This is a genomic window from Stenotrophomonas maltophilia (assembly GCF_013464485.1).
GTDB lineage: Bacteria > Pseudomonadota > Gammaproteobacteria > Xanthomonadales > Xanthomonadaceae > Stenotrophomonas > Stenotrophomonas maltophilia_AW.
Genome location: NZ_RAUX01000016.1, coordinates 54,589 through 111,611 on the forward strand (window position 1 = coordinate 54,589; position 57,023 = coordinate 111,611).

Consider the following 57,023-nt stretch of genomic DNA (forward strand, 5'->3'; position numbering starts at 1 on the left):
GACATCAAGCGTCGTCATGGCGGCACCGGGCGGGGGAGGGAGGTCCACTTTGCTCCCCCAACCGGGGTTGAGGTCAAGCGCGGCGCCCGTGTCATGCCCCCGTCGTCTGCACCCGGTACAAAGGCCGCGTCCACCCGCGACGGGGGGCCCGGGCGAAGAAAGCGCTAAAGTTGCCCTGAATCCGGCCGATACAGGTGCGTCTTTCCGCCTGGAGTCTGTCATGTCGGCCGTTGTCCCCCACCTCCGGTCCCTGCGCACGCGCCTTGCTGCGTTGCTCTCGGCATCCCCCGGGCTGCTGCGCTGGCTGCAGCCGCATCGGCTCAGCGTGGCCAACAAGCTCAAGGCGACCCTGTGGGTCTGTGGCCTGGGCCTGGTGGCGATCGCCGCTGTCTACGCCTGGACTGGCCATGCCAACGCACTGGCTGCACGCAGCCAGGCCAGCTACCAGCGCGGCAGCGATCTGGCCGCCAGCCTGTCCACGCGGGTGGCCGAAGCGCGTCGCCTGCAGACCCAGTATGCACGCAGTTTCGATGATGCTGACCGCGCACAGCTGTTGGCCACGCAGAAGGCATTGCAGGCCGATCTGCAGGCGCTGCGCGCGACGCCGATGGATGCTGGCCGGCGCAAGGCCCTGCAGGCGCTGACCGAAGCCGCCGACGCGTTCTCGCAGGGTGTGGCCGCCCTGTTCGAACGTGTCGACGAGATGGGTCGTGGTGATGCCGGCCTCGCCGCGCAGCTGCAGCAGGCCGCCGATACCCTGCAGGTACAGGTGGATGCGCTGCAGCGGCCGTCGCTGGCGCTGTCCCTGCAGAAGATGCGGAGGCAGGAGGCACTGCTGCTGCTCGATGGTGATTCCACCCACGCCGACCGTGCCAGCGAGGAGAAGCTGCCGTTCGATCTCGCGCTGGCCGGCCTGCCTACCGATGTGCAGGATGCCCTGCGTGGCGGGATGGAGGGCTATCAGGGCGCCCTGCTGGGTTACACCGCCGCCCGCGTCGGCCTGGACGTGGAGGCGCAGTCGCTGCTGGATACCGCTGCTGGCGTCGCGCCGGCATTGGCCGCCTTCCAGCAGGCGCAGGTGGCGGCGTTGGCCAAGGCGCAGGCGCGCCAGCAGGCCGGTGCGCGCACCATGAGCGTGCTGTTCGCACTCACGCTGCTGTTGGTTGCTGGTGTACTGATCACCAGCCTGGTCCTGGTCCTGCGCGCGGTGCGCCAGCCGATCCAGGACACCCTGCGTTTCGCCAGCGACATCGCCGACGATCGCCTGGACACCACCCTGCGCATCTACAACGTCAACGATGAAATCGGCCAGCTGGCCCAGCGGCTGGTCGACATGCAGCAGCGCCTGCGCACGCGCATCGAGACCGAGCGTGCGGTGGCGCGCGGCAACACCCGTGTGCGACAGGCATTGGACAGCGCGCAGACCGGGCTGATGGTGATCGATGCGGAAGGGCAGGTCGCCTACGCCAACCCGGCACTGCTGCTGCAGCTCGAGCGCCAGATCGAAGAGCTGGTGGGCAGCGACGCGGCACGCCTGCATCCAGTGCTGGGCAACCTGGCCAGCGTGCGCCAACGTGAGGAGCGCGAGATCGGGCATGCAGGGGTGCGCTACCAGCTGATCGCCAACGCCATCATCGACGAAGGTCAGTTCCTTGGCGTGGCGGTGGAATGGCGCAGCCGTGCGCTGGAAACCCTGTTGGAAACCGAAGTGGCCGCGCTGGTCGACGCCGCTGCTTACGGTGACCTGCACGGGCGCATCGCGCTGGAGGGCAAGCAGGGCTTCGTTCTTACCCTGTCGACCAGCATCAATCGCCTGCTTGCCACCTTTGAAACCAACCTCGGCGACCTGCAGGCACTGCTGGCCGCGCTGGCCAGCGGTGACCTCAGCGTACGCATGGAGGGTGAACTGCAGGGGGTGTTCGCGCGCATGCGCGACGATGCCAATGCCACCGTCGCTCAGCTCGGCCGCATCGTCACCCGCATCCAGCACGCAACCGCCAGCCTCGATACCGGTGTTGGCGAGATCGTTGCCGGCCATCACGACCTCTCGCAGCGCACCGAACAACAGGTGGCCAACCTGGAGGAGACTGCCGCATCGATGCATGAGCTGACCGATACGGTGGGTCGCAACGCGGATGCGGCGGGGCGTGCCGATGCGCTGGTCAAGGGCGCTGCTGAGGTGGCGCATCGCGGTGGTGAGGCGGTCGGCCAGGTGGTGGCGACCATGCATGGCATCAGCGAGGCATCACGCCGGATCGGCGATATCACCCAGCTGATCGATGGCATCGCTTTCCAGACCAACATCCTTGCGCTCAACGCGGCCGTGGAGGCTGCACGCGCGGGCGAGCAGGGCCGCAGCTTTGCCGTGGTGGCGGCCGAAGTACGCCTGCTGGCCCAGCGCAGTGCAGAGGCTGCCAAGCAGATCAAGGGATTGATCGAGGATTCGGTGGCGCGTGTGGGCCAGGGCAACCAGCAGGCCGAACAGGCCGGCACCACGATGGGCGAGATTGTCGGCAGCGTGCAGCAGCTGGCGGATCTGCTGGCCGGTATCCGCAGCGCGTCGCAGGACCAGCATGCCGGCATCGCCCAGGTGAACCAGACCATCGTGCAGATGGAGGCCAGTACCCAGCGCAACGCCAGCCTGGTGGAAGAGGCTGGTGCTTCGACAGCGCAGATGCAGGCGCAGGTGCATGCGCTGGCCGAAGCGGTGGGCGCGTTCCGTCTGCAGTCGATGCCACAGGCGCGCGCTGCGGCGGCCTAGCCTGCGGTTCCTTGTCGGCTGGCCGGGAATCAGCCGAGCGTAGGCTCGGCTCTACATCGGCTGCAGGAACACTGTAGAGCCGAGCCCATGCTCGGCTCACGCCAGCGTTCGGAGGCAGGAATCAATACACGTCGCGGCGGTAGCGCCCGTTTTCCAGCAGCGCTTCCACAACATCATCGCCCAGCGCAGCGCGCAGCACCTGGTCCACGCCTTCGGCCATGCCCTGCAGCGAGCCGCAGACATGGATCACCGCACCACGCTGCATCCACTCGCGCAGCGCGTCTGCGGCTGCATGCAGGTGATCCTGCACGTAACCACCTTCGCCATCGCGCGAGAACGCCAGGTCCACCCGCGCAAGATGACCGCTGGCCTGCCAGGCCTCGATCTCGTCGGCGAACAGGAAATCGTGCGCACGCTGGCGTTCACCAAACAGCAGCCAGTGCCCGTGCTCTCCCGCATGGGCGGCTTCACGCAGCAGGCTGCGCAGGCCGGCGATGCCAGTGCCGTTGCCGATCAGCACCATCGGTACGCCGGCCACACGGTGGAATCCGGGATTGCGGTGCACGCGGGCGACGATGCTGGCACCGATCGGTGCATGCAACGACAGCCAACCCGAGCCCAACCCGGCGCGACCTGCCTCGTCCTGTACCAGGCGCACCACCAGTTCCACCGCGCCATCGTCGGGGCATGAAGCGATGGAGTATTCGCGTCCGGGCAGCATCGGCAATCCGGCCAGCCACAGGCATGGGTCCTGCACCGCCAGTGCGGCATCGGCATCGGGTAGTTCGCGTTCGCTGGCCAACGCCAGCAGCGTGCGTGCAGCGCCGTCGGCCAGCAGCGGCTGCAGTGGATCCAGCCCATGTGCATTCAACACGGTGCTGGCATGCCGTGCGTTGTGACGGGGGGCGATATGCAGGATGTCGCCCGCCTGCCACTGCACCTCGGCCGGTGCCGCAAGACGGATGCGCCAGATCGCACCGCCGACGCTGCCCGGGTTGAGACGATCGCGGCCGAGCAGGCGCCACTCGTGCATCTGCGTGGCGGCCGGCAGCACGCTGTCATCGGTGACGATGCCGGACAGCGCGCCCAGCTGCTGCTGCCACTGGCGCAGTGCGGGTACCGCAGCGGCATCGACATCGATGCGATCGAACAGCGCACGCGCACCGTTGCCCAGCAGCCAGTCATCGACCTGGCGGCCAAAGCCGCAGTAATGCGGGTACTGGCGGTCACCGAGGGCGAGCAGTCCGAACTGCAGGCCCGACAGATCGGGTGCTTGTGCCAGCAGCCGTCGCGCAGCACCCCGCGCGGCATCCGGTGGCTCGCCGTCGCCGAAGGTGCTCAGCACGAACAGTGCCTGCGTGGTGCACGCCAGCTGCGCCGTATCGACATGGGCCAGTGGCAGCACCTGCACCGCATGGCCAGCAGCCTGCAGCTGCGCGGCCGCGCGCCATGCGAGTTGTTCGCCCAGTCCGCTCTGGCTGGCATGCACCACCAGCCACGGCGTGCCACCGCCATCGGCAGGCGTTGCTGGCAGCGACTGGCGCAGGCCACGCGCGGCGCGCTGGCTGCGTCGGCGGTCCAGGTAGAGCATCCAGCCGGTGATGAAGAACAGGCTCATGCCCAAACTGCTGAGCATCACCACGACACGCCCGGGCACGCCGAAGTAGCTGCCGGAGTGCAGCGCGAATACGCTGGTGGCCAGCTGCGCGCCGGCGCCCTGGCGCGCGTAGGGGCGGGCATCGAGCGTGGCACCCGTGCCCGGGTCGAGCTGCAGCAGATCATGCGCGCGGTCATGCTGGCCGCCGCGCTGCGACGGATCACCGGCCATCACGCGCACATTCAGTACCTGCCCGGGCTTCTCCGGCAGGCGCAGGTCGATGTAGCCGGTGCGCACGCCAGGCAGTGCATACAGCGTGGCTTCGATGCGCTCCAGGTTCAGGGCGGCACCGGTGGCGACCTTGTGCTTGGCGGCCGGTGCGACGCCCAGCAGGGTGTTGGCGGCGCTGCGGTACCAGTCGAACGACCACCACAGGCCGGTCAGTGCGCTCATCAGGTAGATCAACAGCACCCAGGTGCCGACCACCGAGTGCAGGCTCCACAGGAAGCCGCGGCCACTGCGCTTCCATTCCACTGCCAGCCAGCTGCGCCAGTGCCACCAGCGGCGGGGCCAGCGAAGGTACAGGCCGGACAGGGTGAAGAACAGTAGAGCGATGGCGCAGCTGCCGGTGATCCATTTACCGCGCTCGCCGGCGGCGAGGTGGCGATGCAGGTCTTCGACGAAATCGAAGAAGGCCTGTCCCCGCAGGGCACTGAAGCGCTCGCCGCTGTACGGATCGAAGTACACCCAGTGCTGCTTGCCACCGGCAAAGCGCGCAACCGAGGGTCGCTGCCCGGTGGCGTCGATGCGCAGGCGTTGCAGTGGGCGGTCACTGCCGGTCTGCAGCAGAGGCATCAGCTCGCTGAGCGCCAGCGGGTGTTGGCCGTCGGCGTGGTGCTCGGCGATTTCTGCGAAGCCAGGATTGGCTGCACGCAGCAGTTCATCCTCGAAGGACAGCACGGCGCCGCTGAGGCCCATCACGGCCAGTACGGCACCGGCGGTGATGCCTAGCAGCCAGTGCAGATGGAACAGGACGTTCTTGAACATCGAAGGAGGAGGGCCCGAAAGGCTGCCGCCCGCATCCTGCGCAACAGCAAATGAGAATTAGTCGCGGAATTCTCCGGGGCGGACGGGCTACGGTCAAGGAGGGTTTTGTTGCAGGGCTTTGCAGCCCTGCACCCGCTACAAGCCGGAGCAACGTCAACGTCAAAAGCTGGCTATCCGTAGGTTGGCGGGGTGGGTCCGGTTGAGGGGGACGCTGCAAGTACGTACATGTAAGCTCGGTCGCCGCACGCATGCGGCTCACGCCCCCTCAACCGGACCCACCCCGTCTTCAACAGTTTTCCGCGATCTGTCGGAACGGCGTTCTGCTTTGGTGGGTGCCGACCTACGGTCGGCACCCACCAACAGCCGCCGCGGGGATCTGTCGGGGGGTGGGGCGGTGTGGGCGGTCAGGACCGTTGGCGCCATGGATGGCGCCATCGAGCCCCCATGGATGGGTTTACGGCGTGTCCTGACCACCCACAGTGCCCCGCCATCCCACGGAATGCCCGCTTTGGCTTTGGCTTTGGCTGTTGCCGTTGCACTGAGCAGGGTGCAGGGCTGCAAGCCCTGCAAAAAACACCCTCACTTCACCCAGCGTTCGATCTCGCCGCGGGCGAACGGCCCCAGCTTCGCCTTGACCATCCGCCCCTGCGCGTCGAACAGAACGCTGTACGGCAGCAGACCCCGTGAATTGCCCAGCTGCACGCTGGCATCGCGTGGTCCCGGGGTCTCGATCACGATGGGATAGTCCACCGGCACCTGCAGCAGGAAGCGGCGCACGTCTTCCGGGGTATCCAGCGCCAAGCCCAGCACCTGCACACCGTCGTCGCCCTGCGCATGGGCGAAGCGGGCAAGCTCGGGCATCTCTTCCACGCATGGGCCGCACCAGCTGGCCCAGACATTGACCAGCAGCGGGCGGCCGGCGAAGCGCTGGCGCAGGTCCAACGGTTGGCCTTCAAGATCGGGCAGCGACAGTGCCGGCAGGCTGTCGCCGACCTGCAGGGCGGGTGCCGCAGCCGCCACAGCGGGCGCCGCCGGAACGGCCTTGGGCGCGGCCGGCGCCGGCGCCAATCGATGCCCGGCCCACAGGCCAAGGCCGGCGGCCAGCACCGCTGTCCACAGCAGCGCTGGCCGTTGCCACTTCATCGCGCGGTGCGCAGCAGCGCTTCCTCGACCACGGCCTGGGTCAGCAGGGTTGGCAGCACGGTCGGTGGTGCACCGGGGCCGTACACCACGTACAGCGGCACGCCCACAGCCTTGTGCTCTTCCAGGAAGGTGGTGATCTGCGGGTCCACGTTGGTGTAGTCACCGCGCATGTAGACCGCGTTGGTGCGCTTGAGCAGGTCCTTGAACTCCGGCCGCGACAGCACTGCGCGCTCGTTGGCCTTGCAGCTCACGCACCAGTCGGCGGTCATGTTGACGAACACCACGCGGTTGTCGGCACGCAAGCGGTCCAGCAGCTGCGGTGAATATTCGACCACATTGTCGCTGGCCACCTGCGCGGCGCGCGCCGGTGCGGCCAATTGGGTCACGCCCCAGGCCGGCACCAGTGCCCCGATTGCCAGCAGTACGCCCAGCAGGGTCACCGCGCGCGAGCCGGTCCAGCGATTGCGCTCGAACAGCCACAGGCCGAAGGCGAGCAGCAGCAGGCCACCCAGCACCAGCGCCATGCCGTCCACGCCACGCTGCTTGCCCAGTACCCACAGCAGCCACAGCGCGGTGGCGTACATCGGGAAGGCCAGCACATGCTTGAGCGTTTCCATCCACGGGCCCGGCTTGGGCAGGCGGCGGGCCAGCGCCGGCACGAAACCGATCAAGAGGAACGGCAGGGCCAGGCCCAGGCCGAGGAACAGGAACACGGTCATCGCCTTCAGCGGCGGCGCAATGAACGCGTAGGCGATCGCGCCCCCCATGAACGGGCCGACGCAGGCGCTGCCGACCACGCAGGCCAGCGCACCAGTGAAGAAATCACCGGCCGGGCCGCTGCGGCTGGCCAGCGACTGGCCCAGGTTGCCGATGCCGCCGCCGAGGGTGAATACACCGGACAGGCTCAGGCCCACCGCGAACATGATGTAGGCCAGTGCCGCCACCACGCCCGGGTGCTGCAGCTGGAAGCCGATGCCGACGGCGTTGCCGATCGCGCGCAGGCCGACCATCAAAGCGCCGATCACCGCGAACGCGACCAGTACGCCCAGCGTGTACCAGAGCGCATGGCTGCGCGCACGCTGCGGGCTTTCGCCGCTCTGTGCCAGGCTCAGCACCTTCAGCGACAGGATCGGCAGCACGCAGGGCATCAGGTTCAGCACCAGGCCGCCCGCGAGTGCCAGCAGCAGGACCCACAGGAACGAACGGTCGGAATTCGGCGTAGTCGCCGGTGGGCGCGTGCGCAGCGCGTTGTCACCACGCGCATCAGCAGCGAATCCGCTGCCGGCGGCGGCACCCGCAGGGCTCCCGGCAAGTGCGGTGGCAGCATCGGTGTTGGGTACGGTAGGCAGCAGGCGTAGCGGAGCACCATTTGCGGCTTCGCGCGGTGCAGCTGCGGCACCGGCCAGCGGGCTGATCACCTCGTTGCGCGGCAGTGCCTGGTCGGCGCTGGCGCTGATCTTGCCGGCCGGGATCGACAGCTTCACCCGGCGGGTCATCGGCGGGTAGCAGATGCCATCGGTCTGGCAGCCCTGGAAGGTCACCACCAGGGTGCCGTCCACCGCGTCGGCAACGGAGCGGCGCAGCGGCAGCGGTACTTCCACCTGGTTGAAATACACCGAGACATCGCCGAAGTGCTCATCGCGATGCGACTGTGCGGCCGGCCAGCGCGGTTTGTCGGCCAGCACGCCGGTGCTGCCTTCCAGCTTCAGTGAGGTGCGGTCGCGATACAGGTAGTAGCCCGGCGCCGGGCTGAAACGCAGCAGCAGGGTGTTGCCGTCGCTGGCGATGGCGTCGAAGCCGAACGCCTGCTCCGAAGGAAGCGGCAGCGCCTGGCTGTTGCTGGCGGCGCCCGGCAGGCGCAGGCCGCCGCGGTTGCCGGCACCGGCCAGCGGGTTGTTGAACGGGCTGGCGGCACTGCTACGCGCGGCAGGCGGCGCGGACGCCGCACCGGCGCCCGGCAGGGTGACCTGCACCACGCGCTTCTGCGGCGGGTAGCACACACCGGCATCGGCGCAGCCCTGGTAACGCACTTCCAGGCTGATGGTGCCGGCGCCCTCGGTCGGCGTGCCGGGCAGGGTGGCCTGCAGGCGCTCGCGATAGGTTTCGACCTCACCGAAGAAATCGTCGTGGTGCTTGTCGCCCTTGGGCATCTGCAGCGCGCCGGCATTGAACGCTGGGTCGGCCTTGACGCTGGTGCGGTGGCGGTACAGGTAATAGCCCGGTGCGATCTTGAACTGCAGTTGCACCTGGCCGCGCTCGGGGGCGGTGGCGGTCAGCGCGAACGCCTGGTCCACCGGCAGCAGGTCCTTCTCATCCAGTGCAGAAGCCGGCAGCGAGAGCCACAACAGGGCGCACAAGGCAGCGCCACGCGCAAACAGAGTCTTCAATCAGTGTCCTCCCGGGTCTGTGCCCGGATCCAATCCAGATACGCCGGCAGGCCGGCCCGGGTTTCGACCGCGATGCACTCCGGAAGTTCATACGGATGCAGTTCGACGATCCGGGCAATCGCGTCATCGACGCGGCGTGCGGTGGTTTTCACCAGCAGCTGCAGCTCGGCGTCGGTGGTCACCTCGCCCTGCCAGCGGTAGGTCGACTGTGCGCCCTCGAGGCGTGTCACGCACGCGGCCAGGCGCTCGCCGACCAGCGCGTGCGCGATGCGCTCGGCACTGGCCCGGTCCGGGCAGGTGGTCAACAGCAGCAGGACGGGATCGACGGTCGACATGGCCGTCGAGTATAGGGCCGCCACCGGGTCAGGGCCCGGCGGCGGCGATGGACCGCTGCGTTGCGCGGTTAGTTGGCCAGCTGGCAGGTCGCCGGCTTGGCCGAGGTGAACAGGCCCGGGGTCGCCCACTCGGGGTGGTCGATGAACGGGTTGCGGTTGCCCTGGAAGCTGTAGATCACGTCATTGCGCGCACGCTCGGCATCATCCGGCGGGTCGGACAGGTGCCAGTCGATCAGCGTCGACAGCAGGCCCATGTAGGCCGGCGAGCTGCTGGTCTTGACGATTTTGCTGCGGTCGTCGGTCAGCTCCAGGTCCGGCTCGGACTGGCCGGTGGCCGCGTCCTTGCCGCCCTCGTAGCGGATCGCCATGTACAGCACCGCACGCGCCATGTCGCCCTTGCGCTTGCCCCACACCTCGAAGGTGCCGGTGTTGCCGTCCGGCGTGCGCACCCAGTTGGAGTTGCCCGGATAACCGCCGCTGCCCCCGCCCTGGCCGTTGTTGGCCTCGGTGGCACGCTCGCCGCAGCTGGCATCGCACTTGCCGAAGGGCTTGTTGCCACGGTCGGCGTTCCACTGCGCGTCGGTCAGGTACAGCATGTGGGTGTCGGTGTACGGCGCGTACGGCAGGCCCTTGTCACCGGTGGTGCTGGCAAAACCCAGCGAGTTCGGCCAGGTGTGCTCGCGGTTGTACTTCAGGCCGCCGCCGCTGCCGGCGCGGTCGGTCACCTTGGCGTAGCTCCGGTTGCGGTACGCATCCAGGATCCTGCCGCTGTTGTTCGGGTCTTCGTCGGCGATCTCCAGGATGGTCCAGGTGCTGGTGCCCGAGCCGCTGTATGGGTAGGCGGTGTGGCCCTTGATGGTGGCGTGCAGCGAGCAGCGCAGCTGGCTGGGGCTGCTGGTGTTGACCTTGGAGTAGTAACCGGCCGGCACGCCGGGGTTGCCGGGGTCCGGATTGCCGCCGGTGCTGGCCACGGTGAACGCGATACGGCTGTCGGCGGCCGGGTGTGCGCCCTGCAGGTCGGTGATGCGCGCGGCGCGGATGTCGAAGCGGCAGGCTTCACCGGCCACCAGCGCGGTGTTGGTGGACAGCTTCACGCTGCGCCCGCTGGCGGGGAAGGTCAGCGGCACGCTGCCGGAAGTGCCGCAGCTCAGCGCGAAGGCACCACTGGCCAGGTTCACGGTTTCGCTGAACACCACTTCCAGATCGGCCGCGGCCGGGAAGGTGCTGCTGCCCTGTGCCGGGGTGGTGGTGGACACCGACGGCGGGGTGTTCGGGCCCGGGGTGCCACCGCCGCTGAAGGTCTGGCCGTTGTTGCAGCGGCCGAACGTCTGCCCGGCAGACTCGGCCCAGGTGAAGTGGGCGTACTGGCTGCCGCTGCCGGTCAGCTGCAGCGAGGTGCCTGGCGCCGTGCTGTTGGTCTCGGCCACCGGAATGTTCTGGCTGGTCATGCCGGCGGCAGGGCCACCGGAGGCGGTGATGGCGCCCTCGTAGCTGAGGAACTGGACCACCTTGCCGTTGGCATCGACCAGCGCGATGCCGTCGTTCGGGCCGTTCTGGAGGCCGTTGGTCGGGTAGCTGACCACGGCCAGGGTGGCGCTGCCGCAGCTGGCGGCGGTGCCGGCCGGGACCGGGTTGTTGGCGTAGACCGTGGCGGCGGAAGGATTGCTGCCGTTGTAGAGGTAAAGCCGATAGCCGGACAGGTCCTCACCGGCGGTGGCTACGACTTCGATCGCTTCGCCGACGTCACCGGCGGCGGTGCTGTCGTCGTAGTGCAGTTCGTTGATGAAGACCTCGGCCTGGGCCGGCGCGGCGGCCAGCGCCAGCAGGCAGGCGGCGGCAAGCGGGGACAGCAATCGCATCGACAACTCCTTGTGATTGGGAATGCGCGGCCGAGCCTAAGGCCGATCCAGTGACACTTTGTCGTAAATGAACGTCAGATATCTGACAGTGCGACACGGGTCACCAAAAGTCGAGGGCGCAGGAAAGCGAAAGACGCGTTTCACCGGACTGAACGTCTTCATGCAAGGCCCCCCGTGCAGGCGTGGCCCCGACGAAATTTTTTCTGCGAGCGGCCTTGAAAGGTCCGGGGCCAGCTCCATCTCTGTCCTGCTCCCGATTCGTCGGGCTTTTTCGCGAGCAATGCTGGCAGTCACCTGGGGTGAGTGCTAACATCGCCAGACTTTTTCAGACCAATCAATAACTTAAGAGGTCTCTCATGAGCATCAAGCCGCTGCACGACCGCGTTGTGGTCAAGCCGATCGAAGCCGACGAAATCTCCGCCGGTGGCATCGTCATTCCGGATTCGGCCAAGGAAAAGTCCACCAAGGGTGAAGTCGTGGCCGTCGGTCCGGGCAAGCCGCTGGACAACGGCAGCGTGCGTGCGCCGTCGCTGAAGGTTGGCGACAAGGTCATCTACGGCCAGTACGCCGGCAGCTCGTACAAGAGCGAAGGCGTCGAGTACAAGGTCCTGCGCGAAGACGACGTGCTCGCCGTCATCGGCTGAGCCTCGGCGCGACCTGCTTCATCCCCTGATTCCAAACACCCAGCCGCCGGGCCTGGCCCGGCGCTACCAATGAGGTAACTGCAATGGCTGCCAAGGATATTCGTTTCGGTGAAGACGCCCGTTCGCGCATGGTGCGCGGCGTCAACGTTCTCGCCAATGCCGTCAAGGCCACCCTGGGCCCGAAGGGCCGCAATGTCGTGCTGGAAAAGAGCTTCGGCGCGCCGACCATCACCAAGGACGGCGTGTCCGTCGCCAAGGAAATCGAACTGGCTGACAAGTTCGAGAACATGGGCGCGCAGATGGTGAAGGAAGTTGCTTCCCGCACCAACGACGACGCTGGCGACGGCACCACCACCGCCACTGTGCTGGCCCAGGCCCTGATCCGCGAAGGCGCCAAGGCCGTGGCCGCCGGCATGAACCCGATGGACCTCAAGCGCGGTATCGACAAGGCCGTCGTGGCCGCCGTTGCCGAGCTGAAGAACATCTCCAAGCCGACCGCCGACGACAAGGCCATTGCCCAGGTCGGCACCATCTCGGCCAACTCGGACGAGTCGATCGGCCAGATCATCGCCGACGCGATGAAGGAAGTCGGCAAGGAAGGCGTGATCACCGTTGAAGAAGGCTCGGGCCTGGACAACGAGCTGGACGTGGTCAAGGGCATGCAGTTCGACCGCGGCTACCTGTCCCCGTACTTCATCAACAACCAGCAGTCGCAGACCGCTGATCTGGATGACCCGTTCATCCTGCTGCACGACAAGAAGATCTCCAACGTGCGTGACCTGCTGCCGGTGCTGGAAGGCGTCGCCAAGGCCGGCAAGCCGCTGCTGATCGTTGCCGAAGAAGTCGAAGGCGAAGCGCTGGCCACCCTGGTGGTCAACACCATCCGTGGCATCGTCAAGGTCGTGGCCGTCAAGGCTCCGGGTTTCGGCGACCGTCGCAAGGCGATGCTGGAAGACATGGCCGTGCTGACCGGCGGCACCGTGATCTCCGAAGAAGTGGGCCTGTCGCTGGAAAAGGCCACCATCAAGGACCTGGGTCGCGCCAAGAAGGTGCAGGTGTCCAAGGAAAACACCACCATCATCGATGGCGTGGGTGACAAGGCTGCCGTCGACGCACGTGTCGGCCAGATCAAGACCCAGATCCAGGACACCTCCTCCGATTACGATCGCGAGAAGCTGCAGGAACGCGTGGCCAAGCTGGCCGGCGGCGTTGCCGTGATCAAGGTCGGTGCTTCGACCGAAATCGAAATGAAGGAAAAGAAGGATCGCGTCGACGACGCCCTGCACGCCACCCGTGCAGCCGTTGAAGAAGGCGTGGTCCCGGGCGGTGGCGTTGCCCTGGTCCGTGCGGTCACCGCACTGGCCGGCTTGAAGGGTGCCAACGAAGACCAGAACCACGGCATCCAGATCGCCCTGCGTGCGATGGAAGCCCCGCTGCGCGAAATCGTCTCCAACGCCGGTGAAGAACCGTCGGTCATCATCAACAAGGTCAAGGAAGGCACCGGCAGCTTCGGCTACAACGCCGCCACCGGCGAGTTCGGCGACATGCTGCAGTTCGGCATCCTGGACCCGACCAAGGTGACCCGTTCGGCCCTGCAGAACGCTGCCTCGATCGCTGGCCTGATGATCACCACCGAAGCCATGGTTGCCGAAGCTCCGAAGAAGGACGAGCCGGCCATGGGTGGCGCCGGTGGCATGGGCGGCATGGGTGGCATGGGCGGCATGGACTTCTAAGTCCCCGCTTCACCCCGTAATGAAAAACCCCGCCGCACGGCGGGGTTTTTTTGTGGCCGGTTGCCGCCGCAGCGACACAGCGCCCTGCAATGGCATCGCTTTCCGAGCGGCTCATCCTGCGTCCCGCGAGGCGTGTGTGCCTGCTTCCTGCGGCGTCATCAGTGCTGCATGCAACCAGGTCATGAAAGCAGGTATCGCAGCGTTGGATTCGCAGTCCGCACGCGTCACCGCGTAGTAGGCGAAGGCCTGTGGCCAGGGCCGGTCTATCACCACCTGCAACCGGCCATTGGCCAACTCTTCGGCCGCATGGATGTCGCGCACCGGAGCGATACCTTGCCCGGCCACCGCTGCGCGGATCAGCAACAGGTCGTCATCGAAAGCGGGGCCGCGCTCCAGTCGTTCATCGATGGGCAGATCCAGTGCCTGGAACCACAGCCGCCAGTCACTGCGGTCGGCGTCCTGCAACAAGGGCAGCTGCAGGCAATCCTGTACCGAGCTGACCGTCGGTGTGCCGGCCAACAACGCTGGACTGGCCACCGGCAGCAGCACGGGTGCCATCAGGTGCTCAGCGTGCAGCCCCGGGTAGCGGCCCAGGCCGTGGCGGATGGCGATGTCTACTCCCTCGCGGCGCAGGTCGACCAGCGCCGCGCTCGAGTCCAGCTGCACGTCTACCTGCGGATGCAACGCACTGAACGCGCCCAATCGCGGCGCCAACCACTGTGCGGCGAAGCTTGGTGCCGCGCTGATGTGCAGCGTGCGCCGCGTTTCCCAGCGCTCCAGGGTCTGCACGCTGTGCGAGATCTTATCGAAGGCCTGCAGCAGTTCCGGGTATACGCGAGCGCCTGCGGCACTGAGCACCACGCCATGCCGGGTGCGGTCGAACAGACTCCACCCAGCCGTTCCTGCAGTTGCCGCAGTTGTTGGCTGATCGCACCGGGCGTGACCCCATCGCTTCGGCGGCAGCGGTCAGGCTGCCATGGCGGCCGGTTTCAACGAAGGCCCGCAGGCCCAGCAGCGGCAGTACCGCACCCATGTCCATTCTCCTGTAGCCGCGTCGGCACGCGCCGCGCCGCGACAGCATATCGAGCGTGCTGCAGGCTGTCGCGCGCCTGCCGCTCACGTTGAGCTGCGCTCAACTTCCCATGCAGGAGACATCGTTTCCCTCCCGCGCCAGCGCTTCCTAGACTGGTTGCACGGCTGCTGCAGCGCCCGTTTCCGCATCGCCCGGTCAGTTTCATTGAAGACCGGTGCGTGTCGTCGCTCATCGCCGTCCAGGAATCCCATGAACGAACCTTCGCTGCATCTGTATTCCGACAGTTCACCCAATGGCTTCAAGGCCACCATCGCACTGGAAGAGCTGGGTCTTCCCTATCGCCTGCATCACGTACGCATCGTAGATGGCGAACATCGCCATCCCGGTTTCCTGCAGCTCAATCCGCATGGGCGCATTCCTGTGCTGGAGGATCGTGCGCGCGGCATCGTTGTTTTCGAATCGGCGGCGATCCTGATGTACCTGGCCGAACAGGGCAATGCGTTGCTGCCTTCCGAACCAGCTGCACGCTGGGAGACGCTGACCTGGCTGATGTTCCATGCGGCCAGCGTCGGCCCGATCCTCGGCCAGCGCGTGCATTTCGAGCATTTCGCGCAAGCACCGGACACTACGGCGATCGAACGCTACCGCCGCCTGAGCGACGACCTGTTCGCCGTACTCGACCAGCGCCTGCAGGGGCGTAAGTGGTTGGCTGGCAATCACTACTCGATCGCCGATATCGCTCACTTCGGCTGGCTGCATATCGCCCGCATCATCGACATCGACTTTTCGCGGCATCGCCATCTGGATGCGTGGTACGCGCGGGTTGCTGCACGTCCTGCGGTCCAGCGTGGCGTGCAGCTGCCCGAACCGGCCACCGGTCCGTAAGGAGGCCATGCTGATGAATGATTCCATTGCGATGCCTGGCGCGTCGGCGTCCACCTTTGCCACGCATCCCGGCTACCAGCGCATGTTCCGTGCCGATGCACTGACCCTGGGCATCTACCTGCCGTTGCGTTTCTACCAGGGCGACATGAGCGTGCTGCAGGGTCAGGCGCGGTGGGTGGAGCAGATCGATCGCCACGGCTTTGCCGCGGTATGGGTGCGCGACGTGCCGCTGTTCGACCGGATGTTCGGTGATGCAGGCCAGTTGTTCGACCCGTTCACCTACCTTGCGTGGCTGGCGGCGCGCACGCAGCGCGTCGCCCTGGCCACCGGCAGCGTGGTACTGCCCCTGCGCCACCCGATTGATCTCGCCAAGGCGGCGGCATCGATCGATCAGCTGTCCGGTGGGCGACTGGTGATGGGTGTGGCGTCCGGTGATCGACCGCTGGAGTTCCCGACCTATGGACTGGAGCACGCGGCACGCGGAGAGCGTTTCGCCACCGCAATGAACGAGATGCGCCGTTGGCTGCAGCCGGGCACGGATGGGCGGATGACGCATGCCGGGGCAGAGCAGGGCGTGCAGCTGCTGCCGCCTACAGTCAGTGGCCGTGTTCCGCTGATCGTCACCGGCGGTGCGCGCCAGTCGCTGGAATGGATCGGTCAGCATGCCGATGGCTGGCTGACCTATCCCGAGGCCACCCACGACGCGGCCGGCCCGCAGCGGCTGGCCGCGAAGATCCGTGCCTGGCGCGCGCAGATCCCGGAAGCGGGCTTCCGTCCGCACATGACCAACGAATGGATCGACCTGGTGGAGGACCCGGAACATCCACGCACGCCGCTGCAAGGGGGCCATACCCTGCGCACCGGCCGCAAGGGCCTGATCGACCTGCTGCAGGCATGGCAACGTGCGGGTGTGAATCACGCGGCGTTGGGTATCCAGTTCGCCGAGCGTCCTGCCGGTGATGTGCTGCAGGAGCTGGCCGAAGAGGTGCTGCCGTTGTTCCCGTCGCATCCGGGGCCGGCGCCGAAGGCGATGGACTGGTAGTCACCGTCACCTGGATGAAATATGATTAGGTGCCTAATCATATGTTCTCCGCGAGATGATCGAAGCCAAGCACCATGCCCTGCTGGATGAGGCGCAGCGACGCGGTCACGCCAACATCGCGCTGCTGCGCCTGTGCTTCCAGCTGCTCTCGTTGTCCTCGTCTATCGATCGCGACTGCGCTACCCGGCTGGCACCACACGGGCTCAGTGAGGGTCGCTTCATCGTGCTGTTCCTGTTGCATGGGGCCGGCGGCACGTTGCCGCCCCACGTGCTGGCCGAGCGCGCAGGCGTGGCCCGCGCCACCATCAGCGGCCTGCTCGATGGCCTGCAGCGCGAAGGGCTGCTGCAGCGTCGCTGCGATGCCGAGGATGGCCGCCGCCTGCAGATCGTACTGACCGGACCGGGTAGGCGCTTGGCCGAGACGCTGTTCGACCAGCACACGCAGTGGATCGGTGGCCTGTTCAATGGTCTGGACTCCGATGAACAGCAGCAGCTGGCACGATTGCTGCACAAGGTCTGGCAGCACACCGATGCTGGACGAGAGCCTGCAGCATGAGCCCGGCGATCGCGGCGGAACGCCTGCATGCACTCAACACCGGCCGTGCCCCCGCCACCCATCTGGCCGAATGCCTGGCGGTGGATTTCGCTGCGCTGCTGCAGGCGGTGGCACCTGCGCTTGCACCGGAAGCGCTGCAACGCATGCAGGATGCCTCAGCCAAGGGCATCACGCTGCGCATGGCCCTGGCTGCGCAGCTGCTGCGTGAGGCGGGGCAGGGCGCGCCTGCGCCCTGGCAGCATCACAGCTCCGATACCGTGCGCGGATGGGCCTGCTACCTGATCGGCAGCGATGCCCGTGCAACGTTGGCAGAGAAGCTGCAGCAGATGCGCACGCTGGCCGATGACCCACACTTCGGTGTGCGCGAATGGGCGTGGCTGGCGCTACGCACAGACATCGTTGCGGCACCGATGCAGGCGCTTGAGTGCCTTCAACCGTGGACACAGGAAGCATCGCCGTACCTGCGTCGCTTCGCTTGCGAGGCGCTGCGCCCACGTGGCGTCTGGGCCACGCATATCACGCTGTTCAAGCAGCACCCGGAGCATGCATCCGCGTTGCTGGAAGCGCTGGCTGACGACCCGGAACGCTATGTGCAGGATTCTGTCGGCAACTGGCTCAATGACGCCGGCAAGACACAGCCGCAGTGGCTGCGCGAGCTGTGCATTCGTTGGCAGCACGAGCGCCACAGCGACGCCAACGCCTACATCCGAAAACGCGCACTGCGCTCGCTCCGGTAGTGCCGGCCGCKGGCCGGCAACCCCGCAACCTCGTAAACCTCAAGGAAGAACCACCATGTCGCACACCTTCATCGAGCTCTATACCGCCACGCCCGCCTGGACCACACTTCCGCCCGAGCAGCGGAATGCCTTCTTCGCCCGAATCGGCGCCGGCATGCAGCAGTTCGATCCAGCCCGCACCACGCCGCTGGCGATGGGCCGCATTGCCACGGACGTACCGCACGGCAGCGATGAGCAGTTCTATGCGGTCTGGCGCTGCGCAGGCCGCGAGGAGGCCGATGCGCTGGTGGCGGGCATTGCCGCTACCGGCTGGCATGAGTACTTCACCACCACGCATGCGGTAGGCGCGATGGACAGCATGGCCCAGCATCTGGCCGACCTGGCTGCCTTATAGCAGCGCCTCCGGAGGCGCATGGCACATGCGCCTGTCACCCGAACACGGTAAACAGTGCATTGCCCCTGTCCATCCGCACGGAAGTCGATCATGCAGAGCACGCTCCAGGTAACGCTGTACGGTCCGCTTGGCGACACCCCGGCGCTGCAGCTGCCGCAGGTGGAAGGGCCGTCGGTGGCGATCCCGGAACCGCTCCTGCGGCGGCTGGTGTCCGACCTCTACACCGCCCGTTCCCTGCTCAATCCCGAGCAGCTGGATGAGGCCCGGCAGGAACTGGGGTGCGTGCTGGAGCGCTGGGCCGACATCCACGAAGGCCTGCTGCTGGACGTGGAAGTGCATGGCAGATGAGCGACTTCGCGTGCCTGGCGCCGCATGGATGGCTCAGGCGCGCACCTCGCTGAACCGCGTCCCCAGTTGCGGATGAAACATTTTGCACAGCGCAGAAGCTGTGCTATCAATAGATCCCATGAACGCAGCCCCCACCAGCTTTTACTGGTATTACTTTCCGAAGCCACTGGCGGAGGAAGGACTGCGCTCACCCTGAAGAAAGCTTCAGACGCATTCCCGAAAGCCGCCAGCGAACCTGGCGGCTTTTTTCATGCCGCCACGCTGGGGACCCCCAACGTTCCGGAGATCTCCCGCAATGCCCCCGCACACCGACGACCTGCGTATCCGCACCATCGAACCGCTGACACCGCCTGCCCAGCTGCTGGCGATGCTGCCCTGTGACGATGAAGCCTCCGACACCGTCAGCGCCTCGCGCGCGGCCCTGCACCAGATCCTGCACGGCCGCGACGACCGCCTGGCAGTGGTGGTGGGCCCGTGCTCGATCCACGACCCGAAGGCCGCCATCGAGTACGCCCAGCGCCTGAAGCCGCTGCGCGACGCGTTGGCTGGCGAGCTGGAAATCGTCATGCGTGTGTACTTCGAGAAGCCGCGCACCACGGTGGGCTGGAAGGGCCTGATCAACGATCCGGACCTGGACGGAAGCTTCAGGATCGACAAGGGCCTGCGCATCGCCCGCGGCCTGCTGCGCGACATCAACAAGCTCGGCCTGCCGGCCGGTGTCGAGTTCCTTGACGTGATCTCGCCGCAGTACATCGCCGATCTGGTTGCATGGGGCGCGATCGGTGCACGCACCACCGAGAGCCAGGTGCACCGCGAGCTGGCCTCGGGGCTGTCGTGCCCGGTTGGCTTCAAGAACGGCACCGATGGCAACGTGAAGATCGCCGCCGACGCAGTGGGTGCGGCCTCCAATCCGCATCACTTCCTGTCGGTCACCAAGCAGGGCGGCACCGCCATCGTGTCGACCACTGGCAACCCGGATTGCCATGTGATCCTGCGCGGCGGCAAGCAGCCGAACTACGATGCGGGCAGCGTCGCCGAGGCCTGCCAGGCGCTGGCCAAAGTCAAGCTGCCGACCCGCCTGATGATCGACGCCAGCCATGCCAACAGCCTGAAGAACCCGGAGAATCAGCCGAAGGTGATCGAGGACATCGCCGTTCAGTTGGAAGACGGTGAACAGCGCATCGTCGGTGTGATGATCGAGAGCCATCTGGTCGGTGGCCGGCAGGAACTGGTGGAAGGCCAGCCGCTGGTCTACGGCCAGAGCATCACCGATGGCTGCATCGACTGGGACACCACCGTGACGGTGCTGGAGCGACTGGCCGAGGCCGTGCGCGCCCGTCGCGACGTGAAGGTGTCCGAAGCCGCTTGAGTGCGGCACGTGTGTGGATGGCGGCCAGCGCCTGCGGGGGTGCGGCCGCGATCAGGGCCGGTCGGAGTTGGAGACCGGCCCATCTGCACCGGCGATGCGCCTGGCGCTGCGCATGAGCGACAGCGCCAGGTACATCGCCGGGGTGGCAGTAGATCCACGCCATGCGTGGATGTGGGCCACAATGCGGCAACCTGTCCCTGCCGCTGCCGCAATGAACGAACTGATCATCCCTGACGCTGCACAACGCGACGAATCCTCGATCGAAATGATCCGCGTGTGGATCGCCGAACGCGGGCTGCATGCTTCATTGAAGATGGGGCTGTATGAGGATCGTCCCGACATCCAGGAAGAACGTGCCTGGGGACGCATCCTCGCCGATGTTGCCCAGCACGTGGCCGATGCGCTGGCTGTCAGCCAGGGCACGGACCGGGACGTTGCCATCAAGGCCATCAAAGCGGCGTTCAATGAGGAGCTGCAGGCCCCCTCCAGCGGCCGGTCCGGCGGGTTCGCCGTGCGCCACTGATCCGGTCTACAGTAGATCCACGCCATGCGTGGATGAACCGCCCGCATTCACCGCTTTGCCCTCATCCTCGCCAACGCCAGATACATCGCCGGTGTCGTGTACAACGTCAACCACTGGCTGACCAGCAATCCGCCCACGATTGCGATACCCAACGGCTGCCGCAGCTCCCAGCCTTCGCCGTTGGTCAGCATCAGAGGCAGCGTGCCCAGCAGCGCCGCCAGCGAGGTCATCAGGATCGGCCGCAGGCGCAACCGCGCCGCGTCCATCACGGCGTCCTGTGCAGTCAGGCCACGCCGCTCTCCGGCCAGCGCGAAGTCCACCAGCAGGATGGTGTTCTTCATCACCACGCCCACCAGCAGGAACAGGCCGAGCAGGGCGATCAGGTTCAGTTCGTTGCCGAACAGCCACAACGCCAGCAGCGCGCCAACACCGGCCGACGGCAGGGTGGACAGAATCACCAGCGGCTGCAGGAAGCTCTCGTAGAGGATGCCCAGCACCAGGTACACCGCCAGCGTGGCGCCCAGCACCAGCCACAGCTGGCGAGAACGCAGTTGCTCCAACCCGCCGGCCTCACCGGACAGTTTTCCCTGGACCGAACGCGGCAGCATCAGTTTCGCCATCGCGCCATCGATCGCCTGCGTTGCCTGTTCCAGCCCCACGCCCGGCGCCAGCGCGAACTCGATCCAGATCGAGGCGAACTGTTCGCTGTGATGAACCCGGTCCGGCGCCATGCCGTAGCGCCAGCTGGCAATGCTCGACAGCGGAATGCGTCGGCCGTCGCCATCGATCACCTGCAGCCGCGCCAGCGTGCCCGGGTCCTGGGTGTGTTTCGGGTCCAGCTCCATCACCACCCGGTACTGGTTGAGGCTGTCGTACAGGGTGGCAACCTGGCGTTGGCTGAAGGAGTTGTTGAGCATGCTGGCGACGGTGCGCAGGTCCACGCCATGCCGCGCGGCCGCTTTGCGGTCGATGTTCAGCACTACCTGGCGCATGCCCGCCTCGCCCTGTGCTTCCACGTCCACCAGCTCGGGCAGGCCGCGCAGTACGGCGGCGACCTTCGGTGCCCATTCGCGCAGGGGCGCGGTATCGGCCGCGAACAGCTGGAATTCGTACTTGCCGCTGCTGCCGGCGCCTTCCAGGCGGATGTCCTGGTCCACCCACAGATAGAGATTGCCGCCGGGCAGCTTCGGGAGCCGCGCGCGCAGGCGATCGATCACCTGCTGGCTGGAGACCTTGCGTTCGGCCAGCGGCTTCATCTTGATCATGATGAAGGCGTTGTTGACCCCGTTGCTGCCACCGATGTAGCCGATGATGTCCTCGATGGCCGGGTCGGACAGCAACAGTTTCCGGTACGCGTCGATCTTCGGTTGCATGGCCTGGAACGACAGCCCGTCGTCACCCCGGGCAAAGCCACGCAGCTGAGCGGTGTCCTGCTTGGGCACGACGCCCTTGGGTACCTGCTGGAACAGCCAGGCGTTGAGCGCGATGACCGCAACGAAGGCCAGCAACGGCCAGCGCAACCGGCGCAGGCTGGCCTGCAGGGTGCGCAGGTAGGCCCCGCGCACGCGCTCGAACAGTGCGTTGCTGCCGCGCTGCCAGGCCGATGGCTGCCGTGTGTCGTCCACGAACAACCGTGCGCACAGCGTCGGAACCAGGCTCAGTGCGATCAGTACCGATACTGCCATCGCTGCTACCAGGGTCAGCGAAAATTCGCGGAACAGGCGTTCGACGAAGTCGTCCAGGAACAGGATGGAGATGAACACCACCGCCAGCGCCAGGTTCATCGACAGCAGCGTTGCTCCCACTTCCGAGGCACCACGCACGGCCGCCTGCCAGCGGTCGGCGCCCAGTTCGCGGTGGCGCGCGATGTTCTCCAGCACCACGATCGCATCGTCCACCACCAGCACGGCGGCAACGATCAGTGCCATCAGCGAGAGCGTGTTGAGCGAAAAGCCCATCAGCGCGATCAGCGCGAGGGTACCGAACAGCACCACCGGTATCGCCACGCTTGGCACCAGCGCCGCACGCCAGTGACCGAGGAAGCCCAGCACCACCAGCACCACCAGCACGATGGCCAGTACCAGCGTCATCTCCGCTTCGTGCAGCGTGGCGCGGATCACCGGCGAGCGGTCCATCACCAGGCGCATGTCAACGCTGGAGGGCAGCAGTGCCTGCAATTGCGGCAGCTGGGCCTGGATGGCATCGACGGTGGCGATGATGTTGGCACCAGGCTGGCGGCTGACGATCAGCAGCACGGCAGGGCGATCGTTGTGGAAGCCGCTGGCGTAGCGGTCCTCCACGCCATCGGCAACGGCGGCGACATCGCCCAGCCGCAGCGTGCGGTCGTCGCTGACCTTCAATGCAAGTTCGCGGTACTGCACGGCCTGGCGCAGCTGCAGCGGCGCTTCCAGCTGCCATTGCTGGCGAGCGTCCCCCACTGCGCCCAGCGGGCGCACCGCATTGGCGCGTGCGATGGCCTGGGCCACGTCCTCAAGCGCCAGGCCTGCATGGTTCAGTGCATTCGGGTCCAGCGATACACGCACGGCGGGCAATGCACTACCGCCGACCTGCACTTCGCCCACGCCCGGTACCTGCGACAGTTTCTGCGCCAGCACGGTGGAGGCCAGGTCGTACAGTTGGCCGGGCGACAAGGTGTCCGAGGTCAGCGCCAGCGCCAGGATCGGTGCCTGTGAGGGATTGACCTTGCGGTACTGCGGCATGCCGGGCATGCCACTGGGCAACTGGCCACGCGCGAGATTGATGGCGGCCTGCACTTCGCGCGCGGCTTCGTCGACATCGCGGCCGAGCACGAACTTCAGCTCCACCGAGGTCTGGCCCTGGGTGCTGGCCGAATCGATGCGCGAGATGCCGGGCAGGCTGCCGAGCGCACGTTCGAGCGGCGTTGCGACGGTGGCCGCCATCGATTCGGGCGAGGCACCGGGCAGGCTGGCACTGACTTCGATGGCCGGGTAATCCACCTGTGGCAGCGGTGCCACGGGCAGCAGCCGCAGCGCCAGCAGGCCCGCCAGCACCAGCGCGATCGCCAACAGGATTGTGGCCACCGGCCGCTGCACGCAGGCCTGCGCCAGTCGCTCCACAGGGGTCACGCGCTGGCCTCTTCAGCGGCGGTAATTGTGGCCGCACGGCCGCGCTGCAGGCGGTCGAAGGCGAGGTAGATCACTGGCGTGGTGAACAGGGTCAGTACCTGGCTGACCAGCAGCCCCCCCACCATCACCCAGCCCAGCGGTTGCCGCAGTTCGGCACCGGAACCACTGGCCAGCATCAGAGGAACGGCACCGAACAGTGCGGCCAGCGTGGTCATCAGGATCGGCCGGAAGCGCAGCAGCGCGGCCTGGTGGATCGCCTCGCGCGGGGTCATGCCGCGCGTACGCTGCGCGTCCAGTGCGAAGTCGATCATCATGATCGCGTTCTTCTTCACCAGGCCGATCAGCAGCACGATGCCGATCACCGCGATCAGGTCCAGGCTGCGCCCGCTCACCCACAATGCCGCCAGCGCGCCCACCGTGGCCGAGGGCAGGGTGGACAGGATGGTGACAGGATGGATGAAGCTCTCGTAGAGCACACCCAGCACGATGTACATCACCACCACCGCGGCCAGGATCAGCCACAGCGTGGAGGACAGCGAACTGCTGAACGCTGCTGCGGCGCCCTGCAGGCGCAGTTCGATGCTTTCAGGCAGGCTGACCTGCGTGCGTGCGGCCTGCACAGCCTCCACCGCTTCGCCCAGCGACGCGCCCGGTGCGAGGTTGAACGACAGCGTGGCCGCCGGGAACTGGCCGACATGGTTGCGCAGCAGGGCGGTCGGACCCAGGTCCACGCGCGCCACCGCACCCAGGGGCACGGTCTGCCCGCTGCCGCTGCGCACACGCAGGCCCGTGATCGCGTCCGGCCCGGGCTGCCGTGAAGGATCGGCTTCCAGCACCACGCGGTACTGGCTGGCCTGGGTGAAGATGGTGGAGATCTGCCGCTGCCCGTAGGCGTCGTACAGCGCGTCGGCCACCGCTTCAACACTTACGCCCAGGCGCGCCGCGGCGTCGCGGTCGATGTTCACACGTGCCTGCCGGCCCTGCATCTGCAGATCGCTGGCCACATCGCGAAGCGCCGGTTGCTGGCGCAGCGCCTGCAGCAGTTTCGGGGTCCAGCGCTCAAGAGTTTCAAGATCCGGCGTGGTCAGGGTGAACTGGTACTGGGTGCGGCTGATGCGGTCTTCGATGCCCAGCTCCTGCACTGGTTGCAGGTACAGGGTGATGCCAGGAATCTTCGATACGCGCTGCTGCAGGCGTGCCATCACCACCGCCGCGCCATCCCGGTCGGCGTGTGGCTTCAGCTCGATCAGCAGGCGTCCGGTGTTGAGCGTGGCGTTGTTGCCGTCCACGCCGATATAGGAGGAGACGCTGGCCACGGCAGGGTCCTGCTCGATGGCGGCGGCCAACGCCTGCTGGCGCTCGCGCATGGCCTGGAACGAGATGGCCTGGGGCGCTTCGCTGATGCCCTGGACCAGGCCGGCATCCTGCACCGGGAAGAAGCCCTTGGGCACCGCGAAGTACAGCGCAACCGTGAGCGCCAGCGTGGCGACCGTAGCCAGCAGCATCAGCGGCTGGCGCTGAAGTACCCAGCGCAGCTGGCGGTCGTAGAGGGCGATGATGCGGTCGAAGACATCGGGCGCATGCGCGGTCTTCGCATGCGGCTTCAGGAACCGCGCGCACAGCATCGGCGTCAGCGTCAGCGAGACCAGCAGCGAAATGCCGATGGCTACCGCCAATGTCACCGCGAACTCATGGAACAGCGCGCCCACCAGATCGGCCATGAACAGCAGCGGAATCAGCACCGCGATCAGCGAAATAGTCAGCGATACCAGGGTGAAGCCGATCTCGGCTGCACCTTTCAGCGCGGCCTCGCGTGGGCTTTCACCTTCCTCCAGATGGCGGGCGATGTTCTCCAGCATCACGATGGCATCGTCCACCACGAAGCCGGTGGCGATGGTCAGCGCCATCAGCGTCAGGTTGTTGAGCGAATAGCCGGCCAGCAGCATCACCGCGAAGGTGCCGATCAGCGACAGTGGTACCGCCACGCTGGGAATGAGTGTGGCCGGCAGGTTGCGCAGGAACACCCACGTGACCAGCACCACCAGGCCGATGGCCAGCACCAGTTCCTTCTGTACGCCGCGCACCGACGCGCGGATCGATTCGGTGCGGTCGCTCAGCACGGCCATCTGCACGCCAGCGGGCAGCGTGGCCTGCAGCTGTGGCAGCAGCGTGCGTACCTGTTCGACCACGGCGATCACATTCGCGCCGGGCTGGCGCTGGATGTTCACCAGCACCGCCGGCGTGGTGCCGCTCCAGGCGGCCAACTGGCGGTTCTCGGCGCCATCGGTGATGGTGGCCACGTCACCCAGCCGCAGAGGCGCACCATCGCGCCAGGCCAGTACCAGGGCACGGTACTCATCCACGCTGCGCATCTGATCGTTGGCATCGAGCATCACCGCGCGGATCGGGCCATCGAAACTGCCCTTGGGCAGGTTGACGTTGGCCGCGGCGATGGCGGTGCGGACGTGGTCCATGCCCAGGCCGTTGGCGGCCAGCGCCGCTGGATTGACCTGGATGCGTACTGCAGGGCGCTGGCCACCGGCCAGGCTGACCAGGCCGACGCCCGGCAGCTGCGCCAGGCGCTGCGCGATGCGCGTATCCACCAGGTCATGCACCTGTGGCAGCGACAGGCCCTGAGAGGTCACCGCCAAGGTCAGGATCGGCGTATCGGCCGGATTGACCTTGCGGTAGACCGGTGGCACTGGCAGGTCTCCGGGCAGGAAACTACCGGCGGCGTTGATCGCGGCCTGCACGTCCTGTTCGGCCACACCCAGCGACACCTCCAGCCCGAACTGCAGGGTGATCACCGACGCGCCACCGGAGCTGGTCGACGACAACTGCTTCAGCCCGGGAATCTGGCCGAGCTGGCGCTCCAGCGGCGCGGTGATGGTGCGCGTGGTCAGTTCCGGGCTGGCGCCGGGGTACAACGTGGTGATCTGGATGATCGGATAGTCAACCTGCGGCAGCGCAGCCACGGGCAGCAGGCGATAGGCCAGAACGCCGGACAACAGCAGCGCTGCCATCAGCAGCGTAGTGGCCACCGGCCTCAGGATGAACGGGCGCGAGAGGTTCATGCGCCGGCCTTGCTCGCAGCCTCCCCGGCGATGATCTCAACCGCCGTACCGTTTTCCAGTCCGTCGATGCCTTCGATCACCACCTGGTCGCCCGCGGCCAAGCCCGAACGCACGGTTACGCGGCCGTCATCGGCAGGCCCAAGCACCACGTTGCGGCGCTGCGCCTTGTTGTCCCTGCCGACGACATGCACGTAGTTGCCCTGGCTGCCGAACTGCACGGCGGCATCGGGAATCAGCAGTGCAGGCTGCTCGCCCAGTTGCAGGCGTACGTTGACGAACTGGTTGGGGAACAGCGCCAGATCGTGGTTGTCGAAGTGCGCACGCAGCTTCAGGGTGCCTGTGGTGTTGTCGATGCGGTTGTCGACGCTGGCGAGCGTACCGCGCGCCAGCTGCCGACGTTCCTCGCGGTCCCATGTTTCCACTGCCAGTGCCGGTTGCGCCTGCACGGCATCGAGCAGCGCGGGCAGCTCGGGTTCGGGCACGGTGAACAGCACGCTGATCGGCGCGGTCTGCGCCAGCGTCACCAGGCCTTCGGCATCGCTGGCACGCACCAGGTTGCCGACGTCCAGCCGACGCAGGCCGACACGGCCGCTGACCGGCGCAGTGATGCGGGTGTACTGCAGCTGCAGCCGTGCCTCGTCCACTGCGGCCTGGTCGCTGATGCGCCGGCCCTGCAGCTGGCGCACCTTGCTCTGCTGGTCGCTCAGTTCCTGTGCGGACACGAAGTGCTGGCGCTGCAGTTCGCGGTAACGCTGCAACTGGCGTTCGGCGTTCTCCAGTTCGGCCAGGTTCTGTTGTTGGGTGCCCTGGGCCTGAGCCAGCTTCACCTCATACGGACGTGGGTCGATCTGCGCCAGCAGGTCGCCGGCCTTCACCTGCTGGCCCTCCTGGAAGTGCAGGCGCATCAGCTCGCCATCCACGCGGCTGCGCACCACCACGCTGTGCAGGGGAGTGACGGTGCCGACAGCCTTGAGACGCAGCACCAGCGGCTCGGCGCTGGCGCGCGCCACGCGTACCGGTACCGTTTTGCCCGGCGCGTCTTCGCTGCTGTCGGTACCATCCCGAGGCCACCACCACCACGCCAGAAGGGCAACCAAGGCGAGGGCCAGCATCACCCACAACAGGCGGGCACGACGGAAGCGGGAATTTTCGGCGACAGACATGGGGCATCCTGCGCCCTGCGTGCGCAGGGATATGCGGGCGGGCCCGCCGGCGCGTTGATGGCACCACGGGCAGCGGGGAGGGAGTGTCTGGCGGGGCCGCGGGCGCGGCGTGGCTGGATGCCGTCGCGACAGCGACGGGGTGACAATGGTAGCCAATCACCCCGGCCAATGCCGCATGACCATGGTCATGCAACGCATTCGGTAGTGTCGGCCGCTGGCCGGCAACCTGCTGGAATCTGCGGGCATGTGCCATGTTGTCGGCCAGGGGCCGACACTATCGTCAAACAATCAATGCACTTCGTCGTGGTACACGAACTTCGGCATTTCCCAGCGATAGTGGATCGCCAGCAGGCGCAGCGCGAAGCCGCCGCCGAGGCAGCACAGGATGGCGGTTGCATCGGCCACGCCCCAGTGCAGCAGAAGCAGATAGGCCGCGCCGGTCAGCAGCGCGATGATCGCGTACAGCTCTTTCTGGAAGATCAGCGGCACTTCGTTGCAGAGGATGTCGCGCAGCACGCCGCCGAACGCGCCGGTCAGCATGCCGGCAATCAGCACGATCGGCATCGCGTGGCCGGCTTCGCGCGCGATCGAGCAGCCGATCAGGGTGAAGGCGATCAGGCCCAGGCCATCAAGTACCAGGAAGGTGCGGCGGAAGTGGTGCATCCAACGCGCCACCCAGGTGGCGATCAGCGCCGCGCAGACGGTGAAGCCCAGGTACTCGGGGTGTTTCACCCAGCCCAGCGGGTAATGGCCGAGCAGGATGTCGCGCAGCGAACCACCGCCGAGGGCGGTGACGCAGGCGATCATGACCACGCCGAACAGGTCCATGCGGCGGCGGCCGGCGGACAGCGCGCCGGTCATGGCTTCGGCGGAAATGGCGATCAGGTAGATGATGGACAGCAACATGGGGCGGGCTCCCGGCGCGGTGGGGCCGGCCATGCGCCTATACCGCCACTGCCTGCGCAATGACGGGATGACGATGGCCGGTGCCGCTCCCGCTGTCCTTTTGCCTGAGAGTTCAGCGGCGTGGGCCGCGTGCCCCTTCGGCGGATCGTCCCGGGCATGCCCGGTGACCTCTCTCCAGCTCGGCGAGTCGAATGCATGGTTGGTGGGATTCCAGCCCACCGGCCTGAGCGATCATGGGAGCCTGCGCCTTCGGCGGGCGCCAGCGCGGCGCCTCTCTCCTGCATTCGGCCTCCAGTATATCCGCTGCAGTGCAGCACGGCATAATCCTGGCATGGCCCCGTCCCTCCGCCCCTGGTTCCTGTACCTGCTCGAATGCCGGGATGGCAGCTATTACGCCGGCATCAGCACCGACGTGGACGCGCGTTTCGCTGCCCACCAGGCCGGCAAGGGCGCGCGCTACACCCGGGCCCGCCCGCCACTGCGCGTGCTGGCCGTGCGCGAGTACCCGGACCGCTCGGCGGCCTCCCGCGCCGAATGGCAGCTCAAGCAGCAGCCGCGGGAACGCAAGCTGGCCTGGCTGCAGACACCGGATCCTGCGCTTCTGTAGAGCCGAGCCCATGCTCGGCTGTCGTTGCTGCTGCCTGATGGGGAGGCCGAGCATGGGCTCGGCTCTACGGTAGATCCACGCCATGCGTGGATGGGTGCTTCCGGCCATGCCATGATCGCCCAGCCCTCGGAGCTGGAGCCCCGGATGTCCACGATTGCCCTGCTGTTCGCTCTCTCCGCATCAGCCAGCACGCCGGCCGCCCCGGCCACCCTCGCGGCCATCGAAGCCACCTGTCTCGACTACGTCGACGGCCAGCTGGAGGCGGACCCGGAGCGCGTCGCGCGTTCCCTGCACCCGGACCTGGCCAAGCGCGCGGTCCTCGGTGATACACCCGATGAGCGCCTTGGCCTGCGCCGCATGTCGAAGGAAGAACTGGTCTCGTTGACGAAGCAGGGCGCGTTGAAGACCCCGAAGGATCAATGGGACCGCCGCTGCACGGTGCTGGACGTGACTGGCAACGCGGCCTCGGTACGGCTGGAAACGCCGTGGTTCGTCGATTATTTCCACATGGGACGCTTCGACCAGCGCTGGGTCATCGTCAATGCGCTGTGGTACCCGAAGCCGAAGGCGCCGTAGAGCCGGGCCCATGCCGGACGTCTGCAATCCGCGCAACGTGCAGCCGAGCGTGGGCTCGGCTCTACAGGAACATGCGTGCGACCCTACCGCCTCGGCCGCCGGTCGTCCTGATCATCACCGAAGATGATGCGCGCGCTGCGCTGGTAGCTCCAGTACGCCACGGCCCAGTTCAGCAGCACCACGACGCGGTTGCGGAAGCCGATCAGGAAGAACACGTGTGCCGCCAGCCAGAACCACCACGCCAGCACACCCGAGAGCTGCAGACGGCCCAGGTGCACGATCGCGGCCATGCGGCCGATGGTGGCCAGATTGCCGTAGTCGGCATACTTGAACGGGCCGGGTTCTGCCTTGCCATGCAGGCGCGCGCGGATCACCTCGGCTACGTACTTGCCCATCTGCTTGGCGGCCGGGGCCACGCCGGGTACCGGTTTGCCGTTGGCCTGGTTCAGCGCGGCCAGATCGCCTGCGACGAACAGCTCGGGGTGACCGGGCAGGGTCAGGTCCGGTTGCACCTGCACGCGCCCGGCGCGGTCCAGCGGCACCTCCAGCGTACGCGCCAGCGGTGAGGCGGCCACGCCGGCGGCCCACACCACGGTGCGTGCCGGCACGAAGTGTTCGCCGAGCTTGAAGCCCTGGCTGTCGATGTCGCTCACCGGGGTGCCAGTCAGCACTTCCACGCCGAGCTTTTCCAGCTGCCGGCGCGCCTTCAGCGAAAGCACTTCCGGGAACGAGGACAGCACGCGTGGCCCGGCTTCGACCAGCCGTACCTTGGCGCTGGCCGGGTCAATATGGCGGAATTCATTGCGCAGGGTGTGGCGAGCGATCTCGGCCAGGGTGCCAGCCAGCTCAACACCGGTAGGACCACCGCCGACGATGGCGAAACTCAGCCACGCGGCCTTCTTCGCCGGGTCCGGTTCGGCCTCGGCGCGCTCGAACGCCAGCAGCAGCTTTCGGCGCAGCGCGATGGCGTCGTCCAGGGTCTTCAGACCGGGCGCATCATCGGCCCACTGGTCGTTGCCGAAGTAGGCGTGGGTGGCGCCAGTTGCCAGCAGCAGGCTGTCGTAGTCCAGCGCGCTGCCATCGGCCATGCGGATCTGCCGGGCCTGCTTGTCGATGGCCACCACTTCGCCGAGGCGGACTTCCACATTGCGCTGGTGGCCGAGGATGTGGCGCAGCGGTGCGGCGATATCCGGCGCGGACAGGCCTGCGGTGGCCACCTGGTACAGCAGCGGCTGGAACAGATGATGGTTGCGGCGATCGACCAGGGTGATGCGTATGCGCTCGCGGGCCAGGGCACGGGTGGCCCAGAGACCGGCAAAACCGCCGCCGACAACGACCAGGTGGGGAACGCGCTCGCGACTCATCGACTCACTCCAGTGGGGGCATTGGGGGAAGCGCTTGGCATCTTCGCACGGCGGCGACCTGTCACGTCAGCGCCCGCGTGGATCGGCGATACTCGGGTTCAGGCAACCGCCCGCGAGGAGTCCATGAGCGAACCGGAAAAGCGCATCGCCCTGTTGATCGACGCCGACAACGCGCCGGCCTCGAAGATCGACGAGGTGCTGGCCGAAGTGGCCCGCTACGGCGTGGCCAACGTGCGCCGCGCCTATGGCAACTGGAAGAGCCCGCGGTTGAAGGGCTGGGAAGCCGTGCTGCACGAATACGCGATCCGTCCGATCCAGCAGTTTGCCTACAGCAAGGGCAAGAACGCCTCGGACATGGCGATGGTGATCGATGCCATGGACCTGCTCTACGCGCGCAACCTCGATGGTTTTGCCATCGTTTCCAGCGACGCGGACTTCACCCCGATGGTGATGCGCCTGCTGACCGATGGCGTGAAGGTCTATGGCTTCGGTGAGAAGAAAACGCCGGAACCGTTCGTCAACGCGTGCTCGAAGTTCACCTATCTGGAAGCACTGGGCCAGACCCATGCCAGCGTGCCGGATACCGAACAGGCGTCCAGCGAACAGGCATCGAATGAGCCTGTGGCCAACGACGATGCCCGGCCGCGCAAGAGCGGCGCGGAAATGCGCAGCGACACCCGGTTGGTGAAAATGCTGCGCCGTGCGGTTTCGGCCGCCGAGGGCGAGGATGGCTGGTCGCACCTGGGCCCGGTGGGCAGCCAGATCGGCAACCAGGCCTCGTTCGACCCGCGCAACTATGGCTATGGAAAGCTCAGCGATCTGCTGGCGGCGATCGGCCTGTTTGAACTGAAGAAGGACGGCAAGTCGTCCTACGTGCGCGCGTTGCCAAAAAAGAACCGGTAGTGCCGGCCGCTGGCCGGCAGTGCCCGGCTGCCAGATCCAGCATCCGGCACGCACACACCCCACCCGATCAGGCGTATCGTTGCCGCTCGCATTGCCAGCAAGGAAAACCCGCATGTTGAAAATCTGGGGCCGTCGCAATTCCAGCAACGTCCGCAAGGTGCTGTGGTGTGCCGAGGAGATCGGCGTGCCGTACGAGTCCATAGAGGTCGGTGGCAGCCACGGTGGCACGCAGACGCCGGAATACCTGGCGATGAATCCCAACAGCCTGGTGCCGGTGATCGAAGACCACGGCCTGCCGCTGTGGGAATCGAACGCCATCGTGCGCTACCTGAGCGCACGCTACGCATTGGGCACGCTGTACGCCGAAGACCCGATGGAACGTGCCCAGGCCGAGAAGTGGATGGACTGGAGTACCTCGCGGATGGCGCCGCTGTACAGCGACCTGATCTGGGGCATCATGCGCACCGCCCCGGCCGACCGCGACGAATCGAGGATCAATGCCGCCATCCTGCGAGCGGGCGATTATCTGGCCATGGCCGACGCTACGCTGGCCAGGCAGCCGTGGCTGTCCGGCGATACGTTCGCAATGGGTGACATCCCGCTGGGCTCGCAGATCTACGCATGGTTCGAATTGCCGATCCAGCGCCCGGAGCTGCCGCACCTGGCCGACTGGTACGCCCGCCTGCGCGAACGCCCGGCCTACCAGCGTGGCGTGATGTCGCCGCTGACGTAAGCGGCGGCGTTCGGGGTCGGATCCCCCCGACGGGTGGGCTCCGACCCTTCAATACAGGTCCGTCGGGTCCACATCCAGCGACCAGCGCACCTTGCGTGCCTGAGGCAGTGCATACAGCTGCGGTACCAGCTGCGCGAGAACCCCATGCAGCGGCGGCCGCTGCAGTGCCGACAGCAGCAGCTGCGCGCGCTGGTACCCGGCCCGCCGCGGCATCGGCGCCGGCATCGGCCCGTAGGCCTCAACCACGTTCTGTTCGCCCAGCAGCTGCCGCGCTGCCATCAGGAATGCATTGGCATGCTCCACCTGCTGCGCTTCGGCGCGCATCAGCGCCAGGTGCGCGAACGGGGGAAATCCAGCGGCCTGGCGCTGGTTCAATTCGGCCTGCGCGAACGGGTGGTAGCCACCGCTGACCAACGTTTCCAGCAGCGGATGCCCGGGGTGATGGGTCTGCAGCCAGACCTCGCCGGGATCACGCGCACGGCCCGCACGGCCCGCCACCTGGATCAGCTGCTGCGCCAGCTTCTCGCTGGCGCGGAAGTCGGCCGAGAACAGGCCCTCGTCGATGCCGACCACCACCACCAGGGTCAGCTTGGGCAGGTCGTGGCCTTTGGCCAGGATCTGCGTGCCGACCAGGATGCCGGGCTGGTCACCCAGTTTCGCCAGCTGTTGCTCCAGTGCATCGCGGCGTGACGTGGTGCCGCGATCGATGCGCACCACCGGGAAGTCGGCGAAGGCGGCGGTCAGATGTTCTTCCAAGCGCTCGGTGCCGATGCCCTGCGGTTGCAGCGCCAGGCTCCCGCACGCGGGGCATGCCAGCGGTGCTGGTTGTCGCGCGCCGCAGTGATGGCACTGGAGGCGACGGCCGCCGCCATGCACGGTCATCGGTGCATCGCAGCGGTTGCACGGTGCGGTCCAGCCGCAGTCGTGGCACAGCAGCACCGGTGCGTAGCCACGGCGGTTCTTGAACACCAGCACCTGCTGGCCGCGCTGCAGGTGCTCACCGATACCGGCCAGGACATCGGCAGAGAGGCCGTCATGCAATGGCCGCTTGCGTACATCCAGGATGCGCACGCGCGGTGGCCGCGCATCACCGGCGCGCTGCTTCAAGCGCAGGTGGGTGTAGCGCCCGGCGTAGGCGTTGTGCAGCGTTTCCAGCGAGGGGGTGGCACTGCCGAGCAGCACCGGAATGCCCAGTGCCTTGGCGCGCACCAGGGCAAAGTCGCGCGCGTGGTAGCGGATGCCGTCCTGCTGCTTGTAGCTGCCGTCATGTTCCTCGTCGACGATCAGCAGGCCGGCCTGCGGCAACGGCGTGAACACCGCCGAACGCGTACCGACGATCACCCGTGCCTCGCCGCGTGACGCGGCGGCCCAGACGCGCGCGCGCTCGTTGTCGTTCAATCCCGAGTGCAGCGCATGCACCGCGATGCCGAGGCGGCCGCGGAAGCGCGCGAGGGTCTGCGGGGTGAGGCCGATTTCCGGCACCAGCACCAGCGCCTGCCTGCCCTGCGCCAGGCAGTGGATGATCGCCTGCAGGTAGACCTCGGTCTTGCCGCTGCCGGTCACGCCGTCCAGCAGGAACGGCTGGAAGCCTTGGGCAGCGTTGATCGTGGCCACGGCCTCGGCCTGGTCCGGATTGAGCGTGGGGCCGGGCAGCGGCTGCGCATGTTGCGGAGCGACGCTCAGCGCCACGCGCTCGGCCAGTTCCCGCTTGGCGAGGCTGCGCGCGGCGGTGCGCCAGTCGTCCATGCGTTCGCCCAGCACGTCCTCATCGACGATGGCGTCGGCCAGCAGTTCGGCCAGCTGACGGGGGCGGCTGCCAGCACGCAGTTTTTCGCGCTGGGCGTTGCCTTCGGCGGTCAGCTGCCAGCCCCAGTGGTGGGTATCGGGCAGCGCCTCGCCATGGCGCAGCGGACCGGGCAGGGCGGTGCTCAGCACCTCGCCCAGTGGCGCATGGGTGTAGCGCGCCAGCCACTGCAGGCTCTGCCAGAGCTCGCCCTGCAGCAGCGGTTGCGGGTCGCACCAGGCCAAGGCCTGGCGCAGTCCCTGGCCGTCATCGGTCTGGCTGTGGCCGGCCACCACGCCGACCAGCTCGCGGTTGCCGAACGGCACCTTCAGGCGGCAGCCGACCGCGACGGTGGGGCCATCGCCTTCCGGCAACAGGTAGTCGAACAGGCGCGGCAGCGGGACGGGGAGGGCGACCTGCAGGGTCGGAATGGGTGAAAGCATCGGGCCAGTGTAACGGGCCTTGCGCGCGCGGATGGCAGCGGGCAGGGGCGTCCCGGGAGCCGCCGTTGAATCATAAATGTCACCTAAATATCGGTGTCCATTGGAGATTCAGCCTTATCCACATGTTCTGTGGATAACGTTGTGCGTTACCGGCCGGCGGGCACGCAGGAGGCCGATAGCGACGGCCTCGTGCTCGGGTTGGTCAAAAAATCGCCACATAATAAAAGCATTGAAAATCAATGGCTTGAGTGTGAAACATTGCTGAAACAGAGTGAATTCAGCTGGATGCCGTAGTTTTTCCCGGCGCAGGCGTGGTGCTGTGCACAACCTGCAGCACGAAGTGCCTGTTGGCGCAAGTCCTAGGGGCCTCCGTGGGCTGCCGCTATCATGCCGGAAGACCTTTGGAGTGACCGATGACGGCTGTGCCCGCCCCTGTTTCCTCGACCGCGGCCGGCGCACTGTCGGCGTTCCTGCGTGGCGTCGAACGCCGCGCCCTGGTGGTGGCTGAACTGCAGTGTGGCGATGCCGCACGCGCCGAGCAGACCCTGGTGGCGGTAATGCGCGCCTTTGCCGCCGTCGCCAGCGACCTGCCCATGGCGCAATGGCCGACCCGCTTCTGGACCCTGCTGGGCCAGCGCCAGGCGCTGCGCGAACCGGCGGGCGGGCAGTGGGCTCCGCCGTTGGCCGCACTGGGCGAGATGGAGCCGCTGCCGCGCCTGGCGCTCCTGCTGCGGGTGGGCGGCAGCCTGGACGAGGGCATTGCCATGCGCGTGCTCGACCAGGACGAGTCGGGCTACCAGCACCTGCTGGCCGATGCCTGCCCCCGCGACGCACAGGGCCAGCCCGATGCATCCGCCTGGCGCCAGCTGGCCGAACAGGTGCAGCTGCGTATCCGCGACCTGCCGGCCAAACGCCTGCAGCAGCTTCAGCAGCCAGCCGCGCCGGCCGGCGGCAATGAAGCGCCCACTTCCAGTTGGCGCGCCCCGCAGCGCGATGAACGTGCGGCCACTCCTGGCAAGCGGCGGCGTCCGAATGCCAAGTCACGCTGGCGCGGCCCGCTGATCCTGCTGGTGACCGTGGCCGTGCTGCTGGTTGCCGCGCTGGGCTGGCGCCACTGGCAGGGCCGTTCGTTCGACAGTGATGCACCGTTGCCGGAAGGCGTGGTGGGCGAGGCCGGTCCGGTGACCGTGGAAGCCCTTCCGCCAAGCAAGGTCGACGCCACGCCGGATGCGACCCCAGCCCAGGCCACCGATGACGCCGCCATGCTGGCAGACCGTGATTACCCCTTGGTAGCCGATGCCGATCTGTATGCCTGGACCGCCGCCGGCGGACCACTGCCGATGGATGAATCGCAATCCAAGCCGAGCCGGCCCGAGCCGGCCAGCGCCACGCTGGAAACCGCTGCTGCCGATGAATAAGACCGTGTTCGCCAGCGTGCTGCTGGCCCTGCCGTTGTCGCTTTCGGCCGCGCCGCAGACCTTGAACGTACCGTTACCGCCAGCATCGGCGGGGGGCGAGGCGTACGCTCTGGCTCCTGCCGCTGCGCCGTCGGCATTCACACAGCTGGACGCCCAGCAGCAGCGCCAGCGTCGCGCCGACTACGCGGCCTGGCGCGCCCTGCCGGAGGGCGAGCGCGAGCGGATCCGCCAGGCCGCTGCGCGATTCAATGCGCTGCCGGCCGACCAGCAGCAGCGCCTGCGCCAGCAGTTCCAGGCACAGGACCAGGCATTCCGCGAAGGCTGGCGGCTGGGCCCGCAGCTGGGCCTGGAATTCCCCAAACTGCATGGCCTGTTTGGCTTCGTCCCGCCGGAACAGCGCGAGGCCGCGCTGGCCGTGCTGCGCCAGCTCAGCCCGGCGCAGCTGGCCCAGCTGGCCCTGGTTGCGCAGCGCACTCCGCCGCAGGAGCGCGACACGGTGCGAAGCGCGTTCCTCGCCGTGCCGGCCGCCGAGCGCGACACCTGGCTCAAGCGCCAGGCGGGTCAGTAAACCCGAAGGCGTAGCGTCGGCGGGTAGCGTCGATGGCTAGCGTCGATGGGTAGAGTCGACTGTCAGTCGACTTCCGCGCGCAGCGCGGGGTTTTCGCGGCGTGATGGAAGAGCAGTCGGCCCAAAGCGCAGTCGACCAAAAGCGCAGTCGACTAACAGTCGACTCTACCGCAGCGAGGCCTGCCGGAACCCGGCATTCACGCCATGTCATGGGAATGCGTGCGCTGCACGCGTAAGATGACCGGCCGCAACCCGGTGCCTGTGCCCTTCGCGCGCAACCGTAGTTCGCGTCAAGCACCTTATGTCTACTGCAACCTCCACGCCGCGCTTCAGCAAGGAAGTCGGCGCCACCGGTCTGCTCGCCCTGCCGCTTGTGCTCGGGCATGTGTCCACCGGTCTGATCTCCTTCGTCGACAACGTCATTGCCGGCCACCACGCCACGGCCACCCTTGCCGCGGTCACCATCGGCACGGCGCTGTTGTGGCTGCCGATGCTGATTCCGATCGGCACGCTCATTTCGCTTACCGCGTCGGTGTCGCAGCTGCATGGCGCTGGCCGCGAGCGCGAGATCGGCCCGCTGTTCCGCCAGGCGCTGTGGCTGGCGCTGGGCCTGGGCCTGATCATGTTCACCTTCCTCACGGTGGTGCCGCCGCTGCTCCCGGCCTTCGGCATCGCGCCGGACATCGTGCCGGGGGCGACCGCGTTCCTGCATGCGGTGCGCTGGGGCGGCCCGGCGCTGACCCTGTACTTCTGCATGCGCTACCTCAGTGAGGGCATGCACTGGACGCTGCCGACCATGCTGCTCGGCTTCGGCGGCCTGCTGGTGCTGGCGCCGATGGGCTATGTACTGGCCAACGGCAAGCTCGGTTTCCCGGAAATGGGTGCCGAGGGCCTCGGCATTGCCTCGGCAGTGATGATGTGGCTGCAGGCCATCGCTTTCGCCACCTACCTGTGGTTCACCAAGCGTTTCGCCCACCTGCAGCTGTTCTCGCACTTCGAGGGGCCGCGCTGGAAGGCGATCTGGGAGCTGCTGCGTACCGGCCTGCCGATCGGCATCACCGTGCTGATGGAGGGCGGCCTGTTCATCGTCACTGCGCTGCTGATCGGCCGCCTCGGTGCCAATGAAGCGGCCGCGCACCAGATCGCGATCAACGTCGCGCAGCTGTGCTTCATGATCCCGATGGGTGTGGCCGAGGCCACCACCGTGCGTGTCGGCCATGCGGTCGGCCGTGGCGATGGCTTCGGTGTACGGCGTGCGGCCTGGGCTGGCTACGCGATCATCATGGGTACGCAGACGTTGTCGGCGGCGGTGCTGCTGTTCGGCCACGATGCCATCGTCGGTGTCTACACCAACGACCTGGCCGTGGCCGGCCTGGCCTCGACGCTGCTGCTGTATGCGGCCACCTTCCAGTTCCCGGATGGCATCCAGGTACTGTCGGCCGGTGCGCTGCGAGGCCTGAAGGACACCCGGGTACCGATGTTCATCGCCATGTTCGCTTACTGGGGCCTGGGCATGCCGCTTGGCGCCGGGCTCGGCCTGGGTATGGGCATGGGCCCGCAGGGCATGTGGATCGGCCTGATCGTCGGCTTGACCGCTGCGGCGATCCTGATGGGCTGGCGCCTGCGCCGCAGCAGCCAGCGCATCGGGCAATCCGCGCTGCCCTGATCTTCCCGCCCGCCACGCTCACCCGTGACGGGCGATCCCCTGACTTGTGTCCGATGCCGCATCACGCGGCACCGGCTATGCTGGTATCACGGCAAAAAGCCATCCGGAGCGCTCCATGAATCAACCCGTGCCCCCGCTGCCCCCGGCGCGTCGCAACCCCGTCGCCAGTTTCTTCATCGGGCTGTGGGACGTGATGAATTTCACCCGCCGGTTGATCCTCAACCTGGTGTTCTTCGGCCTGCTGTTCCTGCTGCTGGTGATGTTCGTCATCGCCGCCGGCATGGGCGCCGGTGCCAGCAAATCGCTGCAGGACCGCACCACCCTGGTGATCGCGCCGGAAGGCCGCCTGGTCGAGCAGTTCAGCGCTGATCCGGTCAGCCGTGCGCTGGCCAAGGCGGTGGGCGACAACGGCGCCGAAGAGATCCAGCTGCGCGACCTGCTGCGGGTGATCGAGTCGGCCAAGGAAGACAAGAAGATCGAGCGCGTGGTGCTGGAGCTGGACAAGCTGCAGCCGTCGGGCTTCGCCTCGCTGCGTGAAGTGGCCGCGGCGCTGCAGGACCTTCGTGCGTCCGGCAAGCAGCTGGTGGCCTACAGCGAGAGCATGGGCCAGTCGCAGTACCTGCTGGCCGCACAGGCCGACGAGGTCTACCTGGATCCGATGGGCTCGGTGGTGCTCGAGGGCCTGGGCCGCTACCGCCAGTACTTCCGCACCGGCCTGCAGGAAAAGCTGGGCGTGGACGTGCACCTGTTCAAGGTGGGCGAATACAAGTCTGCCGCAGAACCGTACGTGCTCGACGCCGCCTCGCCGGCCTCCAAGGAAGCCGACCTGTTCTGGATGAACGACGTGTGGCAGCGCTACCTGGCCGACATCGCCAAGGCCCGCCGCCTGGATCCGGCGCAGCTGGCCGCCGGCATCGACACGCTGCCGGAAGGCGTCGCCGCTGCCGGTGGCGACCTGGCCAAGTTCGCCCTGCAGCAGAAGCTGGTGACTGCACTGAAGACCCGCGAGGAATTCGAGGATCTGATGATCGAGCGCGGCGTGGCCGATGACGATGCCGACGGCGGTTTCCGCAACGTCGACTTCGGCACCTACCTGGGCCAGCTCGACGCGCGGCGCAACCCGGTCGACAACCGTCCGCAGGTAGCAGTGGTGGTGGCCGCCGGCGAGATCAGTGGCGGCGACCTGCCGGCCGGGCGCATCGGTGGCGAGTCGACCTCGGCGCTGCTGCGCGCCGCGCGCGACGACGAGAACGTGAAGGCCGTGGTGCTGCGCGTCGATTCGCCGGGTGGCGAAGTGTTCGCCTCCGAGCAGATCCGCCGCGAAGTGGTGGCCCTGCAGGCCGCCGGCAAGCCGGTGGTGGTGTCGATGGGTGATCTGGCCGCCTCCGGTGGCTACTGGATCAGCATGAACGCGGACCGCATCTATGCCGATCCGTCGACCATCACCGGTTCGATCGGCATCTTCGGCATGGTTCCGAACTTCAGCCGCGCACTGGACAAGATCGGCGTGCACACTGATGGTGTCGGTACAACGCGCTTCGCCGGTGCATTCGATGTCACCCGCCCGATGGATCCGGCCGTGGGCCAGGTCATCCAGACGGTGATCAACAAGGGCTATGCCGACTTCACCGGTCGCGTTGCCGACGCCCGCAAGAAGCCGGTCGAAGCCGTCGATGAGGTGGCCCGTGGCCGCGTGTGGAGCGGTGCGCAGGCCAAGGAACGTGGTCTGGTCGATGCCTTCGGTGGCTTGAAGGATGCGGTGGCCGACGCCGCCAGCCGTGCCAAGCTGGGCAAGGCCGATGCTTACCGCGTGCGCTACATCGAGAAGGCGGCGACGCCGTTCGCGCAGTTCGTCAGCGGTTTCGCCGGCAGCCATGCCGGTGCCTGGATGCTGTCCGACTCGGGCATGGCGCGGATGATGCTGGCACGCACGATGCCGGAAGTGGATACGCAGCTGCGCTTCGTCGAGAACGCGGCCCGCGAGAAAGGCAACGGCGCGCCGGTGAAGGCGCTGGCGTACTGCTTCTGCGGGTTCTGATCGGAAGCCATCCACGCGTGGCGTGGATCAACTGGACACGCCCGGCCCCGGCCGGGCGTGTCCGTTTACGGGGCTACCGCGTGGCGTCAGCCTCGGCCTTGCGCTCGCGCGCTGCAGCATCGTCCACGGTCTTCTGCACACCCTTGGCGCGGTCCAGCGGCTCATGCGTCGCACGCGCCATTGCCTGCGGAGCCGGTGGCTTTTCCGGGTTCGGCGTCGGCGGTCGCTGGCAGGCCGCCAGCAGCATGCCGGTCAGCAGGGACGTGGGCAGGATCAGGATGCGCATGGCGGCACTCCGTGATGGGCGTGCGGGTAGTGTCGCATCCCCGGCAGGCAGCCGCTGTGAGCGCGTATCCTTGCCGCATCGAAACACAGCGGGCGCGGCCCCGGAGGATACATGACCCAGCAACGGTGGCGCCTGGACGGCCAGACCGCCCTGATCACCGGTGCCAGCGCCGGCATCGGCCTGGCCATCGCGCATGAACTGGCTGGCCTTGGCGCCGACCTGATGATCGTCGGGCGCGATATCGACATGCTGGAGACCGCGCGCGACGAGCTGCTGGACGTGCATCCTCAGATGCAGGTGCATGCGCTGGCCGCCGATGTCTCCGATGACGAAGACCGCCGGCAGATTCTCGACTGGGTGGAAGACCACAGCGATGGCCTGCACATCCTGGTCAACAACGCCGGCGGCAACATCACCCGGCCCGCGACCGAGTACTCCGAGGACGAATGGCGCAACATCTTCGAGACCAACCTGTTCTCGGCGTTCGAACTGTCGCGCTATGCGCATCCACTGCTGGCACGTCACGCGTCCTCGTCCATCGTCAACGTCGGCAGCGTGTCCGGCTTGACCCACGTGCGCAGTGGCGTGGTCTACGGCATGACCAAGGCCGCGATGCACCAGATGACCCGCAATCTGGCCGTGGAGTGGGCCGAGGATGGAATCCGGGTCAATGCCGTGGCGCCGTGGTACATCCGCACGCGGCGGACCTCCGGTCCGTTGTCTGACCCGGATTACTACGAGGAAGTGATCAACCGCACGCCGATGCGCCGCATTGGCGAGCCGGAGGAAGTGGCCGCCGCGGTGGGCTTCCTGTGCCTGCCGGCAGCTAGCTATGTCACCGGAGAGTGCATCGCGGTGGATGGCGGGTTCCTGCGCTACGGGTTCTGATCGCTCTGCTGTAGAGCCGAGCCCATGCTCGGCTGCACTCCGCCGACGGCAGCCGAGCATGGCTCGGCTCTACAACAGATCCACCCCTTGGCTGGTGCGGCCATGCCGCCGCTGTCATCCCGGCACCGGGCAGTTGCTGGCCTCCAGCACCCCCTGCAGCCGCTCGCGCTCGCCTTGGGCATGTTCGCGGTTCTCCGGGGCGGCGAAGCGCTCGCGGCCGCGTGCGTCGCGAAAGCGCTGCTGCCAGCTGCCACAGCGCTGCGCTTCGGGAAGCTCCTCGCAGCGGTCACGCACCACTTCGCAGCTGGCTGCATTTACCGGCGTGACGCCGCCCAGGCCCTGCACCGTCATCAGTTCGCAGCGGTCCGGCGCGGCCTCATACTCGTGCAGGTAGCCGCCCCCCTGGTTGTCGGTGCACTGGAAGATCGGGGGAAGGGGAGGCTTCGGTGGTCCGTCGCTGGCGGCATGGGTATCGGCATCGCGGCGCAGTGCGGCGCTGTCGAGGATCTGGTTGCCCCCCTCGGCTTCAACCATGCCGGCTTCCATGATGGTGCGCCCTTCGTCCGCACGCCGTGGCGCTGTCGTGGTGGCAGGCGGCGTGACGGGTCCGGTTGGCCCGGACACCACTGCGGGAACGGGATCCTGCACCGGAGATGGTTCGACCCCGGCCGGCTGGCTGCTGTCCAGCGCGGGTACGCGCAGCACCTGCTGCTTGCTGCCGGTGGGACAGGGCGTGCGTTGCAGGGTGGGGACATCGCTGCTGCCGTTGGTGCAGCGGTAGATCACGCCTTCCTCGGCCATTGCAGTGCCGGGCAGCAACACCAAGGCCAGCCAGATCAGTCTTCTCATGCGCACAGCGTACAGGCTGCGCTCAGCGCTCGCAGTCTCGTGACAGGCGCGCGTCGATGCCGCGCTGTTCCCTGCTGATGGCCGTGCGTTCGCTTTGCAGCGCGCTGTTGTAGCGGCGGTCAAGTTCCCAGCGACGATCGCGCAGGCGTGCGCAGACCTCCTGCGGTGGCAGTGCATGGCAGCTGTCACGGACCAGCACGCTGCCGGCCGGGACCTGCACGCCCATGCCTATCGGAGGCGGGCGATGGCCCGCCCCTTCGCCGATCGGCGTACCAATGGCCGGCCGCGGTCCCGGATAGGCAGGGCCGTGATGCCCACGTGGCAGCCAGACGCTGGTCCACAACGGTACCCAGCGTGGATTACCTTCGTTGTTGTCGCTGGTATAACGGCGGCCGTCTTCGCTCACGCATTCGTACATCGGCTGCGGCGGCTGGATGTAGACGTGGCGCACTTCGCGCTCGCGGATGACCGGCGCTTCGCTGGGCAGCGATGGTGGGGCGCCGCTGCGCACCACCTGCGGAGCGGAATCACGCGGGCGTTGCAGGTCGCGTATTTCTTGGCGACCACTGTTGCACGGCTTGTCCTGCAGGGCGATGGCACCATTGCTGGCAACGCACCGGTAGACCCGAACGTCTTCGGCGGCTGGCGCCGTCCACGGCAGCAGCAGGCTCAGGCTCAGGGCGGCGCGCAGCAGGGTCATGGCGGCAGAGTGCGTGATTGTCCGGGGCAGCGCAATCGCAGGCTCAGGAGCGCAGTACGTTGCCGCTGAGCGCGTCGCGGATGGGCGTGGGTTGGGCCAGGCCACCGGTCTGCCCATCGAGGATGCCGTCGAGCAGGCGCAGCAGACGCGGATCCAGTTCCTCGCGGTGGCGTGCCGGGGGCTCACCGGCCAGGTTGGCGCTGGTGGAGACCAGCGGGCCGCCCCAGGCGCGGCAGAGTTCGGCCACCAGCGGGTGTGCGCTTATGCGCACCGCGATACCACTGTGTTCACCAGTGACCCAAGGCTGCGCACGCGGGCCGGCGGGCAGGATCCATGTATTGGCGCCGGGCCAGCTGGCCAGCACCGCACGCTGGCGTGCGTCCGGCAGGGCCTGCAGGCGCACCCAGCCTTCCAGCTGCGGCAGCTCGGCGGCGACCAGGATCATGCCCTTCTCGATCGGGCGCTGCTTCAGCCGCAGCACCATGTGCACGGCGGCTTCGTGCGAAGGATCGCAGCCCAGGCCCCAGACCGCTTCGGTCGGGTAGGCAATCACGCCGCCCGCGCGGAGCGTGGCGACAGCGGAATCCAGGGTGAGTTCTTTCATGGCGGCGACCGGCCCGGCGTGGAGCTTCATTATCCCCCCGCCGCGTGCAGATGGGGTGGAACCTGCAACCCGGGTGGGTGCGGACCGTTGGTCCGCACGCCTTGACCTTCATCCACGCATGGCGTGGATCTACTTCTTTGCTGCGGCCTTCCTGGCCGGCGCCTTCTTCGCGACGGCCTTCTTTACCGCTTTCTTCACCGCCTTCTTGGCCGGTGCCTTTTTCGCGGCAGCCTTCTTCGGTGCGGCTTCCTTCTTCACCGCCGCCTTCTTGGCCGGGGCTTTCTTCGCCGCCGCCTTCTTGGCGCCGAAGCCCTTGCGCACCGGCTTGCCGGTTTCTTCCATCAGCTGCTGCACTTCGGCCAGGGTCAGCGATGCCGGCTCGCGATCCTTGGGGATCTTGCCGTTCATCTTGCCGTCGCTGATGTACGGGCCGAAGCGGCCGTTCAGCACCTGGATGTCGCTGCCCTCGAATTCCTTGATGATCCGGTTGCGCGCGATCTCTTCCTTCTCTTCCACCAGGAACACGGCGCGGGCCAGGTCGATGGTGTACGGGTCGTCTTCCTTCTTCAGCGAGGCATAGGTGCTGCCACGCTTGGCGAACGGCCCGAAGCGGCCGATGCCGACGCTGACCGGTTCGCCCTTGTCCTCACCCAGCGCGCGCGGCATCAGGAACAGCTCCAGCGCGTCTTCCAGGGAGATGGTGTGCATCGACTGGCCGGGGCGCAGCGAGGCGAACTTGGGCTTCTCCTCGGCGTCCTCGGCGGTGCTGCCGATGGCTGCGTACGGCCCGAAACGGCCCAGGCGCACGCTCACCGGCTTGCCGGTCTTGGGGTCGGTGCCGAGCTCGCGCGCACCACTGGCCTCGGCGCGGTCAACCGATTCCTTCTTGTCTTCCACCAGTTCCTTGAACGGCTCCCAGAAGCGGGCCATCAGCGGAATCCACTCTTCCTCGCCGCGCGAGACGGCGTCGAGCTCGTCCTCAAGCTTGGCGGTGAAGTCGTAGTCCACGTACTGGGTGAAGTGGCTGGACAGGAACTTGGACACGGCACGGCCGACGTCCGACGGGCGGAAGCTGCGGCCTTCCATTTCCACGTACTTGCGGAACAGCAGGGTCTGGATGATCGAGGCGTAGGTCGAGGGACGGCCGATGCCGTACTCTTCCAGCGCCTTCACCAGCGCCGCTTCGGTGTAGCGCGGCGGCGGCTGGGTGAAGTGCTGTTCGGCCAGGATGCGTTCCAGCGGGATGCGGTCGCCGGGCTTCATCGCCGGCAGCTTGCGGCCTTCGTCCTCGTCCTCGGCGCTCCTGTTGTCCTTGCCTTCCTCGTACACGGCCAGGAAGCCGGGCACCACCACCGTGGTGCCGCTGGCGCGGAACACGTGCTCGCTGCCGGCGGACAGGTCCACGCTGACGGTGTTGAGCGTGGCCGGTATCATCTGGCAGGCCACCGCACGCTTCCAGATCAGCTCGTACAGCTTGCGCTCGTCGTCGGTCAGGAAGCGCGACACCTGGGCCGGCGTGCGCAGGGCCGAGGTCGGGCGCACCGCTTCGTGCGCTTCCTGGGCGTTCTTCGACTTGGTCTGGTAGGTGTTGGGCTGGTCAGGCAGCGAGGCGATGCCGTAATCACGGGCGATCACGTCGCGGATCTCGGCCAGCGCATCCTGCGACAGGTTCACCGAGTCGGTACGCATGTAGGAAATCAGGCCGACGGTGCCTTCGTCGCCGATGGCCACGCCTTCATACAGCTTCTGCGCCACCTGCATGGTCTTGCGGGTGGTGAAGCCGAGCTTGCGCGAGGCTTCCTGCTGCAGGGTGGAGGTGGTGAACGGCGGGGCCGGGCGGCGCTTGCGCTCCTTGCTGGCCACGTCGGTCACGTGCAGCGAACCCTGTGCGGCCTGCTGGATGCGCAGGCGCGCGGCCTCGGCGGTGTCGCCGTCGGTCACGGTGAACTGTTCGAACTTCTGCCCGTCCAGCTTGATCAGCTTGGCGTTGAAGTGCTGCGACGGGTGCGCGCACTCGGCGCCGATGGACCAGTATTCGCGGGCGATGAAGGCTTCGATCTCTTCCTCGCGCTCGACGATCATGCGCAGCGCAGGGCTCTGCACGCGGCCGGCGGACAGGCCGCGCTGCACCTTGCGCCACAGCACCGGCGACAGGTTGAAACCGACCAGGTAGTCCAGCGCGCGGCGCGCCTGCTGGGCATCGACCAGATCGCTGGCGATCGCGCGTGGCTGGCTGATCGCCTCCTTGATGGCGCGCGGGGTGATCTCGGTGAAGACCACGCGCTGCATCGGCTTGTCCTTGACCAGCCCACGTTCCTTCAGGATTTCGGCAATGTGCCAGCTGATCGCTTCACCCTCGCGATCCGGGTCGGTTGCCAGCAGGATGTCGTCGGCGCCCTTGGCGGCCTTGGCGATCGCATCGACGTGCTTCTCGTTCTTGTCGATGACGTCGTAGTGCATGGCAAACCCGTTGTCCGGGTCGACCGCGCCTTCCTTCGGAATCAGGTCGCGCACATGCCCATACGAGGCCAGGACGGTGTAGTCCTTTCCGAGGTATTTGTTGATCGTCTTGGCCTTGGCCGGCGATTCGACGATGAGCAGGTGCTTGGGCATGGCAGCAGGGTCTGTGGGGCGAACCGTGGGGAAGGGGCCGCTAGGGTGGAGCAAACGGCCGCATTAGTGAAGCGGCCAAGCGCAAATCCATAAACTGAACGCCCGGTAATGTGCCGGGCGTTCAGCTTTCACATTGGTAGAGGAATCACGCCCGGACAGCCCATGTCAAGCAGCCAGACGTGAGGATGGCCGTTCATGAGGCCATCTTGGCGATGAAGCCGACCGCGAACACCAGCAGGGCCAGGCCCGCCAGCGACAGCAGGCCGGTCAGCACGAGCACCAGCACGGTGACGGTGCCCAGCTCACGGCGCTGCAGCTGCGGCTGGTCGGTGAACGCCCAGCGGTCGACCACCAGCGTGTCGCTGATCATGTCGTGCAGGCCCTGCTTGCGCTCGGTGAAGGCCGCCATCAGGAAGCCGATGCCGAAGATGATGCTGCTCAGCATCGCGCCCCAGTAGCGACCGAATGCGCGGGCCTTGGTCAGGCGCTCGCCATTGCTGCGCACCACCTTGATGCCGACCGCCATCTTGCCCAGGGTGGCGCCGCCCTGCGAGGCATGGAACCAAGTGTAGTAGGCCATGCTGATGCTGAGGTTGATCAGCCCGCTGGTCAGCTGGGCGAGCACCTCGATGGCGGATTCACCGCTGCCGGCCGCACCCATGCTGGCCCCAAGCGCCACGGCCAGGACGGCGCCGATGAGGGTGCTGGGGATGAGCAGCACGAAGTAGTCGATCACATAGGCCGCTACACGCTTCCAGAACCCCGCGTAGACCACTTCGCCGCCTACCACCGGCTGCGCGTGGCCGCCGCCACCGAGTGCCGCTGGGGCGCTGTACGGCGAACTGCTGAGGGCGCCGGTGCCGGGCAGCGGCGCGGTGCCGTTGTCGATGGCGGCATAGTCGCCGCGCAGGTCGAAACCGCTGCTGCCAGTGGCCGTGCTGGCGGCGGCCAGTGTCTGCAGGCCGAGCTCGTCAACCACCTGGCGCAGTGCGGCCCACTGCGCCATGCCTTCGCGCCAGACCAGGGTGTCCAGGTTCAGTTGCCCGCGCTGGAAGCGCTGGCGGATCTCCTGGACCGGCAGCGGCCCCTGGCGTTGCTGTCCTTCGGCGTAGTACCACTCAGTCATCGTATGTTCCCTGTTGAATCATCCTTGGAGGTGCTGGCGTGCGCGCGGCTCAGCCGCGGCATGACGGCGGCAGGTACTTGTCATTGCTTTCGCCGCTGCATTCCCAGCGGCCGCTGTCGCGATCGTATTCCAGCCACAGCAGGTCGCCGTCCACGCTCTTGCCGGGCAGCGCCAGGGTGGCTTCGATGCCACAGTGGCCATTGTTGAAACGACCAATGTTCACCGCCGACAGTCCGGCCTGGGTGAAGTCACCCGGGGCCGGGAAGCCGGGGTCGTTGGCACCCGGGCAGCGGCCTTGGTCATCGGCGAAGTGCTCCACCTGGTCCTGCAACGGGTGCAGGGCATCGGCCGCAGCGGCGATCTTGGCGCGCACGGTGTAATCGTTGTAGGCCGGCAGCGCGATCGCCGCAAGAATGGCCATGATCGGCACCAGCACCAGCAGCAATCCGCCACCGATGATCGCGGTGAGGGCGCAGCCGGAAAGCTTCTTCTTCTGTGGCGGCAGGACGCCGGCAGTGGCGGCATAGGGCGTGGACGGTGGCAGAACCGGCGGCTGCGGCGGCGCCGCAGGTTCCGGTTCGGGCTGCACGGCCTGTGCTGTGGCGTCCAGCCCTGGCACGATCAAGCCGAGCTCGTCGACGACGGTGCGCAACGCCTGCCATTGCGGCAGGCCGTCGCGCCAGACCAGGGTGTCCAGGGAGATCTGGTTGTTGCGGAACAACTCCACCAACTGTTCCGCCGGCAGCGGACCCTGCTGCCGGTTGCCTTCTGCATGGAACCACTCGCTCACGGGGACGCTCCTGAATGCGCTATGCCCCCAAGTGTACGGTCAGTGCAGGGGTTCTGGCTCGTCCATGAACATCTGCGTCTCCATCCAGGCGTACGCCGCCTCGGAGCCGGGCTGGTTGAACAGCACCATCAGCACGACCCACTTCAGGTCGTCCAGGTCCAGTTCGTCCTGGTCCAGGGCCATCGCCCGGTCCAGCACCAGCTCGCGCTGGTCGGCGTCCAGGATGCCATGCTGTTCCAGATACAGCAGGAAACCGCGGCATTCCACGTCCAGCTTGTCCAGCTCGGGGCCGTGGTAGACGCGCACGGGGCCATCGACCCGCGCCTGGGCCACGCTCGGCCGCTGCGCGGCCAGGGCATCGAGCCAGTCGAATGCCTTGTTGATCTCGGTTGGGCTGAAACCGGCCTGGATCAGGCCGTTCTGGAGCGAATCGCGGTCACGGATCAGGTCCGCATCTTCGCTGAAATAGTGTTCAAACAGGTATAGCAGTACGTCCAGGATGCTCTCTTTCATTGCCCCTCGGCCTGCGTCGCGCGACGCTGTGGAGGTGAAGAAACTAGGGAGTTCGACAGTAGCGGCCGTGTACGCACACCACGATTCCCGCCAGTTCCATGGCCAGCAGCATGGAGGACACCTGGGGCGCCGTCAATCCACAGCGCATGATCAGTGAATCCATACCGCTTGGGTTGTGGTCCAGGGCCCGCCACAAGCACTGGTAGTCAGGGTCGTCGGCCCAGCGCGCCGGCAGGAGTACCGGCGGTGCCTGTTCAGTGGGGGTGGCGAGCCGTGATTGCAAGCCCGGCAGCTGCTGGCGCAGGGCGGGAACCAGCAGCTCCAGCACTTCTTCCGGGCGCTCGACCAGCGCGGCGCCCTCGCGGATCAGCCGATGACAGCCCGCCGCGCGTGGATTGAGCACCGAGCCGGGCAGGGCGCAGACCTCACGACCGGCTTCGGCTGCCAGGCGTGCGGTGATCAGCGCGCCGGAGCGCTGGGCGGCCTCGACCACCACCGTCGCCAGCGCAAGCCCAGCCACCAGCCGGTTGCGCGCCGGGAAGTGGCCCGGGCGTGCTGCCGTGCCGGGCAGATACTCGCTGATCAGCGCACCGTCGATGGCGATCCGGGCCTGCAGCCGGGCATGATTGTCCGGATAGGCCCGGTCTGGACCGGTTCCGATCACCGCCAGGGTGCAGCCCCCCGCGTCCAGCGTGGCCTGATGGGCAGCGGCATCGATACCGGCGGCCAGCCCGCTGGTCACCGCCAGCCCTGCCTCGACGAAGCAGCCTGCAAACCGGGCTGCGAGCGCGCGCCCGCCCGGCGTGGGCGAACGGCTGCCGACCAGGGCAACAGATGGGCGCCAGGCCAGGCTGGGGTCGCCGGCAATGAACAGCGCCAGTGGCGGGTTCGGGACGTCCAGCAGAGGCGGGGGAAACGCCGGATCGGTGAAGGCCAGCACGTGGTGGTTGTCGTCTTCCAGCCAGCGCCGTGCCACGGCCCAGGCCCGGGCATCCGGGCGTTCCAGCGCGGCGCACTGCTCTGGCGTGCAACCGTGTCCACGCCATCCGGCGACGCCCCGTGCGATGGCCGCCGTGGCGTCCTCGGCCCCCTGCAGCAGTGCCCGCCGTGGCGCCAATGCGCCGCCCGCCATCACCAGGCGCAGCAGCGCCTCATCCATCGGTCTGGTCATTGCCCCACTATCGGCCGGATACAACGAAGGCGCCCTAGGGCGCCTTCGCATGTAACCGTCAGGGTTTGCCGGAGACCGCCCCTGTAGAGTCGACTGTCAGTCGACTACCACGCGCAGCGCGGGCCTTTTTCGAGCAGCTGGACGAAGAGCAGTCGACCAACAGTCGACTCTACCGAGCGTCCGGGTGCAGTGCGTTGAACCCCACGCGCACCGGCTTCACGCCCTGCATCACCAGCGCGTAGCTGACGTTGTCGAAGGTGCGGAACACCATGGCGTGCGCCGCATACTCGTCCGGCAGCGAGACCCGGCCGGCGCCGGTGCTGAGCGAATCGTCCATGCGCGACGATGTCGGGTACTTCATGCGGTGCGCCACATGGCGGCCCGGCCGCCACAGCGAGAACACGGTGCCGTTGTCCACGCCCTGCGCACGCCCTGCGGAGATCGCGATCACGTCGCGCGGGCCAGCGGTGGTGAACATGTCGGCGACGGCCAGTACGCGCACGTCGACGCCCTCGACACCGGCGGCGGGGACATGCGGCACGAACTGCAGGTCGTACGGCTTGGCCTCGACCGGGACCAGACGGTCGCCAGCGCGTACCTCGCGGCCGCCCTCGTTCTTGTCCAGGACCAGGGTGGACGCTTCGACCTTGCCGCCTGCGACATGGGTGATGGTGCCCGTGGCAACCTGGGCCAGCTCATAGCCGAGCACGCCGCGACGGTGGTTGGGCGCGTTGTAGGCCCGCCACAGGTTGCCGCTGCCCGGGGTGACATCGCCGTTGGCGGTCAGGTCCTCGGTGGGCTTGGGCTGGGCGTAGCGAACGGTCGGGCGGACCACGGCCCAGCGCTGGCCCAGCTGGGCGTCGGCCAGGCGGACGTAGACCGCGCTGCCGCTGGTGACGCGCAGGCGCTCTTCTTCCAGACCGGCCACGTAAGGCAGGTGATCGATGCTGTCGACCACGCTGAGCTGTTTCAGGAACGGTTCGACCTGAGCCAGCGGAATGGCGTCGATCGGGGCCTCCTGGCGCGGGCCGGGCCTGGAGGCGACGGTCACCCGGTCCAGATAGGCCAGGCTGAGCACGTCACCGGGATAGATCAGGTGTGGATTGGCGATCTGCGGATTGGCCTGCCAGATCTCCGGCCACAGCCACGGCTTCTGCAGGAAACGTGCGGCGATATCCCACAACGTATCCCCTTTTCGGACCACATAGGTGTCCGGGTGCCCGCCATTCACTTCCACGGCGGTAGCATAGGCAGCCACGGTCAGCATCGCCGCGGCGACGACCGTACGAAAACGAAGCAACATAGGTGTGAAGCCCTGATTCCCCAACAGGTTCGCGCACTATAGTCCAGAAACCGGGGCGCAAGGCAAGCGTTGGAGCTAGAATCTGCGACGTATGCCGGCGTGCCGGCCCCCTATCCGGAAACAGCCATGGCCCTTCTCCCCATTCTCGAGTTCCCCGATCCGCGCCTGCGTACCAAGGCTGCGTCGATCGATGCCGCCGAAGTCACCACGCCGGCCTTCCAGGAACTGATCGACAACATGTTCCAGACCATGTACGACGCCCCGGGCATCGGCCTGGCCGCCACCCAGGTGGACGTGCACAAGCGCTTCATGGTCATCGACGTAAGCGAAGAAAAGAACGAACCGCAGGTGTTCATCAACCCGGACATCATTGCCAAGGACGGGGGCCGGGTGTATCAGGAAGGCTGCCTGTCGGTCCCGGGCATCTTCGCCGACGTGACCCGCGCCGACACCATCACCGTGAAGTACCTGGACCGCAACGGCCAGGAGCAGCAGATGGAGGCCGGTGAATTGCTGGCCACCTGCATCCAGCACGAGATGGACCACCTGGATGGCAAGCTGTTCATCGACTACCTGTCGCCGCTCAAGCGCGAGATGGTGCGCAAGAAGCTGGCCAAGCAGCGCAAGCACGTGGCGTGACCGCCAATCCGGGCCGCCCTTCGGGTGGCCCGTGCCTGCGCGGCACGCGCGGGCTGTACGGCGCCGGCCGACGGCGCCGTTTTCTTTCCTGCACGAATCCATCCTGCAAGTGGGGTAGCCATGAGGATTGTCTTTGCCGGTACGCCGGAATTCGCGGTGTCGTCGCTGCGCGCGGCTGCGCGCCACCATGAGGTCGTGGCCGTCTACACCCAGCCGGACCGCCCGGCCGGCCGTGGTCGTGGCCTGGCGCCTTCGCCGGTCAAGCTTGAAGCCGTGGCGCGTGGCATTCCGGTCTACCAGCCGGAGTCGCTGAAAGACGAGGCCGCCCAGCAGCAGCTGCGCGACCTGCAGCCGGACCTGATGGTGGTTGTGGCCTATGGCCTGATCCTGCCCAAGGCGGTGCTGGCCATCCCGACCCACGGCTGCTGGAACGTGCATGCCTCGCTGCTGCCGCGCTGGCGCGGTGCGGCACCGATCCAGCGTGCGATCCAGGCGGGTGACACCAAGACCGGCGTCTGCCTGATGCAGATGGAAGCCGGCCTGGATACCGGCCCGGTGCTGCTGCATCAGGAACTGGCAATCGGTGCCACCGATACCGGTGGGCAACTGCATGACAAGCTGGCCGAGCTGGGGGCGCAGGTGCTGTCCGATGGCCTGGGCCTGCTGCGGGCGGGCATCAAGCCGATCGCGCGGCCGCAGCCGGAGCAGGGCGTGACCTACGCGCACAAACTGGACAAGGCCGAAGCCAGACTGGACTGGGCGCAGGACGCCAGCGCGCTGGCGCGTACCGTGCGTGCGTTCAACCCGTGGCCGATCGCCGAGGCGACGCTGGCCGGAGAGCGCGTGCGCATCCATGGCGCGGTGGCGCTGGAGGCGGACCACGGCCAGGCACCGGGCACCGTGCTGGCCGCCGGCCGCGACGGCATCGACATTGCCTGTGGCCAGGGCGCGCTGCGCCTGCGCGTGCTGCAGCGGGAAGGTGGCAAGGCAATCACCGCCGCCGATTACCTCAATGCTCGCCGCGATCTGCGCGTGGGAGCATAAGCGGTGTCCAGGCAGAACGATTTCTCCGTCGCCAAGGCGGCGCCGGGTGCGGCCACGCGCATGTTGGCCGCACGCGTGCTGGCACAGGTATTCACCCGTGGCCGTTCGTTGAAGGCCGAGCTGGCCTGGGCGCTGCCGAAACTGGCAGACAGCCGCGACCGGGCCTTGCTGGAAGCTCTGTGTTTCGCGGTGCTGCGCCGTCGCAGTACCTATGACGCAGCCTTGCAGGCCTGGATGCAGAAGCCGCTGTCGGCGCGCGATGCCGACCTGCGAACGCTGCTGATGGTCGGATTCGCACAGCTGGATGTGCTGGAGCTCCCCGCGCACGCGGCACTTTCCGCCACCGTCGACGCCGCGCGCGCGCTGGGCCGTGAGCGTCAGGCCGGGCTGGTCAATGCGATCCTGCGTCGCGCGCAGCGTGAAGGGTTCCCCGAACAGCCCGCGCGCGATGCGTTCCCGGAATGGCTGGCCGATGCGATTGAACGCGATTGGCCGGCACAGGCCGAGGCAATCTTCAACGCCAGCCTGCAGCCTGCACCGCTGTGGTTGCGCGCCAATCGCCAGCAGGGGGGGCGGGACAAGGCGCTGGCGACGCTGGTGGAAGCCGGGATTTCCGCGGAAGCCAGTCCGCTCAGCGCCGATGCGTTGCGCCTGGCGGCCCCCGTTGCCGTGAACCAGCTGCCGGGCTTCGGCGACGGTGCACTGTCGGTGCAGGACCTGTCGGCGCAATGCGCGGCCGATGCGCTGGCACCCACCACCGGCGCCCGCGTACTGGATGCCTGCGCGGCACCCGGCGGCAAGTCGGCGCACCTGCTGGAGCGTGACCCGAGCCTGCGCCTGCTGGCACTGGATATCGACGCGCGCCGCCTCGCTCGTGCGCGTGACACATACACCCGCACCGGCGTGGGCGGACATGTGCAGACCCTGGCCGCCGATGCCAGCGATCCCGGCTCTTGGTGGGACGGCGTGCCGTTCGACGCGATCCTGCTGGATGCGCCGTGTTCGGCAACCGGCGTGATCCGACGGCAGCCGGATGTGATGTTCCACCGCCGTGCCGAGGACATCGACGCACTGGTGGGCGTGCAGGCGCGGCTGCTGGAAGCCTGCTGGTCGATGCTGCGCCCGGGCGGCGTGCTGCTGTATGCCACCTGTTCGATCCTGCGTGCCGAGAACATCGATCAGGTGCGTGCGTTCCTGAAGTGGCATCCGGACGCTGTGGCGCAGTCATTGGGCGACGCTTTCGGCGTGGATTGCGAGGGCGTGGCACGCCAGCGGCTGCCGGGTGACAACGATGCTGACGGTTTCTTCTACGCGCGTCTGTTAAAAGCAGCCTGACCCCCGCTGCCGTTGCGAGCCCCATGCTGAAAACCCACGCGTCGCGCCAGACGTGGTTGTTGGTGGTGATGGCCCTGCTGGTGCTGGGGGCCGGCCTGGGCCTTCGCGACCCGTGGCCCTCGGATGAGCCGCGATTCGCGCTGGTGGCCAAGCAGATGGTCGAAAGCGGCTACTGGTTGTTCCCGCATCGCGGCACCGAGCTGTACTCGGATAAGCCGCCGATGCTGATGTGGTGGCAGGCCACGCTGTACGGTCTGGTCGGGCACTGGCGCGTGGCCTTCCTGCTGCCCTCGTTGCTTGCCGCGCTGGGCACGCTGTGGTGCGTGGTCGATCTCGGCCGCCGCCTGTGGACGCGGCAGGTGGGGCTGTACGCGGGCTGGGCACTGCTGTTTGCGCTGCACTTCACTTTCCAGGCGAAGAAGGCGCAGATTGATCCGCTGGTGGTGCTGTTCATCACCCTGGCCAATTACAGCCTGCTGCGCCACCTGCTGCTTGGCCCGGCCTGGCGCTGGTGGTGTCTGGGCTGGTTCTTTGCCGGCATCGGGGTGATCACCAAGGGTGTCGGCGTGCTGGCGCTGATGATGATTGCGCCAGCCGCAGCCGCATCGGCCCTTGACTGGCCGCGGGTACGCCTGCAGGTGCGCGACCTGCGTTTCTGGCTGGCGCCGCTGGCGTTCGTGCTGGCGGTATCGCTTTGGCTGGCGCCGATGCTGCTGGCCGGCATGGCCACCGGTTTGGACCAGTATCGTGCCTACATGAACGACATCCTGTTCCGGCAGACCGCGCGGCGCTATACGCAGTCCTGGGACCATCACCAGCCGTGGTGGTACTTCCTCGGGATCATGCCGTTGATGTGGATCCCGGCGTTCCTGTTGCTGCCCTGGGCGGTTCCAGCCTGGTTCCGGCGCCTGCGTCGGCGCGATGCACGCTACCTGCTGCCGCTGGCTTGGTGGCTGCTGGTCGTGCTGTTCTTCTCAATTCCCAACGGCAAGCGCGATGTCTACATCCTGCCGGCATTGCCGATGTTCTGCCTGGCGCTGGCACCATTGCTGCCCGGGCTGCTGAAGCGGCACGACGTGCAGCGCATGCTGGGCGCGTTCACCGCGTTGCTGGCACTGGTGCTGGCGCTGGCCGGCGCGCTGGCGCTGCTGGGCGATCCGGGCTTTGAAGTGCGCCTCATCCATGGCCGCGGGCTGTCGCCTGGGGGCGCCAATGCGCTGGCGTGGGCGGCACTGGCAATGGGGGGCTGGGCGGCGCTGAGCCTGTGGCTCTGGGGGCGCCGTCGCCGCCACATCGCCCTGATGTCGACCCTGGCCGGGGTCTGGGTGCTGTACAGCCTGGTGGGCTATCCAGTGTTGAACGACGCCAGTTCGGCCCGTGGCCTGATGCGCGACGTCGGCACGCGCATCGGTCCGCAGTCCGAGCTGGGACTGGTGGCATGGAAGGAGCAGAACCTGTTGATGGCCGATCGCCCGGCAGCCACCTTTGGTTTCAGTGAGCGCTGGCATGCGCAGCTGCAGGCAGCCGTGCGCTGGCAGCAGCTGGTTCCACATCGCCGCTGGCTGCTGGTGAACGAAGATGCGATGCAGGCCTGCATCGATCGTACGCGTGCTGAAATGGCGGGCATTTCCAATCGCCGCCGCTGGTGGCTGGTACCTGCGGAAGCGGTCACAGGTCCCTGCAGGCCGTCGGCGGCGGAACTCGAGCGCCAGCGCCGCCTGCAGGGCCCCGGCACCGACGACTGAAGATGCCGGTGCCGGCGCTCAGGTGCGGGCCAGGGTGGCCTGATAGCTGGCCATCGTGGCGTCGGCGAAGGTCTGCAGACCGAATTCCCGCTGCGCATGCCGGCGCGCCGCGCGGCCGTGTTCCTGCAGCCCATCGCGTTGGGCGTACAGGGCCTGCACCTGGGCGGCGATGGCGTCGATGTCGCGGGTGGCAACTACCCAGCCATCGACCCCTTGCTCGATGTTCTCCGGCAGGCCAGCGTAATCACTGACCAGCACCGGCTTGCCGCTGGCCATCATCTCGCGGCAGGCGAAGGAGATCGTCTCGACGTCGTGGGACAGCACGAAACCGACATCGCCGGCAGCGATCAGGACTCGGGTGTCGGCCAGCAGGCCGGTGAAGTGCACCTGGGCGGCGATCGCTCCCAGCGCTTGTACCTGCTCGCGCTGCTGCTCGCTGGGCAGGTGGCCGGCCACGGCCATGTGCACGTGAGGACGGACCGCATCGGGCAGCCGCGCGATGGCCTGGGCCAGATCGATCCAGCCCTTGTAGTCGTCAGTGCCGGCATTGCTGATCAGCACCAGCGCCTGAGGGTCCTGCGTCCACTGGTGGCGAAAAGATTGACCGGCCTCGGCCGGCAGCGGCGAGAAGCGCTCCAGGTCGACACCGTTGCGGACCACGTCGATCGGGCAGTGC

At 67.3% G+C, this 57,023-nt stretch carries 47 protein-coding genes, 1 pseudogene and 2 riboswitches (2 of these 50 only partly in view); of the genes and pseudogenes, 24 read left to right on the forward strand and 24 right to left on the reverse strand.

The window, feature by feature from the left end; all coding sequences use genetic code 11:
* Positions 1–18, reverse strand: the 5' end (the start) of a protein-coding gene (locus D7Y61_RS07835) for an arylamine N-acetyltransferase family protein (RefSeq protein ID WP_180865798.1). Its footprint begins 822 nt before the window's first position; the window shows 18 of its 840 coding nt (coding positions 1–18); the start codon lies at positions 16–18; its stop codon lies beyond the left edge, outside the window.
* A gap of 202 nt (positions 19–220) precedes the next feature.
* On the opposite strand from D7Y61_RS07835, the gene D7Y61_RS07840 reads away from it, so the two are divergent.
* Positions 221–2,761, forward strand: a complete 2,541-nt coding sequence (locus tag D7Y61_RS07840; RefSeq protein WP_180865799.1) for a methyl-accepting chemotaxis protein — start codon at positions 221–223, stop codon at positions 2,759–2,761.
* 121 nt (positions 2,762–2,882) lie between these two features.
* Here D7Y61_RS07840 and D7Y61_RS07845 read toward each other — a convergent pair whose 3' ends face one another.
* The 5 genes from D7Y61_RS07845 to D7Y61_RS07865 form a co-directional block, all read right to left on the reverse strand.
* Positions 2,883–5,405: a PepSY domain-containing protein gene (locus tag D7Y61_RS07845; RefSeq protein WP_180865800.1), complete on the reverse strand. Its 2,523-nt coding sequence runs from the start codon at positions 5,403–5,405 to the stop codon at positions 2,883–2,885.
* Between the two features lie 579 nt (positions 5,406–5,984).
* Positions 5,985–6,548 carry a TlpA family protein disulfide reductase gene (locus D7Y61_RS07850; RefSeq protein WP_180865801.1) on the reverse strand — a complete coding sequence of 188 codons (564 nt, stop codon included), beginning with the start codon at positions 6,546–6,548 and terminating at the stop codon, positions 5,985–5,987.
* Positions 6,545–8,935, reverse strand: coding sequence for a protein-disulfide reductase DsbD domain-containing protein (locus tag D7Y61_RS07855; RefSeq protein WP_180865802.1), 2,391 nt, complete (start codon positions 8,933–8,935; stop codon positions 6,545–6,547). The genes D7Y61_RS07850 and D7Y61_RS07855 overlap by 4 nt, the downstream gene beginning before the upstream one ends.
* Entirely contained in the window at positions 8,932–9,270 is a 339-nt protein-coding gene (gene cutA / locus D7Y61_RS07860; protein ID WP_180865803.1) for a divalent-cation tolerance protein CutA, read from the reverse strand. The genes D7Y61_RS07855 and cutA overlap by 4 nt, the downstream gene beginning before the upstream one ends.
* A gap of 68 nt (positions 9,271–9,338) precedes the next feature.
* On the reverse strand, positions 9,339–11,129 hold the full coding sequence (locus D7Y61_RS07865; RefSeq protein ID WP_180865804.1) for an endonuclease: 1,791 nt from the start codon (positions 11,127–11,129) through the stop codon (positions 9,339–9,341).
* 356 nt (positions 11,130–11,485) lie between these two features.
* Between D7Y61_RS07865 and D7Y61_RS07870 the strand changes: the two genes are divergently transcribed.
* Positions 11,486–11,773, forward strand: coding sequence for a co-chaperone GroES (locus D7Y61_RS07870; protein ID WP_006396661.1), 288 nt, complete (start codon positions 11,486–11,488; stop codon positions 11,771–11,773).
* Between the two features lie 83 nt (positions 11,774–11,856).
* Positions 11,857–13,506, forward strand: coding sequence for a chaperonin GroEL (gene groL / locus D7Y61_RS07875; RefSeq protein ID WP_180865805.1), 1,650 nt, complete (start codon positions 11,857–11,859; stop codon positions 13,504–13,506).
* A gap of 111 nt (positions 13,507–13,617) precedes the next feature.
* On the opposite strand, the gene D7Y61_RS07880 is transcribed toward groL, so the two are convergent.
* Positions 13,618–14,364 (reverse strand): LysR substrate-binding domain-containing protein, encoded by a 747-nt coding sequence (locus D7Y61_RS07880; RefSeq protein ID WP_345776227.1) that lies wholly within the window; start codon positions 14,362–14,364, stop codon positions 13,618–13,620.
* 424 nt (positions 14,365–14,788) lie between these two features.
* Between D7Y61_RS07880 and D7Y61_RS07885 the strand changes: the two genes are divergently transcribed.
* The 8 genes from D7Y61_RS07885 (at position 14,789) to D7Y61_RS07920 (ending at position 20,393) form a co-directional block, all read left to right on the forward strand.
* Complete coding sequence (locus D7Y61_RS07885; protein ID WP_180865806.1) at positions 14,789–15,424, forward strand: glutathione S-transferase family protein; 636 nt, start codon at positions 14,789–14,791, stop codon at positions 15,422–15,424.
* A 13-nt stretch (positions 15,425–15,437) separates the two neighbouring features.
* Positions 15,438–16,466 (forward strand): LLM class oxidoreductase, encoded by a 1,029-nt coding sequence (locus tag D7Y61_RS07890; RefSeq protein WP_180865807.1) that lies wholly within the window; start codon positions 15,438–15,440, stop codon positions 16,464–16,466.
* Positions 16,467–16,521: 55 nt separating this feature from the next.
* Positions 16,522–17,022, forward strand: coding sequence for a MarR family winged helix-turn-helix transcriptional regulator (locus D7Y61_RS07895; RefSeq protein ID WP_180865808.1), 501 nt, complete (start codon positions 16,522–16,524; stop codon positions 17,020–17,022).
* Complete coding sequence (locus D7Y61_RS07900; protein ID WP_180865809.1) at positions 17,019–17,759, forward strand: DNA alkylation repair protein; 741 nt, start codon at positions 17,019–17,021, stop codon at positions 17,757–17,759. Before D7Y61_RS07895 ends, D7Y61_RS07900 begins: the two co-directional genes overlap by 4 nt.
* A gap of 55 nt (positions 17,760–17,814) precedes the next feature.
* Complete coding sequence (locus D7Y61_RS07905; RefSeq protein WP_180865810.1) at positions 17,815–18,153, forward strand: DUF6616 family protein; 339 nt, start codon at positions 17,815–17,817, stop codon at positions 18,151–18,153.
* A gap of 90 nt (positions 18,154–18,243) precedes the next feature.
* On the forward strand, positions 18,244–18,501 hold the full coding sequence (locus D7Y61_RS07910) for a hypothetical protein (protein WP_180865811.1): 258 nt from the start codon (positions 18,244–18,246) through the stop codon (positions 18,499–18,501).
* Between the two features lie 295 nt (positions 18,502–18,796).
* The gene (locus D7Y61_RS07915) at positions 18,797–19,870 is read left to right on the forward strand and encodes a 3-deoxy-7-phosphoheptulonate synthase (protein WP_180865812.1); all 1,074 of its coding nucleotides are present in this window, start codon (positions 18,797–18,799) and stop codon (positions 19,868–19,870) included.
* Between the two features lie 211 nt (positions 19,871–20,081).
* A complete protein-coding gene (locus tag D7Y61_RS07920) occupies positions 20,082–20,393 on the forward strand; it encodes a DUF5076 domain-containing protein (protein ID WP_180865813.1) in 312 nt (103 codons plus the stop codon).
* A gap of 47 nt (positions 20,394–20,440) precedes the next feature.
* On the opposite strand, the gene D7Y61_RS07925 is transcribed toward D7Y61_RS07920, so the two are convergent.
* From D7Y61_RS07925 to D7Y61_RS07940, 4 genes are all read right to left on the reverse strand, one after another.
* Entirely contained in the window at positions 20,441–23,500 is a 3,060-nt protein-coding gene (locus tag D7Y61_RS07925) for an efflux RND transporter permease subunit (protein ID WP_345776228.1), read from the reverse strand.
* The gene (locus D7Y61_RS07930) at positions 23,497–26,574 is read right to left on the reverse strand and encodes a multidrug efflux RND transporter permease subunit (RefSeq protein WP_180865814.1); all 3,078 of its coding nucleotides are present in this window, start codon (positions 26,572–26,574) and stop codon (positions 23,497–23,499) included. Before D7Y61_RS07930 ends, D7Y61_RS07925 begins: the two co-directional genes overlap by 4 nt.
* Entirely contained in the window at positions 26,571–27,737 is a 1,167-nt protein-coding gene (locus tag D7Y61_RS07935; protein ID WP_180865815.1) for an MdtA/MuxA family multidrug efflux RND transporter periplasmic adaptor subunit, read from the reverse strand. The genes D7Y61_RS07930 and D7Y61_RS07935 overlap by 4 nt, the downstream gene beginning before the upstream one ends.
* A gap of 288 nt (positions 27,738–28,025) precedes the next feature.
* Positions 28,026–28,643 carry a trimeric intracellular cation channel family protein gene (locus D7Y61_RS07940; protein ID WP_005411215.1) on the reverse strand — a complete coding sequence of 206 codons (618 nt, stop codon included), beginning with the start codon at positions 28,641–28,643 and terminating at the stop codon, positions 28,026–28,028.
* Positions 28,644–28,727: 84 nt separating this feature from the next.
* A riboswitch (glycine riboswitch) is annotated at positions 28,728–28,831 on the reverse strand.
* Positions 28,832–28,844: 13 nt separating this feature from the next.
* Positions 28,845–28,934, reverse strand: a riboswitch (glycine riboswitch).
* Between the two features lie 40 nt (positions 28,935–28,974).
* On the opposite strand from D7Y61_RS07940, the gene D7Y61_RS07945 reads away from it, so the two are divergent.
* Together D7Y61_RS07945 and D7Y61_RS07950 are read left to right on the forward strand one after the other, a co-directional pair.
* Positions 28,975–29,250, forward strand: a complete 276-nt coding sequence (locus tag D7Y61_RS07945; protein ID WP_180865816.1) for a GIY-YIG nuclease family protein — start codon at positions 28,975–28,977, stop codon at positions 29,248–29,250.
* A gap of 144 nt (positions 29,251–29,394) precedes the next feature.
* On the forward strand, positions 29,395–29,826 hold the full coding sequence (locus D7Y61_RS07950) for a nuclear transport factor 2 family protein (protein WP_180865817.1): 432 nt from the start codon (positions 29,395–29,397) through the stop codon (positions 29,824–29,826).
* An 83-nt stretch (positions 29,827–29,909) separates the two neighbouring features.
* On the opposite strand, the gene D7Y61_RS07955 is transcribed toward D7Y61_RS07950, so the two are convergent.
* Complete coding sequence (locus tag D7Y61_RS07955) at positions 29,910–31,190, reverse strand: NAD(P)/FAD-dependent oxidoreductase (RefSeq protein WP_180865818.1); 1,281 nt, start codon at positions 31,188–31,190, stop codon at positions 29,910–29,912.
* A gap of 123 nt (positions 31,191–31,313) precedes the next feature.
* Between D7Y61_RS07955 and D7Y61_RS07960 the strand changes: the two are divergent.
* Together D7Y61_RS07960 and D7Y61_RS07965 are read left to right on the forward strand one after the other, a co-directional pair.
* Positions 31,314–32,090 (forward strand): annotated as a pseudogene (locus tag D7Y61_RS07960) (NYN domain-containing protein); the annotation flags it as partial.
* A 115-nt stretch (positions 32,091–32,205) separates the two neighbouring features.
* The gene (locus D7Y61_RS07965; protein WP_180865819.1) at positions 32,206–32,826 is read left to right on the forward strand and encodes a glutathione S-transferase family protein; all 621 of its coding nucleotides are present in this window, start codon (positions 32,206–32,208) and stop codon (positions 32,824–32,826) included.
* 48 nt (positions 32,827–32,874) lie between these two features.
* Here the strand turns inward: D7Y61_RS07965 and D7Y61_RS07970 are convergent, their stop codons facing one another.
* Complete coding sequence (locus D7Y61_RS07970; protein ID WP_180865820.1) at positions 32,875–35,052, reverse strand: primosomal protein N'; 2,178 nt, start codon at positions 35,050–35,052, stop codon at positions 32,875–32,877.
* Between the two features lie 413 nt (positions 35,053–35,465).
* Between D7Y61_RS07970 and D7Y61_RS07975 the strand changes: the two genes are divergently transcribed.
* The 4 genes from D7Y61_RS07975 (at position 35,466) to sppA (ending at position 40,741) form a co-directional block, all read left to right on the forward strand.
* The gene (locus tag D7Y61_RS07975; RefSeq protein WP_180865821.1) at positions 35,466–36,470 is read left to right on the forward strand and encodes a hypothetical protein; all 1,005 of its coding nucleotides are present in this window, start codon (positions 35,466–35,468) and stop codon (positions 36,468–36,470) included.
* Positions 36,463–37,038, forward strand: coding sequence for a DUF3106 domain-containing protein (locus tag D7Y61_RS07980; RefSeq protein WP_180865822.1), 576 nt, complete (start codon positions 36,463–36,465; stop codon positions 37,036–37,038). Before D7Y61_RS07975 ends, D7Y61_RS07980 begins: the two co-directional genes overlap by 8 nt.
* Positions 37,039–37,338: 300 nt before the next feature.
* The gene (locus tag D7Y61_RS07985; RefSeq protein ID WP_180865823.1) at positions 37,339–38,703 is read left to right on the forward strand and encodes an MATE family efflux transporter; all 1,365 of its coding nucleotides are present in this window, start codon (positions 37,339–37,341) and stop codon (positions 38,701–38,703) included.
* A 115-nt stretch (positions 38,704–38,818) separates the two neighbouring features.
* The gene (gene sppA, locus D7Y61_RS07990; RefSeq protein ID WP_180865824.1) at positions 38,819–40,741 is read left to right on the forward strand and encodes a signal peptide peptidase SppA; all 1,923 of its coding nucleotides are present in this window, start codon (positions 38,819–38,821) and stop codon (positions 40,739–40,741) included.
* 73 nt (positions 40,742–40,814) lie between these two features.
* Here the strand turns inward: sppA and D7Y61_RS07995 are convergent, their stop codons facing one another.
* Entirely contained in the window at positions 40,815–41,027 is a 213-nt protein-coding gene (locus tag D7Y61_RS07995) for a hypothetical protein (protein ID WP_180865825.1), read from the reverse strand.
* A gap of 111 nt (positions 41,028–41,138) precedes the next feature.
* Here D7Y61_RS07995 and D7Y61_RS08000 point away from each other — a divergent pair, with 111 nt between their 5' ends.
* A complete protein-coding gene (locus D7Y61_RS08000; protein ID WP_180865826.1) occupies positions 41,139–41,915 on the forward strand; it encodes an SDR family oxidoreductase in 777 nt (258 codons plus the stop codon).
* 114 nt (positions 41,916–42,029) lie between these two features.
* Here D7Y61_RS08000 and D7Y61_RS08005 read toward each other — a convergent pair whose 3' ends face one another.
* The 9 genes from D7Y61_RS08005 to D7Y61_RS08045 all read right to left on the reverse strand — a co-directional run bounded on the left by D7Y61_RS08005 (position 42,030) and on the right by D7Y61_RS08045 (position 51,584).
* Positions 42,030–42,764: a hypothetical protein gene (locus tag D7Y61_RS08005; RefSeq protein WP_180865827.1), complete on the reverse strand. Its 735-nt coding sequence runs from the start codon at positions 42,762–42,764 to the stop codon at positions 42,030–42,032.
* Between the two features lie 22 nt (positions 42,765–42,786).
* Positions 42,787–43,464 carry a DUF4124 domain-containing protein gene (locus tag D7Y61_RS08010; RefSeq protein ID WP_180865828.1) on the reverse strand — a complete coding sequence of 226 codons (678 nt, stop codon included), beginning with the start codon at positions 43,462–43,464 and terminating at the stop codon, positions 42,787–42,789.
* 43 nt (positions 43,465–43,507) lie between these two features.
* Positions 43,508–44,098 carry a Sua5/YciO/YrdC/YwlC family protein gene (locus D7Y61_RS08015; protein WP_180865829.1) on the reverse strand — a complete coding sequence of 197 codons (591 nt, stop codon included), beginning with the start codon at positions 44,096–44,098 and terminating at the stop codon, positions 43,508–43,510.
* Between the two features lie 99 nt (positions 44,099–44,197).
* A complete protein-coding gene (locus tag D7Y61_RS08020) occupies positions 44,198–46,681 on the reverse strand; it encodes a DNA topoisomerase I (protein ID WP_180865830.1) in 2,484 nt (827 codons plus the stop codon).
* A 193-nt stretch (positions 46,682–46,874) separates the two neighbouring features.
* Positions 46,875–47,807 (reverse strand): RDD family protein, encoded by a 933-nt coding sequence (locus tag D7Y61_RS08025; RefSeq protein ID WP_180865831.1) that lies wholly within the window; start codon positions 47,805–47,807, stop codon positions 46,875–46,877.
* Between the two features lie 49 nt (positions 47,808–47,856).
* Positions 47,857–48,597, reverse strand: a complete 741-nt coding sequence (locus tag D7Y61_RS08030) for a GYF domain-containing protein (RefSeq protein ID WP_180865832.1) — start codon at positions 48,595–48,597, stop codon at positions 47,857–47,859.
* Positions 48,598–48,636: 39 nt separating this feature from the next.
* Positions 48,637–49,110 carry a DUF494 family protein gene (locus D7Y61_RS08035; protein WP_005411195.1) on the reverse strand — a complete coding sequence of 158 codons (474 nt, stop codon included), beginning with the start codon at positions 49,108–49,110 and terminating at the stop codon, positions 48,637–48,639.
* A gap of 43 nt (positions 49,111–49,153) precedes the next feature.
* The gene (dprA, locus tag D7Y61_RS08040) at positions 49,154–50,281 is read right to left on the reverse strand and encodes a DNA-processing protein DprA (protein WP_180865833.1); all 1,128 of its coding nucleotides are present in this window, start codon (positions 50,279–50,281) and stop codon (positions 49,154–49,156) included.
* A 169-nt stretch (positions 50,282–50,450) separates the two neighbouring features.
* Positions 50,451–51,584 (reverse strand): LysM peptidoglycan-binding domain-containing protein, encoded by a 1,134-nt coding sequence (locus D7Y61_RS08045; RefSeq protein ID WP_180865834.1) that lies wholly within the window; start codon positions 51,582–51,584, stop codon positions 50,451–50,453.
* Between the two features lie 126 nt (positions 51,585–51,710).
* Between D7Y61_RS08045 and def the strand changes: the two genes are divergently transcribed.
* From def to D7Y61_RS08065, 4 genes are all read left to right on the forward strand, one after another.
* Positions 51,711–52,223, forward strand: a complete 513-nt coding sequence (gene def / locus D7Y61_RS08050; protein WP_180865835.1) for a peptide deformylase — start codon at positions 51,711–51,713, stop codon at positions 52,221–52,223.
* A gap of 120 nt (positions 52,224–52,343) precedes the next feature.
* Positions 52,344–53,267: a methionyl-tRNA formyltransferase gene (gene fmt, locus D7Y61_RS08055; protein WP_180865836.1), complete on the forward strand. Its 924-nt coding sequence runs from the start codon at positions 52,344–52,346 to the stop codon at positions 53,265–53,267.
* 3 nt (positions 53,268–53,270) lie between these two features.
* Positions 53,271–54,602 carry a 16S rRNA (cytosine(967)-C(5))-methyltransferase RsmB gene (gene rsmB, locus D7Y61_RS08060; RefSeq protein WP_180865837.1) on the forward strand — a complete coding sequence of 444 codons (1,332 nt, stop codon included), beginning with the start codon at positions 53,271–53,273 and terminating at the stop codon, positions 54,600–54,602.
* Positions 54,603–54,625: 23 nt separating this feature from the next.
* Positions 54,626–56,347, forward strand: coding sequence for an ArnT family glycosyltransferase (locus tag D7Y61_RS08065; protein ID WP_180865838.1), 1,722 nt, complete (start codon positions 54,626–54,628; stop codon positions 56,345–56,347).
* A gap of 18 nt (positions 56,348–56,365) precedes the next feature.
* On the opposite strand, the gene D7Y61_RS08070 is transcribed toward D7Y61_RS08065, so the two are convergent.
* Positions 56,366–57,023, reverse strand: partial view of a glycosyltransferase family 4 protein gene (locus tag D7Y61_RS08070; RefSeq protein ID WP_180865839.1) — the 3' portion only. It continues 464 nt past the right edge of the window; 658 of the gene's 1,122 nt are visible here — the last part of the coding sequence; its start codon lies off the right edge, out of view; it ends in the stop codon at positions 56,366–56,368.

Excerpts from the sequence above, each read along its gene's own strand:
- D7Y61_RS07840 (WP_180865799.1), top strand. The coding sequence starts at position 221 with ATGTCGGCCGTTGTCCCCCACCTCCGGTCCCTGCGCACGCGCCTTGCT.
- D7Y61_RS07845 (WP_180865800.1), bottom strand. The coding sequence starts at position 5,405 with ATGTTCAAGAACGTCCTGTTCCATCTGCACTGGCTGCTAGGCATCACC.
- D7Y61_RS07850 (WP_180865801.1), bottom strand. The coding sequence starts at position 6,548 with ATGAAGTGGCAACGGCCAGCGCTGCTGTGGACAGCGGTGCTGGCCGCC.
- cutA (WP_180865803.1), bottom strand. The coding sequence starts at position 9,270 with ATGTCGACCGTCGATCCCGTCCTGCTGCTGTTGACCACCTGCCCGGAC.
- D7Y61_RS07865 (WP_180865804.1), bottom strand. The coding sequence starts at position 11,129 with ATGCGATTGCTGTCCCCGCTTGCCGCCGCCTGCCTGCTGGCGCTGGCC.
- D7Y61_RS07870 (WP_006396661.1), top strand. The coding sequence starts at position 11,486 with ATGAGCATCAAGCCGCTGCACGACCGCGTTGTGGTCAAGCCGATCGAA.
- groL (WP_180865805.1), top strand. The coding sequence starts at position 11,857 with ATGGCTGCCAAGGATATTCGTTTCGGTGAAGACGCCCGTTCGCGCATG.
- D7Y61_RS07885 (WP_180865806.1), top strand. The coding sequence starts at position 14,789 with ATGAACGAACCTTCGCTGCATCTGTATTCCGACAGTTCACCCAATGGC.
- D7Y61_RS07890 (WP_180865807.1), top strand. The coding sequence starts at position 15,438 with ATGAATGATTCCATTGCGATGCCTGGCGCGTCGGCGTCCACCTTTGCC.
- D7Y61_RS07895 (WP_180865808.1), top strand. The coding sequence starts at position 16,522 with ATGATCGAAGCCAAGCACCATGCCCTGCTGGATGAGGCGCAGCGACGC.
- D7Y61_RS07900 (WP_180865809.1), top strand. The coding sequence starts at position 17,019 with ATGAGCCCGGCGATCGCGGCGGAACGCCTGCATGCACTCAACACCGGC.
- D7Y61_RS07905 (WP_180865810.1), top strand. The coding sequence starts at position 17,815 with ATGTCGCACACCTTCATCGAGCTCTATACCGCCACGCCCGCCTGGACC.
- D7Y61_RS07910 (WP_180865811.1), top strand. The coding sequence starts at position 18,244 with ATGCAGAGCACGCTCCAGGTAACGCTGTACGGTCCGCTTGGCGACACC.
- D7Y61_RS07915 (WP_180865812.1), top strand. The coding sequence starts at position 18,797 with ATGCCCCCGCACACCGACGACCTGCGTATCCGCACCATCGAACCGCTG.
- D7Y61_RS07920 (WP_180865813.1), top strand. The coding sequence starts at position 20,082 with ATGAACGAACTGATCATCCCTGACGCTGCACAACGCGACGAATCCTCG.
- D7Y61_RS07930 (WP_180865814.1), bottom strand. The coding sequence starts at position 26,574 with ATGAACCTCTCGCGCCCGTTCATCCTGAGGCCGGTGGCCACTACGCTG.
- D7Y61_RS07935 (WP_180865815.1), bottom strand. The coding sequence starts at position 27,737 with ATGTCTGTCGCCGAAAATTCCCGCTTCCGTCGTGCCCGCCTGTTGTGG.
- D7Y61_RS07940 (WP_005411215.1), bottom strand. The coding sequence starts at position 28,643 with ATGTTGCTGTCCATCATCTACCTGATCGCCATTTCCGCCGAAGCCATG.
- D7Y61_RS07945 (WP_180865816.1), top strand. The coding sequence starts at position 28,975 with ATGGCCCCGTCCCTCCGCCCCTGGTTCCTGTACCTGCTCGAATGCCGG.
- D7Y61_RS07950 (WP_180865817.1), top strand. The coding sequence starts at position 29,395 with ATGTCCACGATTGCCCTGCTGTTCGCTCTCTCCGCATCAGCCAGCACG.
- D7Y61_RS07955 (WP_180865818.1), bottom strand. The coding sequence starts at position 31,190 with ATGAGTCGCGAGCGCGTTCCCCACCTGGTCGTTGTCGGCGGCGGTTTT.
- D7Y61_RS07965 (WP_180865819.1), top strand. The coding sequence starts at position 32,206 with ATGTTGAAAATCTGGGGCCGTCGCAATTCCAGCAACGTCCGCAAGGTG.
- D7Y61_RS07970 (WP_180865820.1), bottom strand. The coding sequence starts at position 35,052 with ATGCTTTCACCCATTCCGACCCTGCAGGTCGCCCTCCCCGTCCCGCTG.
- D7Y61_RS07975 (WP_180865821.1), top strand. The coding sequence starts at position 35,466 with ATGACGGCTGTGCCCGCCCCTGTTTCCTCGACCGCGGCCGGCGCACTG.
- D7Y61_RS07980 (WP_180865822.1), top strand. The coding sequence starts at position 36,463 with ATGAATAAGACCGTGTTCGCCAGCGTGCTGCTGGCCCTGCCGTTGTCG.
- D7Y61_RS07985 (WP_180865823.1), top strand. The coding sequence starts at position 37,339 with ATGTCTACTGCAACCTCCACGCCGCGCTTCAGCAAGGAAGTCGGCGCC.
- sppA (WP_180865824.1), top strand. The coding sequence starts at position 38,819 with ATGAATCAACCCGTGCCCCCGCTGCCCCCGGCGCGTCGCAACCCCGTC.
- D7Y61_RS07995 (WP_180865825.1), bottom strand. The coding sequence starts at position 41,027 with ATGCGCATCCTGATCCTGCCCACGTCCCTGCTGACCGGCATGCTGCTG.
- D7Y61_RS08000 (WP_180865826.1), top strand. The coding sequence starts at position 41,139 with ATGACCCAGCAACGGTGGCGCCTGGACGGCCAGACCGCCCTGATCACC.
- D7Y61_RS08005 (WP_180865827.1), bottom strand. The coding sequence starts at position 42,764 with ATGAGAAGACTGATCTGGCTGGCCTTGGTGTTGCTGCCCGGCACTGCA.
- D7Y61_RS08010 (WP_180865828.1), bottom strand. The coding sequence starts at position 43,464 with ATGACCCTGCTGCGCGCCGCCCTGAGCCTGAGCCTGCTGCTGCCGTGG.
- D7Y61_RS08015 (WP_180865829.1), bottom strand. The coding sequence starts at position 44,098 with ATGAAGCTCCACGCCGGGCCGGTCGCCGCCATGAAAGAACTCACCCTG.
- D7Y61_RS08020 (WP_180865830.1), bottom strand. The coding sequence starts at position 46,681 with ATGCCCAAGCACCTGCTCATCGTCGAATCGCCGGCCAAGGCCAAGACG.
- D7Y61_RS08025 (WP_180865831.1), bottom strand. The coding sequence starts at position 47,807 with ATGACTGAGTGGTACTACGCCGAAGGACAGCAACGCCAGGGGCCGCTG.
- D7Y61_RS08035 (WP_005411195.1), bottom strand. The coding sequence starts at position 49,110 with ATGAAAGAGAGCATCCTGGACGTACTGCTATACCTGTTTGAACACTAT.
- dprA (WP_180865833.1), bottom strand. The coding sequence starts at position 50,281 with ATGACCAGACCGATGGATGAGGCGCTGCTGCGCCTGGTGATGGCGGGC.
- D7Y61_RS08045 (WP_180865834.1), bottom strand. The coding sequence starts at position 51,584 with ATGTTGCTTCGTTTTCGTACGGTCGTCGCCGCGGCGATGCTGACCGTG.
- def (WP_180865835.1), top strand. The coding sequence starts at position 51,711 with ATGGCCCTTCTCCCCATTCTCGAGTTCCCCGATCCGCGCCTGCGTACC.
- fmt (WP_180865836.1), top strand. The coding sequence starts at position 52,344 with ATGAGGATTGTCTTTGCCGGTACGCCGGAATTCGCGGTGTCGTCGCTG.
- D7Y61_RS08065 (WP_180865838.1), top strand. The coding sequence starts at position 54,626 with ATGCTGAAAACCCACGCGTCGCGCCAGACGTGGTTGTTGGTGGTGATG.